The sequence below is a fragment of the Ruegeria sp. BHSC276 genome (assembly GCF_059612945.1).
This window is the reverse complement of record NZ_JBXWRP010000005.1, coordinates 55713-109857: the sequence shown is the minus strand read 5'-3', so window position 1 is coordinate 109857 and position 54145 is coordinate 55713. Positions and strand designations below refer to the sequence as shown.

At 62.9% G+C, this 54145-nt stretch carries 62 protein-coding genes (2 of these 62 only partly in view); 25 read left to right on the top strand and 37 right to left on the bottom strand.

The features are described from left to right. The 5 genes from dnaN to mutM form a co-directional block, all read right to left on the bottom strand. Positions 1–756: the 5' portion of a DNA polymerase III subunit beta gene (dnaN, locus tag AC2FMD_RS09595; protein ID WP_496712189.1), read on the bottom strand. It extends 366 nt beyond the left edge of the window; 756 of the gene's 1122 nt are visible here — the first part of the coding sequence; it begins with the start codon at positions 754–756; its stop codon lies beyond the left edge, outside the window. A gap of 221 nt (positions 757–977) precedes the next feature. After that, positions 978–2363, bottom strand: a complete 1386-nt coding sequence (gene dnaA / locus AC2FMD_RS09590) for a chromosomal replication initiator protein DnaA (RefSeq protein WP_496712191.1) — start codon at positions 2361–2363, stop codon at positions 978–980. Between the two features lie 540 nt (positions 2364–2903). Further along, a complete protein-coding gene (gene rpsT, locus AC2FMD_RS09585) occupies positions 2904–3167 on the bottom strand; it encodes a 30S ribosomal protein S20 (protein ID WP_005979273.1) in 264 nt (87 codons plus the stop codon). A gap of 229 nt (positions 3168–3396) precedes the next feature. Continuing rightward, entirely contained in the window at positions 3397–4173 is a 777-nt protein-coding gene (gene acuK / locus AC2FMD_RS09580; protein ID WP_496712193.1) for an acryloyl-CoA hydratase, read from the bottom strand. Positions 4174–4239: 66 nt separating this feature from the next. Continuing rightward, a complete protein-coding gene (gene mutM / locus AC2FMD_RS09575) occupies positions 4240–5091 on the bottom strand; it encodes a bifunctional DNA-formamidopyrimidine glycosylase/DNA-(apurinic or apyrimidinic site) lyase (protein ID WP_496712195.1) in 852 nt (283 codons plus the stop codon). Positions 5092–5177: 86 nt separating this feature from the next. Here mutM and ubiE point away from each other — a divergent pair, with 86 nt between their 5' ends. Next, a complete protein-coding gene (gene ubiE, locus AC2FMD_RS09570) occupies positions 5178–5930 on the top strand; it encodes a bifunctional demethylmenaquinone methyltransferase/2-methoxy-6-polyprenyl-1,4-benzoquinol methylase UbiE (RefSeq protein WP_496683794.1) in 753 nt (250 codons plus the stop codon). Positions 5931–5933: 3 nt separating this feature from the next. After that, positions 5934–7463: a 2-polyprenylphenol 6-hydroxylase gene (ubiB, locus tag AC2FMD_RS09565; protein WP_496794960.1), complete on the top strand. Its 1530-nt coding sequence runs from the start codon at positions 5934–5936 to the stop codon at positions 7461–7463. 93 nt (positions 7464–7556) lie between these two features. Here the strand turns inward: ubiB and AC2FMD_RS09560 are convergent, their stop codons facing one another. Further along, positions 7557–8732, bottom strand: coding sequence for an acetyl-CoA C-acyltransferase family protein (locus tag AC2FMD_RS09560; protein WP_480722334.1), 1176 nt, complete (start codon positions 8730–8732; stop codon positions 7557–7559). 117 nt (positions 8733–8849) lie between these two features. Here AC2FMD_RS09560 and AC2FMD_RS09555 point away from each other — a divergent pair, with 117 nt between their 5' ends. After that, positions 8850–9419: a helix-turn-helix domain-containing protein gene (locus tag AC2FMD_RS09555; RefSeq protein ID WP_496712199.1), complete on the top strand. Its 570-nt coding sequence runs from the start codon at positions 8850–8852 to the stop codon at positions 9417–9419. 44 nt (positions 9420–9463) lie between these two features. Here the strand turns inward: AC2FMD_RS09555 and AC2FMD_RS09550 are convergent, their stop codons facing one another. After that, entirely contained in the window at positions 9464–9784 is a 321-nt protein-coding gene (locus AC2FMD_RS09550) for a hypothetical protein (RefSeq protein ID WP_496683782.1), read from the bottom strand. Positions 9785–9978: 194 nt separating this feature from the next. Between AC2FMD_RS09550 and AC2FMD_RS09545 the strand changes: the two genes are divergently transcribed. The 4 genes from AC2FMD_RS09545 to AC2FMD_RS09530 all read left to right on the top strand — a co-directional run bounded on the left by AC2FMD_RS09545 (position 9979) and on the right by AC2FMD_RS09530 (position 13989). Beyond that, positions 9979–11163, top strand: a complete 1185-nt coding sequence (locus AC2FMD_RS09545) for a glycine C-acetyltransferase (protein ID WP_496741439.1) — start codon at positions 9979–9981, stop codon at positions 11161–11163. A gap of 14 nt (positions 11164–11177) precedes the next feature. Further along, the gene (gene tdh, locus AC2FMD_RS09540; protein ID WP_496741611.1) at positions 11178–12206 is read left to right on the top strand and encodes an L-threonine 3-dehydrogenase; all 1029 of its coding nucleotides are present in this window, start codon (positions 11178–11180) and stop codon (positions 12204–12206) included. 64 nt (positions 12207–12270) lie between these two features. Next, complete coding sequence (locus AC2FMD_RS09535; protein WP_496683776.1) at positions 12271–13158, top strand: tryptophan 2,3-dioxygenase; 888 nt, start codon at positions 12271–12273, stop codon at positions 13156–13158. A gap of 3 nt (positions 13159–13161) precedes the next feature. Beyond that, positions 13162–13989 carry an alpha/beta hydrolase gene (locus AC2FMD_RS09530; protein ID WP_496794959.1) on the top strand — a complete coding sequence of 276 codons (828 nt, stop codon included), beginning with the start codon at positions 13162–13164 and terminating at the stop codon, positions 13987–13989. Between the two features lie 52 nt (positions 13990–14041). Here AC2FMD_RS09530 and infB read toward each other — a convergent pair whose 3' ends face one another. The 6 genes from infB to pip all read right to left on the bottom strand — a co-directional run bounded on the left by infB (position 14042) and on the right by pip (position 21430). Next, positions 14042–16525 carry a translation initiation factor IF-2 gene (infB, locus tag AC2FMD_RS09525; RefSeq protein ID WP_496794958.1) on the bottom strand — a complete coding sequence of 828 codons (2484 nt, stop codon included), beginning with the start codon at positions 16523–16525 and terminating at the stop codon, positions 14042–14044. An 8-nt stretch (positions 16526–16533) separates the two neighbouring features. Then, complete coding sequence (locus tag AC2FMD_RS09520) at positions 16534–17157, bottom strand: RNA-binding protein (protein WP_496687538.1); 624 nt, start codon at positions 17155–17157, stop codon at positions 16534–16536. A 22-nt stretch (positions 17158–17179) separates the two neighbouring features. Beyond that, a complete protein-coding gene (gene nusA, locus AC2FMD_RS09515) occupies positions 17180–18862 on the bottom strand; it encodes a transcription termination factor NusA (protein ID WP_496680464.1) in 1683 nt (560 codons plus the stop codon). Further along, positions 18862–19452 (bottom strand): ribosome maturation factor RimP, encoded by a 591-nt coding sequence (gene rimP / locus AC2FMD_RS09510; protein WP_149775996.1) that lies wholly within the window; start codon positions 19450–19452, stop codon positions 18862–18864. The genes nusA and rimP overlap by 1 nt, the downstream gene beginning before the upstream one ends. 182 nt (positions 19453–19634) lie before the next feature. Continuing rightward, a complete protein-coding gene (locus tag AC2FMD_RS09505; RefSeq protein ID WP_496794957.1) occupies positions 19635–20456 on the bottom strand; it encodes an ABC transporter substrate-binding protein in 822 nt (273 codons plus the stop codon). Then, positions 20453–21430: a prolyl aminopeptidase gene (gene pip, locus AC2FMD_RS09500; RefSeq protein WP_496680466.1), complete on the bottom strand. Its 978-nt coding sequence runs from the start codon at positions 21428–21430 to the stop codon at positions 20453–20455. Before pip ends, AC2FMD_RS09505 begins: the two co-directional genes overlap by 4 nt. Before the next feature lie 48 nt (positions 21431–21478). Here pip and ubiG point away from each other — a divergent pair, with 48 nt between their 5' ends. Then, the gene (gene ubiG / locus AC2FMD_RS09495) at positions 21479–22225 is read left to right on the top strand and encodes a bifunctional 2-polyprenyl-6-hydroxyphenol methylase/3-demethylubiquinol 3-O-methyltransferase UbiG (RefSeq protein WP_093963628.1); all 747 of its coding nucleotides are present in this window, start codon (positions 21479–21481) and stop codon (positions 22223–22225) included. A gap of 3 nt (positions 22226–22228) precedes the next feature. On the opposite strand, the gene AC2FMD_RS09490 is transcribed toward ubiG, so the two are convergent. From AC2FMD_RS09490 to AC2FMD_RS09475, 4 genes are read right to left on the bottom strand one after another with little or no spacing between them, the layout of a single operon-like run. Beyond that, the gene (locus tag AC2FMD_RS09490) at positions 22229–22669 is read right to left on the bottom strand and encodes a MarR family winged helix-turn-helix transcriptional regulator (RefSeq protein ID WP_496741429.1); all 441 of its coding nucleotides are present in this window, start codon (positions 22667–22669) and stop codon (positions 22229–22231) included. A 14-nt stretch (positions 22670–22683) separates the two neighbouring features. Continuing rightward, entirely contained in the window at positions 22684–23514 is an 831-nt protein-coding gene (locus tag AC2FMD_RS09485; protein WP_496712762.1) for a carbon-nitrogen hydrolase family protein, read from the bottom strand. Then, on the bottom strand, positions 23514–23771 hold the full coding sequence (gene grxC / locus AC2FMD_RS09480; protein ID WP_496741427.1) for a glutaredoxin 3: 258 nt from the start codon (positions 23769–23771) through the stop codon (positions 23514–23516). The genes AC2FMD_RS09485 and grxC overlap by 1 nt, the downstream gene beginning before the upstream one ends. Before the next feature lie 37 nt (positions 23772–23808). Further along, positions 23809–24573 carry a double zinc ribbon domain-containing protein gene (locus AC2FMD_RS09475; protein WP_496741425.1) on the bottom strand — a complete coding sequence of 255 codons (765 nt, stop codon included), beginning with the start codon at positions 24571–24573 and terminating at the stop codon, positions 23809–23811. On the opposite strand from AC2FMD_RS09475, the gene AC2FMD_RS09470 reads away from it, so the two are divergent. Then, positions 24572–25384 (top strand): methyltransferase domain-containing protein, encoded by an 813-nt coding sequence (locus AC2FMD_RS09470; protein WP_496741423.1) that lies wholly within the window; start codon positions 24572–24574, stop codon positions 25382–25384. The two genes, AC2FMD_RS09475 and AC2FMD_RS09470, sit on opposite strands and share 2 nt — an antisense overlap. 56 nt (positions 25385–25440) lie before the next feature. Next, entirely contained in the window at positions 25441–26490 is a 1050-nt protein-coding gene (gene hemH / locus AC2FMD_RS09465) for a ferrochelatase (protein WP_496680472.1), read from the top strand. Between the two features lie 74 nt (positions 26491–26564). Here the strand turns inward: hemH and AC2FMD_RS09460 are convergent, their stop codons facing one another. Together AC2FMD_RS09460 and AC2FMD_RS09455 are read right to left on the bottom strand one after the other, a co-directional pair. Continuing rightward, positions 26565–26747 carry a hypothetical protein gene (locus AC2FMD_RS09460; protein ID WP_010442520.1) on the bottom strand — a complete coding sequence of 61 codons (183 nt, stop codon included), beginning with the start codon at positions 26745–26747 and terminating at the stop codon, positions 26565–26567. Positions 26748–26887: 140 nt separating this feature from the next. After that, complete coding sequence (locus tag AC2FMD_RS09455; protein ID WP_496741421.1) at positions 26888–27487, bottom strand: L,D-transpeptidase; 600 nt, start codon at positions 27485–27487, stop codon at positions 26888–26890. A gap of 167 nt (positions 27488–27654) precedes the next feature. Here AC2FMD_RS09455 and dalA point away from each other — a divergent pair, with 167 nt between their 5' ends. Then, positions 27655–28173: a divisome-associated lipoprotein DalA gene (dalA, locus tag AC2FMD_RS09450; RefSeq protein ID WP_496741419.1), complete on the top strand. Its 519-nt coding sequence runs from the start codon at positions 27655–27657 to the stop codon at positions 28171–28173. A 51-nt stretch (positions 28174–28224) separates the two neighbouring features. On the opposite strand, the gene ptsN is transcribed toward dalA, so the two are convergent. The 7 genes from ptsN to AC2FMD_RS09415 form a co-directional block, all read right to left on the bottom strand. Continuing rightward, entirely contained in the window at positions 28225–28689 is a 465-nt protein-coding gene (gene ptsN / locus AC2FMD_RS09445) for a PTS IIA-like nitrogen regulatory protein PtsN (protein WP_496680476.1), read from the bottom strand. 59 nt (positions 28690–28748) lie between these two features. Beyond that, on the bottom strand, positions 28749–29312 hold the full coding sequence (gene hpf, locus AC2FMD_RS09440; protein ID WP_496680477.1) for a ribosome hibernation-promoting factor, HPF/YfiA family: 564 nt from the start codon (positions 29310–29312) through the stop codon (positions 28749–28751). 252 nt (positions 29313–29564) lie between these two features. Then, a complete protein-coding gene (lptB, locus tag AC2FMD_RS09435; protein WP_496680478.1) occupies positions 29565–30323 on the bottom strand; it encodes an LPS export ABC transporter ATP-binding protein in 759 nt (252 codons plus the stop codon). Further along, complete coding sequence (locus tag AC2FMD_RS09430; protein WP_496712754.1) at positions 30323–30814, bottom strand: LptA/OstA family protein; 492 nt, start codon at positions 30812–30814, stop codon at positions 30323–30325. Before AC2FMD_RS09430 ends, lptB begins: the two co-directional genes overlap by 1 nt. 3 nt (positions 30815–30817) lie before the next feature. After that, on the bottom strand, positions 30818–31417 hold the full coding sequence (gene lptC / locus AC2FMD_RS09425; protein ID WP_496794956.1) for an LPS export ABC transporter periplasmic protein LptC: 600 nt from the start codon (positions 31415–31417) through the stop codon (positions 30818–30820). Between the two features lie 12 nt (positions 31418–31429). Beyond that, positions 31430–32398 carry a KpsF/GutQ family sugar-phosphate isomerase gene (locus AC2FMD_RS09420; protein ID WP_496794955.1) on the bottom strand — a complete coding sequence of 323 codons (969 nt, stop codon included), beginning with the start codon at positions 32396–32398 and terminating at the stop codon, positions 31430–31432. Beyond that, entirely contained in the window at positions 32395–33009 is a 615-nt protein-coding gene (locus tag AC2FMD_RS09415; protein WP_496680484.1) for a ribonuclease D, read from the bottom strand. Before AC2FMD_RS09415 ends, AC2FMD_RS09420 begins: the two co-directional genes overlap by 4 nt. Before the next feature lie 230 nt (positions 33010–33239). On the opposite strand from AC2FMD_RS09415, the gene AC2FMD_RS09410 reads away from it, so the two are divergent. From AC2FMD_RS09410 to AC2FMD_RS09380, 7 genes are all read left to right on the top strand, one after another. Further along, on the top strand, positions 33240–34559 hold the full coding sequence (locus tag AC2FMD_RS09410) for an MFS transporter (RefSeq protein ID WP_496741415.1): 1320 nt from the start codon (positions 33240–33242) through the stop codon (positions 34557–34559). A 56-nt stretch (positions 34560–34615) separates the two neighbouring features. Next, the gene (locus tag AC2FMD_RS09405; protein WP_496680486.1) at positions 34616–35044 is read left to right on the top strand and encodes an Lrp/AsnC family transcriptional regulator; all 429 of its coding nucleotides are present in this window, start codon (positions 34616–34618) and stop codon (positions 35042–35044) included. A 70-nt stretch (positions 35045–35114) separates the two neighbouring features. Then, positions 35115–35822 carry a lytic transglycosylase domain-containing protein gene (locus AC2FMD_RS09400; RefSeq protein ID WP_496741413.1) on the top strand — a complete coding sequence of 236 codons (708 nt, stop codon included), beginning with the start codon at positions 35115–35117 and terminating at the stop codon, positions 35820–35822. A 63-nt stretch (positions 35823–35885) separates the two neighbouring features. Then, the gene (gene flhA / locus AC2FMD_RS09395; RefSeq protein WP_496741607.1) at positions 35886–37913 is read left to right on the top strand and encodes a flagellar biosynthesis protein FlhA; all 2028 of its coding nucleotides are present in this window, start codon (positions 35886–35888) and stop codon (positions 37911–37913) included. Next, on the top strand, positions 37910–38683 hold the full coding sequence (locus tag AC2FMD_RS09390) for a flagellar biosynthetic protein FliR (protein WP_496741411.1): 774 nt from the start codon (positions 37910–37912) through the stop codon (positions 38681–38683). Before flhA ends, AC2FMD_RS09390 begins: the two co-directional genes overlap by 4 nt. Then, entirely contained in the window at positions 38680–39765 is a 1086-nt protein-coding gene (flhB, locus tag AC2FMD_RS09385; RefSeq protein WP_496741409.1) for a flagellar type III secretion system protein FlhB, read from the top strand. The genes AC2FMD_RS09390 and flhB overlap by 4 nt, the downstream gene beginning before the upstream one ends. Positions 39766–39797: 32 nt before the next feature. Continuing rightward, complete coding sequence (locus AC2FMD_RS09380; protein WP_496741407.1) at positions 39798–40145, top strand: hypothetical protein; 348 nt, start codon at positions 39798–39800, stop codon at positions 40143–40145. Positions 40146–40175: 30 nt separating this feature from the next. Here AC2FMD_RS09380 and AC2FMD_RS09375 read toward each other — a convergent pair whose 3' ends face one another. The 9 genes from AC2FMD_RS09375 to AC2FMD_RS09335 are packed head-to-tail and all read right to left on the bottom strand — an operon-like array spanning position 40176 to position 44760. Next, positions 40176–40718, bottom strand: a complete 543-nt coding sequence (locus AC2FMD_RS09375) for a flagellar basal body-associated FliL family protein (RefSeq protein ID WP_496712742.1) — start codon at positions 40716–40718, stop codon at positions 40176–40178. Positions 40719–40730: 12 nt separating this feature from the next. Next, entirely contained in the window at positions 40731–41456 is a 726-nt protein-coding gene (gene flgH, locus AC2FMD_RS09370; RefSeq protein WP_496794954.1) for a flagellar basal body L-ring protein FlgH, read from the bottom strand. A 2-nt stretch (positions 41457–41458) separates the two neighbouring features. Next, the gene (gene flgA, locus AC2FMD_RS09365) at positions 41459–41875 is read right to left on the bottom strand and encodes a flagellar basal body P-ring formation chaperone FlgA (RefSeq protein WP_496741403.1); all 417 of its coding nucleotides are present in this window, start codon (positions 41873–41875) and stop codon (positions 41459–41461) included. Continuing rightward, positions 41875–42660 (bottom strand): flagellar basal-body rod protein FlgG, encoded by a 786-nt coding sequence (gene flgG, locus AC2FMD_RS09360; protein ID WP_496680495.1) that lies wholly within the window; start codon positions 42658–42660, stop codon positions 41875–41877. The genes flgA and flgG overlap by 1 nt, the downstream gene beginning before the upstream one ends. A gap of 24 nt (positions 42661–42684) precedes the next feature. Beyond that, the gene (locus AC2FMD_RS09355; RefSeq protein ID WP_496741401.1) at positions 42685–43395 is read right to left on the bottom strand and encodes a flagellar hook-basal body complex protein; all 711 of its coding nucleotides are present in this window, start codon (positions 43393–43395) and stop codon (positions 42685–42687) included. After that, complete coding sequence (locus tag AC2FMD_RS09350; protein WP_496712736.1) at positions 43395–43667, bottom strand: flagellar biosynthetic protein FliQ; 273 nt, start codon at positions 43665–43667, stop codon at positions 43395–43397. Before AC2FMD_RS09350 ends, AC2FMD_RS09355 begins: the two co-directional genes overlap by 1 nt. 3 nt (positions 43668–43670) lie before the next feature. Then, the gene (gene fliE, locus AC2FMD_RS09345) at positions 43671–43961 is read right to left on the bottom strand and encodes a flagellar hook-basal body complex protein FliE (RefSeq protein WP_149775969.1); all 291 of its coding nucleotides are present in this window, start codon (positions 43959–43961) and stop codon (positions 43671–43673) included. Between the two features lie 12 nt (positions 43962–43973). After that, positions 43974–44360 (bottom strand): flagellar basal body rod protein FlgC, encoded by a 387-nt coding sequence (gene flgC, locus AC2FMD_RS09340; RefSeq protein WP_496680499.1) that lies wholly within the window; start codon positions 44358–44360, stop codon positions 43974–43976. A 10-nt stretch (positions 44361–44370) separates the two neighbouring features. After that, positions 44371–44760 carry a FlgB family protein gene (locus tag AC2FMD_RS09335; RefSeq protein WP_496680501.1) on the bottom strand — a complete coding sequence of 130 codons (390 nt, stop codon included), beginning with the start codon at positions 44758–44760 and terminating at the stop codon, positions 44371–44373. An 87-nt stretch (positions 44761–44847) separates the two neighbouring features. Between AC2FMD_RS09335 and AC2FMD_RS09330 the strand changes: the two genes are divergently transcribed. The 6 genes from AC2FMD_RS09330 (at position 44848) to AC2FMD_RS09305 (ending at position 52094) form a co-directional block, all read left to right on the top strand. Then, complete coding sequence (locus AC2FMD_RS09330) at positions 44848–46185, top strand: FliI/YscN family ATPase (RefSeq protein ID WP_496794953.1); 1338 nt, start codon at positions 44848–44850, stop codon at positions 46183–46185. Between the two features lie 91 nt (positions 46186–46276). Further along, positions 46277–47116, top strand: coding sequence for a flagellar motor protein MotB (locus AC2FMD_RS09325; RefSeq protein WP_496680505.1), 840 nt, complete (start codon positions 46277–46279; stop codon positions 47114–47116). Positions 47117–47213: 97 nt separating this feature from the next. After that, positions 47214–48509, top strand: coding sequence for a flagellar hook protein FlgE (locus tag AC2FMD_RS09320; RefSeq protein ID WP_496687488.1), 1296 nt, complete (start codon positions 47214–47216; stop codon positions 48507–48509). Positions 48510–48541: 32 nt separating this feature from the next. Continuing rightward, positions 48542–49993, top strand: a complete 1452-nt coding sequence (gene flgK / locus AC2FMD_RS09315) for a flagellar hook-associated protein FlgK (protein ID WP_496743564.1) — start codon at positions 48542–48544, stop codon at positions 49991–49993. A gap of 2 nt (positions 49994–49995) precedes the next feature. Next, positions 49996–51003 (top strand): flagellin, encoded by a 1008-nt coding sequence (locus AC2FMD_RS09310; protein WP_496743565.1) that lies wholly within the window; start codon positions 49996–49998, stop codon positions 51001–51003. Continuing rightward, the gene (locus AC2FMD_RS09305) at positions 51000–52094 is read left to right on the top strand and encodes a flagellar basal body P-ring protein FlgI (RefSeq protein WP_496680513.1); all 1095 of its coding nucleotides are present in this window, start codon (positions 51000–51002) and stop codon (positions 52092–52094) included. Before AC2FMD_RS09310 ends, AC2FMD_RS09305 begins: the two co-directional genes overlap by 4 nt. Positions 52095–52142: 48 nt before the next feature. Here the strand turns inward: AC2FMD_RS09305 and AC2FMD_RS09300 are convergent, their stop codons facing one another. Both AC2FMD_RS09300 and AC2FMD_RS09295 read right to left on the bottom strand, forming a co-directional pair. Next, positions 52143–52787, bottom strand: a complete 645-nt coding sequence (locus tag AC2FMD_RS09300) for a DUF1523 family protein (RefSeq protein ID WP_496712725.1) — start codon at positions 52785–52787, stop codon at positions 52143–52145. Between the two features lie 10 nt (positions 52788–52797). Then, positions 52798–53064 (bottom strand): hypothetical protein, encoded by a 267-nt coding sequence (locus AC2FMD_RS09295; RefSeq protein WP_496680516.1) that lies wholly within the window; start codon positions 53062–53064, stop codon positions 52798–52800. Positions 53065–53304: 240 nt separating this feature from the next. Here AC2FMD_RS09295 and AC2FMD_RS09290 point away from each other — a divergent pair, with 240 nt between their 5' ends. Then, positions 53305–54145 carry the 5' portion of an NAD-dependent succinate-semialdehyde dehydrogenase gene (locus AC2FMD_RS09290; protein WP_496687668.1) on the top strand. 635 nt of this gene lie beyond the right edge of the window, so 841 of the gene's 1476 nt are visible here — the first part of the coding sequence; it begins with the start codon at positions 53305–53307; the stop codon falls past the right edge of the window.

Here is a 54145-nt window from a genome sequence, read left to right as displayed (position 1 = left end):
GGTGTAGTCGGGGAAGGTTCCATCGATCACCTTCGAGGTCAGCGTGATGTCGGGCGTGGCAAAGCGCACCTTGGTTTCGCTGACCGACACCGCAATATCCATGTCGTCATCTTCCAAAAGCTTGCGCAGCTCACCCACCGTTTTGCGCGGAACGATCACGCCCGGCATGTCCTCGGCCCCCGCCGGAAGATCGGCGTCAATCCGGGCCAGGCGGTGGCCGTCGGTGGCCACGCAACGCAGAACCTTTCCGCCTTCGGGGCCATCGGCCACATGCATGTAGACACCGTTCAGGTAATACCGCGTCTCTTCGGTCGAGATGGCGAATTTCGACTTGTCGAACAGCCGCCGCAGCAGGGCCGCCGAAGCGGTGAAGTTCGACTGGTACTCCGAGGACGCCATCACCGGGAAATCCTCTTTCGGCAGGGTCGCCAGCGAGAAGTTCGACCGCCCCGCCTCGACCGTCAGTCGCCCCGCCGCGCTGTCGGCGGTCAGCGTGACCAGCGCGCCATCGGGCAGCTTGCGCACGATCTCGTGCAGGGTCGTGGCCGCAACCGTGGTTGCACCCGCCTTCTCGACCTGCGCGGGGGCCTTGTCGACCACCTCGATATCCAGATCGGTCGCGCGGAACAGAACCTGATCGCCCTCGGCCTCGATCAGCACGTTGGCCAGGATTGGAATCGTGTTGCGGCGTTCCACAACGGATTGGGCCTGCGAAACGGCCTTGAGCAGCGTGCCGCGTTCGATGCTGATCTTCATACCCTCAATTCCTCTGATTTGAGTGCTTACATGGGCGGGACTGGCAAGTTAGCGGTTCAGCCCTGAGGCACAAGGATTTTTTACCGTTTTCTGTGTCGGAACGTGCAAACCGTCAAGGTCCCGCGCAGCCCTGCACTGCAGTTCCGGGGAAATCGTGGAAAAATGCGCACAGAAAAACCGCCCCCGCGCAGGGCCGGGGCGGTTTGCCGAATTGCAGGGGCTCAGGCTTCGAGCGCGCGGCGCAGCATCTCGACATCTTCGGCGATCTGACCGTCGGTCAGCTTCAGCTCTTCGATGCGTTTGACGCCGTGCATGACGGTGGTGTGGTCGCGCCCGCCAAAGCGGCGGCCAATCTCGGGCAGCGACCGGCTGGTCAGCTGCTTGCACAGATACATCGCCACCTGACGCGGCCGGGCATAGGACCGCAGGCGTTTCGGCCCGATGATGTCGGACAGGCGAATGTTGTAATAGTCGGAAACCTTGCGCTGGATCTCTTCGACGGTGATCTTGCGCTCGGAGGCGCGCAGCACGTCGGCCAGACAGTCCTGCGTAAGCTCCATGTCGATCTCGCGACCGACCAGCGAGGCAAAGGCGAACAGCCGGGTCAGTGCCCCTTCCAGAACGCGCACGTTGGTCGAGATGCGATGGGCCAGGAATTCCAGAACGCCATCGGCGATTTTCAGATCGGGATAGGTTTTGGTGTGTTGCTGGACCTTGGTCTGCAGAATGCCCAGGCGCAATTCGTAATCGGTGGGATGCAGGTCAACCACCAGGCCGCATTGCAGGCGCGACTTGACCCGCTCTTCCAGGTCCTTGATCTCACCCGGCGCGCGGTCGGCCGAGATGATGATCTGCTTGTTCTGATCCACCAGCGCGTTGAAGGTGTGGAAGAATTCCTCCTGCGTCGAATCCTTACCGGCGATGAACTGCACGTCATCGACCATCAGCACGTCGACCGAGCGGAACAGGTGTTTGAAATCCATCATTCGGCGTTCGCGCAGGGCCTGTACGAAGCGGTACATGAACTGTTCAGCCGACAGGTACAGCACGTTTAGCTCGGGGCGTTTGGTCTTCAGCTCCCACGCGATGGCGTGCATCAGGTGCGTCTTGCCCAGTCCGACGCCGCCATACAGAACCAGCGGGTTGAAGGTGACGGGGCCGCCTTCCGAAACACGGCGCGCGGCGGCATGGGCCAGTTCGTTGGGCTTGCCGACGACGAAGCTGTCGAAGGTAAAGCGCGTGTCCAGCGGTGCGGCCTGCAACGACTCGAGCGCATCATTCGCGACCGACGCTTCAACCGGCATGTCGATTTCGGCAGGCTGGGGCTTGTTTTCCACGGCGGGGGCTGCGGGGCGTGCGGGCGAATTCGCGGCCACGCGGAACGCCAGGCGCTGGACCGATTCTCCGGCCGTGTTCAGTTCGTACAGGATGAGGTCAGCGAAATTCTGGCTGACGTAGTTGCCCATGAAGTTGGTCGGAACTGAAAATACGGCCACGCCACCTTTCAATTCCTGAAATTCCAGAGGTTCGATCCAGGTCGTAAAATTGTTCCGGCCCACAGCCTTGAGCAATTTATTACGCAGTTGTCCCCATTTTTCTTGTGTCATCCAGCGCCTCACGCATCCCATCTTTATTGGCCAGCCGGCCTTTTTTTTGTAACCGGTCTCCCGGCTCTTTCGCGTTCACTCGACAACAGCTTCCTGTTCGCCAAAACCGGTCGGTCTGGCGTCAGAAACGTGCTTTCCGCCAACGCTCTGTTCTGGCACATCCGAATCCACGGATGCTGGGCCGGCAGAGCGCGCCACAGATTGCAATTTATTGACAGGGCCAAGATCACCGGCAGACCCGAGATCCCGAGCAGATCGACGAACCCGGCAGAACCGGTCGCCGACATTCGTCCCCGAACCCTTCCGATGCCCGTCGGTCAGATCGCGGAAACAGCCTGTCCCCCCAAGCGAGTGAATCGCTGAATATGTCGTAGCAAGAGGCAGAGGGGCCGGGCAACGAAACTCTGATATTGACTCGGGTCTTCGGGCGAAAGAATCTCTCGGTTTTGTGAAGGCGCGGCATTCTGGCAACAACGCAAAAGGCGCCGCACGGGGCGACGCCTTTTTGTTCGTAAATCGTCAACGATTGTTGACGTAAAGTTAGCCCAGCGCTTTGACCCGTGCCGACAGGCGCGACATTTTGCGGGCTGCAGTGTTCTTGTGGAACACGCCTTTGGTGACGCCGCGCATCAGTTCGGGCTGGGCCGCGCGCAGGGCTGCGGTTGCGGCTTCCTTGTCGCCGGATGCGATTGCTTCTTCGACCTTACGAAGGAAGGTGCGGATGCGCGAACGACGTGCTTTGTTGATTGCATAACGCTTCTCGTTCTGACGAGCGCGCTTCTTTGCCTGGGGCGAGTTTGCCATGTGTCTCTGACCTTTGTTCGGTACGTTTGTCTAGGGTTGCACGTCACGGATATCCCCGCACCGGATCAGAAATCACGAGTGTGAATCGGGCCAAGCGGGCCGCACGCGCATGTATGGTCGCGGTCAATAGCCAAGTTTTCAGGCTTTGCCAAGCCGATTCTCGGCCTTGTTGCCCGCCGGAAAAAAGGCGGGCAGCGCCCGCCTGATCCAACGGTCCTGTCGGCGCCACCTATTTGTCGCGGAACTGGGCCGCGCGCTTTTCAAGGAATGCGGCCATGCCCTCTTTCTGATCCTCGGTGGCGAACATCGAGTGGAACACGCGCCGCTCGAACAGCATGCCCTCGCTCAGCGGCACCTCGTAGCTGCGGTTGACCGCCTCTTTCGCGGCCATCGCGGTCAGCAGCGATTTCTCGGCGATCTTCTGGGCCGCGCCGGTCGCCTCTTCGATCAGCTTCTTGGCCGGCACCACGCGCGACACGAGGCCCGAGCGCTCGGCCTCCTCGGCATCCATGAACCGGCCGGTCAGGTTCATGTCCATCGCCTTGGACTTGCCCACGAACCGCGTCAGGCGCTGGCTGCCGCCCATCCCGGCGATGACGCCCAGATTGATTTCCGGCTGGCCGAACTTAGCGGTGTCTGCAGCGATGATGAAATCGCACATCATGGCCAGCTCGCACCCTCCGCCCAGCGCATAGCCCGCCACCGCCGCGATGATCGGCTTGCGGATCGCGGTAATCCGGTCATTGGCGTCTGCGAAAAGGTTGCTGGTGTAGACATCGACAAAGCTCATCTCGGACATCTCCTTGATGTCCGCGCCCGCGGCGAATGCCTTTTCCGATCCGGTGATGACGATGCAGCGCACCTTGTCATTGGTATCCGCGTCCTCGAGCGCCTCGCACAGCTCACCCAGAAGCTGAGTGTTCAGCGCATTCAACGCATCGGGTCTGTTGAGCTTGATAAGGGCGACGTGGTCTTCGATTTCGACGATGATCGTCTCAAAAGCCATGAGGTCTGAGCTTTCGGTTGTTCCGTTCAGGTCCAATTCCTTACCACGCGAAAAACTCGGATCAAGCTATCTTTGGCATTGCGCGCAATAGAAGGTCGACCGCCCCGACTGGGTGATTCTGCGGATCTCGGCCCCGCAGCCCTCGGTCCGGCAGGGCTGGCCCTCGCGCCCGTAGACGTCGAAACTGTGCTGAAAATATCCAAGCTCTCCATCGGCTTGCCGGAAATCGCGCAGTGAGGATCCACCGGCCTCGATGGCCTCGGTCAGCACCGTCCGGATCACCGGAACCAGGGCTCCGACACGCCCGGCCGAGATCTGACCCGCCTTGCGACGTGGCGACACTCTGGCGCGGTAGAGCGCCTCGCAGACATAGATGTTTCCCAGCCCGGCAACGATTCTCTGATCCAGCAGCGCCGCCTTGACCGGTGTGGACCGGCCGCGGAAGGCGTCGATCAGATAGGTTTCGTTGAAATCGTTGCCCAGCGGTTCCGGCCCCAGCACGGCCAGCAGCTTGTGCTGCTCGGCGGTGGCCGTGGGCATCAGATCCATCGCCCCGAACCGGCGCGGGTCATTGAAGGTGATGCGCGCACCATTGGCCATGTGAAACACCACGTGGTCATGCTTCTGCGGCATCGGATGATGATGTACGAACTGTCCCAGCGGATCGCCCGACACGGTCATGCGGCCCGACATGCCCAAGTGAATCAACAGAGTCTCGCCGCCGCTCAGATCGGCCAGGATGTATTTCGACCGCCGCCGCAGACGCTCGACCCGCTGGCCGGTCAACCGTTCGGCCATCCGCTCGGGGAACGGCCAGCGCAGATCAGGGCGGTTCACGTCCGCCCTTTCGATCACCACGCCTTCCATCGCCGGGGCAAGGCCGCGTCTTACTGTCTCGACCTCGGGCAATTCGGGCATTACACGGCTCCTATTCCAAAGGGCCGCATTGTGCCCCGGTTTCCAGGCCCTATAACAGAGACGAAATTCGACGAACGGCAAGGCTTATGTCCGACAACAGCGACAAGACCACTCATTTCGGTTTCGAAACCGTCCCCGAGGCCGAAAAGGCCGGGCGCGTGCAGGGCGTATTCAACTCGGTCGCGTCGAAATACGACGTAATGAACGACGTGATGTCGATGGGCATCCACCGGGTCTGGAAGGACGCGATGATGGACTGGCTGGCGCCACGCCCTGGCCAGCGCCTGTTGGACGTGGCGGGCGGTACGGGCGACATCTCATTCAGGTTCCTCAAACGCGCGGGCCACGGCCATGCCACCGTTCTGGATCTGACCGAGCCGATGCTGATCGAGGGCCGCAAGCGCGCTGAGGCTGCGCAGATGGCCGACAGCCTGGACTGGGTGGTCGGCGACGCGATGGCCCTGCCCTTCGAGGACAACACCTTCGACGTCTACACCATTTCCTTCGGCATCCGGAACGTGACCCGCCCGCAAGAGGCTCTGAACGAGGCCTACCGCGTGCTCAAACCCGGCGGGCGACTGATGGTGCTGGAATTCAGCCAGCTGCCCAATGACGGGCTGCAGAAACTCTATGACCTCTACAGCTTCAACGTGATCCCGCGCATGGGGCAGCTGATCGCGAATGACCGCGACAGCTATCAATACCTGGTTGAATCGATCCGCAAGTTCCCAGATCAGGATACCTTTCTGGGCATGGTGCGCGCCGCCGGGTTCGAGAACGCGAAATACCGCAACCTCAGCATGGGCATCGCCGCCCTGCATTCCGGCTGGAAGATCTGACGCATGCGCGGCCCCCACAACATCATCCGCCTGATCCGTACGGGCGCCACGCTGGAAAGCACCGGCGCCATGAACGTGGTGCTGGACGCGTTCGAGGCTCCGCGCGCGTTGCGGATCCTTGCCCACACCTTAGGCAAACCGTTCCAATGGCTGGGCTACAAGGGCGACCCGAACATGCCGCCGGCCACCCGGGCGCTGACCGCCCTGGGCCCGGCCTACATCAAGTTCGGTCAGGTCCTGTCCACGCGCCCCGATGTCGTCGGCGAAGAGCTGGCCGAACAGCTCCGCGTCCTGCAGGACAAGCTGCCCCCCTTTCCACGCGACGTGGCCATGGCCGAGGTGGAAAAGGAGCTGGGCCAACCGCTGGACGAGATGTTCTCGGAGTTCAGCGAACCGATCGCGGCCGCCTCGATCGCGCAGGTCCACAAGGCCAAACTGGCCAGCACAGGCGAGGACGTGGCCGTCAAGGTCCTGCGCCCCGGCATCGAACGCGCGTTCCGCAAGGATGTGGATGCGTTCTATTTCGCCGCCCGAATCGTCCGGCTTTTCGCCCCCGGTGCGCGCCGTCTGCGCCCGATGGAAGTGATCGAGCATTTCGACGGCGTCGTCCGCGGCGAACTGGATCTCCGGCTCGAAAGTTCGGCGGCTTCGGAATTTGCCGCCAACACGCAGAACGACGAAGGCTTCTGGCTGCCGCCCGTGGTTTGGTCTCTGTCCGCGCGCCGGGTCATGACGCTCAGCTGGGCCGATGGTATCCCGCTGGGTGACAACGCCGCGCTGGACGCCGCCAATCACGACCGCCGCGACCTGGCCAACCGCGTGCTGCGCCTGTTCCTGCTGCACGCCCTGCGCGACGGCTTCTTCCACGCCGACATGCACCAAGGCAACCTCAAGGTCGCCGCGAACGGGGACATCATCGCCTATGACTTCGGCATCATGGGCCATATCGACGAGTACACCCGCCGCGTCTATGCCGAAATCCTCTTCGGCTTCATCCGCCGCGACTACAAGCGCGTGGCCGAGGTGCATTTCGAAGCAGGCTACGTCCCGGCCGACCAGGACGTCGATGAATTCGCCCGCGCCCTGCGCGCAGTGGGCGAGCCGATCTTCGGCATGGACGCCACCCATATCTCGATGGGCCGTCTGCTGAACTACCTGTTCGAGGTGACCGAACGCTTCGGCATGGAAACCCGCACCGAACTGATCCTGCTGCAACGCACGATGGTGGTGGTCGAAGGCGTCGCCCGCTCGCTCGACCCGCATATCAACATCTGGGAAGTCGCCCGCCCCGTGGTCGAGGACTATATCAGGCAGTCCATTGGCCCCCGTGCCGCCCTACGGGATTTTGGAAAAACAGCGCTTGTTCTTGCGCGATTCGGCCCACGCCTGCCTGATCTGGTCGAGAACGCCCTGATAGCCCAGACCCGCAAGGATGATCCATCCGGGTCAGATTTCTGGCCCAAGGCCATTCCAGCCGCGATCGGAGCAGCCGCCGGGGCAGTGGCCGTCCTGATCCTTTCGGGCTTTGGCTGAAAGGCGCCGTCGCTTCATCTGGCCAAAAATATCCTCGGGGGGAATCGCGCCCCGGCGCGATGGGGGCAGACAGCCCCCCTGCCCAGCCCAGGATCAGAGCCGTTCGATGGCGATGGCAATCCCCTGCCCGCCACCGATGCACATGGTGATCAACCCTTTCGACCCGCCGATGCGCTCCAACTCGTACAGAGTCTTCAGCGTGATGATCGCCCCGGTGGCCCCCACCGGATGACCCAGGGCGATGGCCCCGCCATTCGGGTTCACCTTTGCCGGATCCAGCCCCAGTTCCTTGTTCACCGCCAGCGCCTGGGCGGCAAAAGCCTCGTTGCTTTCGATCACGTCGAAATCGCCCGCCGACAAGCCGGTCCGTTCCAACAGGTTGCGCACGGCCGGAACCGGGCCGATTCCCATTACCTCGGGACGAACGCCAGCATGGGCATAACCCAGGATGCGCGCCTTGGGCGTCAGGCCGGCTTTCTCGGCGGCACCCGCCGTGGCCAGAACCATCGCCGCCGCGCCGTCATTGATGCCCGAGGCGTTGCCCGCGGTCACACGCCCATCCTTCTGGAACACCGGCCGCAGCCCGGCTAGGGCCTCGGCCGTGGTGGCCTTGGGATGCTCGTCGACCTTGAAATCGACCATGTCGCGCTTGACCTTGACCTGCACCGGCGCGATCTGGCTGTCGAAATAGCCCGCCTCGATCGCGGCCGCGGCCCGTTGCTGGCTGGTCAGCGCAAACGCGTCCATCTCCTCGCGCGTGATCTGGTGCTCATCGGCCACGTTCTCGGCGGTGACGCCCATGTGCCCGGTACCAAAGGGGCAGTTCAGCGCGCCCAGCATCATGTCCAGCGACTTGATGTCGCCCATCTTGGCACCCCAACGCGCCTGCGGAACGATATAAGGGCTGCGCGACATGTTCTCGGCGCCGCCGGCCACGGCAAACTCGGCATCTCCCAGCATCAGCGACTGCGCCGCTGACACGATGGCCTGCGCACCCGACCCGCACAGCCGGTTGACGTTCATCGCCGGGGTGCCGTTCGGAATGCCCGCCTGCATCGCTGCAACGCGCGACAGGTACATGTCGCGCGGCTCGGTGTTGATGACATGCCCGAACACCACATGCCCGATCTGGTCGCCTGCGACGCCGGATTTCTCAAGCGCGGCCTTGGTCACGACGGTGGCCAGATCGATCGGCGCGGTCGCGGCCAGCGACCCTCCGAACGTACCGATTGCGGTGCGGGCACCATCCAGAATCACGATGTCGGTCATGTCTCTCTCCTCTTGGATTTGCGCGCAGTATGCACCCGCAGTATGGGCCTGTCGCGCGGGACGTTCCGTCATCGGCGGAATTGACAATTCCCGCCCGGACGCGCAAAAAATTCCGCCATGACGGAAAACTCAGACGATATCCTGACACGCCTGCCCGCCCGACTGAAAGAGGCCCGGCGCGCCAAGGGGCTGTCACTGGAAGCGGTGGCCAATCTCAGCGGCGTGTCCCGGTCGATGGTCAGCCAGATCGAACGCGGCGAAAGCAGCCCCACCATTGCGACATTGTGGAACCTGACACGTGCGCTGAACGTAGACTTTGCCGGGCTTCTGGATGAAGAGGTTCAGGGCGACACAATCGAAGTACTGAAACAGTCCGATGTGCCCAGTATCGACAATATGGGGTATGGCTGTCGGATCGGAATCCTTTCCCCGCCAGAAGATGCCGGTGGGCACGAAGTGTACGATATCTGGTTCGAGCCGGACGGAAAACTGATCAGCCAACCGCATGCAAAAGGCTCTCGTGAACATTTGACTGTTTTGATGGGATCGGTCGAGATTGAATCCGGCACTGCAACTGAGGTTCTGCATCAAGGCGACACAGGGCGTTATGCAGCGGATGTTGCGCACTCGATCACTGCGCATAATGGACCGGCACGCGTTTTTCTAATTGTGAAAACCGGTCGATAGGATCGACCGGCCGCCTGAACAGGCGGCCAGTCCGGATTGATAAATTATTCCTCGTCGGGTAGGTCGTTTGCGCCGCGGGTTCCTCCACGGTTGGAAACCTGGCCGTCTGTACCGGTAATGCTGCTGAGGCTGCTTCCAACATTGCCCCAGCCGCCATTTCCGCCGCCGCTCACCGCCGAAGCGGTTCCTTTGCCTTTGCTTCCAAAGTCTCGACCAAGCGTGGCCGCACCACCCGAAACAGCCCCGGCCATCGACTGAGCAAGCCCACTGTTACCACCACCGGTATTACCTTTGCCAGGCCCCGCGAAAGCCGCTGTTGCACCGAACATCAGAGCCAGCGCCGCGGCTGATGAAATCTTAATCATATCGTTTCCCTCCCAGTTGATATGCAAATGAATACGCGGCGTGGAAAAAAGCGGATCACATTGAGTTCAGCAAAAAGTTATCACTTAAAGCTTCCCTCAATCCGTAATATAAGAAAATTCTCCGTAATACTGAAATTCTCCTATTTCGGAAATACATCCGCTATGATAGACACCAGGGAGTTATGGAGGCCCAGATGGCAAATGCATTCCTATCTCACATCACGGACACCCTCTCGCAGATCAAGGCGGAAGGCCTGTACAAGACGGAACGAATGATCACCTCGCCGCAGGGCGGCGAGATCACGGTGGGCGGACGTCAGGTCATCAACCTGTGCGCCAACAATTACCTGGGTCTGGCCGACCATCCGGCGCTGATCGAGGCCGCGAAGAGTGCGATGGAGCCCAAAGGGTTCGGCATGGCCTCGGTCCGGTTCATCTGCGGCACGCAGGACATCCACCGTGAGCTTGAGCATCGGCTGGCCAAGTTTCTGGGCAAGGACGATTCGATCCTGTTCGCGGCCTGTTTCGACGCCAATGGCGGGTTGTTCGAACCCCTGCTGGGACCCGAGGATGCCATCATCTCGGACAGTCTGAACCACGCCTCGATCATCGACGGGATCCGACTGTGCAAGGCCAAACGCTATCGCTACATGAACAATGACATGAACGACCTCGAAGCCTGGCTGAAACAGGCGCGCGAGGACGGTGCCCGGCACATCATGATCGCCACCGACGGCGTGTTCTCGATGGATGGCTACCTGGCCAACCTGCCCAAGATCCGCGAACTGGCCAACAAATACGACGCGATCGTGATGGTCGATGACTGCCACGCCACCGGCTTCATGGGGCCGCGCGGCGCAGGCACGCCGGATCATTTTGGCGTGGACGTGGACATTCTGACCGGGACATTGGGCAAGGCACTTGGGGGGGCAATCGGCGGTTATATCGCCGGGCCGCAGCCAGTGATCGACCTGCTGCGGCAGCGGGCGCGGCCCTATCTGTTCTCGAATTCGCTGCCGCCGTCCATCGTCGCTGCCGGGCTCGAGGCGATCCGCCTGGTCGAAGACGGCGACATGCTGCGCAAGCAACTGTTCGGCAATGCCAAATACTGGCGCGCCGGGCTGGAAAAACTGGGGTTCGACCTGCTTCCGGGGGAACATCCGATCATCCCCGTAATGCTGGGCGAGGCGCAGTTGGCGCAGGACATGGCCGCCCACCTGTTCGACGAAGGGGTCTATGTCTCGGGCTTCTTCTTTCCGGTGGTCCCGCGTGGCCAGGCCCGCATTCGCACCCAGATGAACGCAGCGCTGACCCGCGACGAGCTGGACCGCGCCCTTGCCGCCTTTGGCAAGGTCGGCAAAGAATTGGGGGTGATCTGATGCGGCCCAACACGATGAAGGCGCTGGAGAAGTCCAAGCCCGAAGAAGGGCTGTGGATGGTGCAGGCCCCGGTCCCCGAGATCGGCCCCGACGAGGTTCTGATCCGCGTGAAGAAGACCGGGATCTGCGGCACCGACATCCATATCTGGAACTGGGATGAATGGGCGTCGCACACGGTGCCCGTTCCCATGATCACCGGCCACGAATTCGCCGGCGAGATCGTCGAGCTGGGCCGCAATGTGACCGGGTTGAAGATCGGCCAGCGCTGCTCGGGCGAGGGCCACCTGATCGGCACCGACAGCCGCCAGAGCCGCGCGGGCAAGTTCCACCTCGACCCGGGCACGCGCGGGATCGGGGTGAACGAACAGGGTGCCTTTGCCCAATATCTCAAGCTGCCGGCCTTCAACGTGGTGCCCCTGCCCGACGACATTCCGGACGAGATCGGCGCGATACTCGACCCGCTGGGCAATGCGGTGCACACTGCGCTGAGTTTCGATCTGCTGGGCGAGGACGTGTTGATCACCGGCGCGGGCCCGATCGGGATCATGGCCGCCGCGGTGGCCCGCCACGCAGGCGCCCGGCATGTGGTGATCACCGACATCAACCCCGACCGGCTGGCGCTGGCGCGGCATGTCGTGCCCTCGATCCGGGCGGTGAACGTGGCCGAGGAAGAGCTGCAATCGGTGATTTCCGACCTGGGCATGAGCCAGGGTTTTGACGTGGGGCTGGAAATGTCGGGCTCGCAGGCGGCGCTGGACCAGATGGTCGAGGCGCTGGTGATGGGCGGCAAGATCGCCCTGCTGGGCATTCCGCCCGGCAAATCGCCCGTCGACTGGAGCCGCATTGTGTTCAAGGCGATCACCATCAAGGGCGTCTACGGCCGCGAGATGTTCGAGACCTGGTACAAGATGATCGCGATGCTGCAGAACGGGCTGGATGTCAGCCGGGTCATCACCCATCGCTTTGCCGTCGATGATTTTGCGCAGGGCTTTGCCGCCATGAAGTCGGGAAAATCGGGCAAGGTGGTGCTGGATTGGACCTGACCCTCTGGATAGTTGCCAACGCACCTTCTAGACAGGTGCGCACACATGCCGGGGAGGAAATGAGATGGCCGACAAAGCCAAGGGCGACCGCCCGCTGGAACGCGGAATCGAAGACACGCTGGTGACCGATTTCGCGGATACCCACCGCAAAAGCTATGGCGACTTCCTGCAGCTCAAGACCCTGCTGAACCTGCAAAAAACCTTTCAGGACCCGGCCCAACCCGATGAAATGCTGTTCATCATCATCCACCAGGTCAGCGAGCTGTGGCTGAAACTGATGCACCATCAGCTGGTCGAGGTGCGCCGGTTCCTGCAGCAGGATGAGTTCGGCCCTGCGATGAAGAACCTGGACCGGATCAAGGCGATCCAGCGGCAGTTGATCGCCGCGTGGGAAACCCTGCTGACCATGACGCCCGCTGACTATATGACCTTCCGCAAGGCGCTGGGCAATTCATCCGGCTTCCAAAGCTATGGCTATCGCCAGATCGAATTCATCCTGGGCAATAAGGACACCGCCACTCTGAAGGTGCACGAGCACGACCCCGAAGTGATGGAGATGCTGACCGCCGCCCTGGTCAAGCCGTCGCTGTATGACGAGGTTTTGCACATGCTGGCGCGGCAGGGGTTTGACGTGCCGCAGGACCTGTTGGACCGGGACTATTCAAAGACCTATTCAGGTGATCCGCGCATCGTGAAAATCTGGGCCGAGATCTACCGGAACACTGGCCGGTACTGGGACCTGTATGCGCTGGGCGAAAAGCTGATGGATGTGGAATCGCTGTTCCAGCGTTGGCGCTTCGACCATGCGACCGCCGTCGAACGTGTGATCGGCATGCAGCCCGGCACCGGCGGCTCCAGCGGCGTGGCCTTCCTGCGCAAGGCGCTGGACTTGCGGTTTTTCCACGATCTCTATGACGTACGCAGTGACCTGATGTATGGCGGACAGGGCTGAGCCATGCTGTATCGCGGATTTTCCCAAAGCGAGCTGGAACGCGAATACGCGCCCAGTTCGATGATCGGCGGCGACCTTGCGCCCTATCTGGCGGCCTATTCGGCGCTAAGCGCACAGGCACGGTCGCAACTGACGGTGCAAGAGAACCTCGGCTATGGCGAAACGCCCGCGCAGGTGCTGGATTTCTTTCCCGCCCGAACGCCCGGCGCACCGCTGCATGTGTTCATCCATGGCGGCTATTGGCAGGCGCTCAGCCAGCGCGATTCGGCGATGATGGCGCCCGCGCTGGTCGAAGGCGGGCAGGCCTTTGCAACGGTGAACTACACGCTCGCCCCCGACGCGCGGCTGGGTCAGATGGTCGATGAATGTCGGACCGCGCTGATATGGCTGGCCACCCGGGCCAATTCGCTGGGGTTCAACGCCTCGCATGTCACCCTGTCCGGGCACAGCGCCGGTGCGCATCTGGCGGCGATGGTCATGGCGACATCGGCCGACCAATTCGCCCGGATAGGCTTGCGGGTGCGCGAAGTCATCCTGATCAGCGGCGTCTACGACCTGGAACCGATCAGCCTCACCCCGGTCAACGATCCGCTGCAGTTGACCCCGGTCGAGCTGCACGACCTGTCCCCCATCCTGAACCTGCCGGCGCCCGGGCCGCGCTATCGGGTCACGGTGGGCGAGCGGGACACCGGCGAGTTCATCCGCCAGAGCCGCGACTATGCCGAAGCGTTGCGCAAGGCCGGCCATGCCGTCAGCTTTGATCTGCAGCCGGGCACGCACCATTTCGACATCATCCTCAAGGACGCGACGTTTCTGAACGACCACCCCTGAAAACGAAAACGGCGGCCCTTGGGGACCGCCGTTTCTTTCAATTTCGGCCGGATCAATCCAGCGTGCGGGTCACTTCCTCGCGCTCGAAGATCTCGATCACGTCGCCGGGGCGGATATCGTCGTAGTTCTCGAACGCCATACCGCATTCCTGACCCGACTGAACCTCGGCCACTTCGTCCTTGAAGCGTTTCAGCGTCTTCAGCGTGCCTTCGTGGATCACCACGTTGTCGCGCAGCAGGCGCACGCCGGCCGAACGGCGGGCAACGCCCTCGGTGACCAGACAGCCGGCAACCTTGCCGACGCCGGTGACCTTGAACACTTCCTTGATCTCGGCATAACCGATGAACTTCTCGCGGATCTCGGCGCTCAGCAGGCCCGAGGCGGCGGCTTTGACGTCATCCACCAGGTCGTAGATCACCGAGTAGTAGCGGATTTCCACACCCTTCTGGTTGGCGGTGTTGCGCGCCGAGGCATTGGCCCGCACGTTGAAGCCAAAGACCGGAGCCCCCGACGCTTCGGCCAGGCCGATATCGGTTTCGGTGATGGCGCCGACGCCCGAGTGCAGCACGCGCACGCGCACCTCGTCGTTGCCGATCTTCTCCATCGCCTGCACGATCGCCTCGGCCGAGCCCTGCACGTCGGCCTTGACCAGAATGGGCAGCTCGGCCACGTTCTCGTCTTCCTTGGCCTTTTGCATCAGCTGTTCCAGCGTGGTCGCGGCACCGGCGGCGGCGCGCTTGTCCTTGGCGACCTGCGCACGGTACTCGGCGATCTCGCGGGCCTGCGCCTCGGTCTCGGTCACGTTCAGAACGTCACCGGCCTCGGGCGTACCGTTGAGACCCAGGACCTCGACCGGAACCGAAGGCCCGGCTTCCTGAACGCGCTCGCCTTTGTCGTTGATCAGTGCGCGGACCTTGCCGTACTGCTCGCCTACGACGAAGATGTCGCCTTGGCGCAGCGTGCCCTTCTGGACCAGCACAGTCGCAACCGGGCCACGGCCCACGTCCAGCTGCGCCTCGATCACGGCACCTTGTGCGGCGCGGTTCGGGTTGGCCTTCAGCTCGAGGATCTCGGCCTGCAGCGCGATGGCTTCCAACAGATCGTCCAGGCCCTGGCCCGTGATGGCCGAAACCTCGACATCCTGAACGTCGCCGGACATCTTCTCTACGATCACCTCGTGCTGCAGCAGGTCGGTGCGCACCTTGTCCGGGTTGGCTTCGGGCTTGTCGATCTTGTTGATCGCCACGATCATCGGAACACCGGCAGCCTTGGCGTGATTGATCGCCTCGACGGTCTGCGGCATCACCGCGTCATCGGCGGCAACCACCAGAACCACGATATCGGTCACCTGTGCCCCGCGCGAGCGCATCGAGGTAAAGGCCGCGTGGCCCGGCGTATCCAGGAAGGTCAGCGTGGTGCCGTCGTTGGTCTGCACCTGATAGGCACCGATATGCTGGGTGATTCCACCGGCCTCGCCCGACACGACCTTGGTGTTGCGGATCGCATCCAGCAGCGAGGTCTTGCCGTGGTCGACGTGACCCATGATGGTGATGACCGGCGGACGCGGCTGCAGGTCTTCTTCCTTGTCCTCGATATCGGCGATGACGTCTTCGACATCGGCGTCGGACACGCGCACGACCTTATGGCCGAATTCCTCGATGATCAGTTCGGCGGTGTCGGCGTCGATGCTCTGGTTCTGCGTGACCATCATGCCCATGTTCATCAGCGACTTGACGACGTCAGCCACACGTTCCGCCATGCGGTTGGCCAGTTCCGAGACCACGATCGTCTCGGGCAGCTGAACCTCGCGGATCACCTTTTCACGCTCGACCGATCCCCCCATGGCCTTCTGGCGCGCGCGCTCCTGCTTGCGCTTCATCGCGGCCATGGACCGCTGACGCCCACCTTCGCCGCCCGAAAGCGCCTGGTTCAGGGTCAGCTTGCCTGAACGGCGGCCATCGTCACGGCCTTTGCCACGGCTCTGGCGCTGTTCGCGCTCGCGGTCGGTCTTGCGCGGCGATTCGGCAGGCGCCTTGCCCGCCGGCGCGGCCTTGGCCTTGGGCGCCTCTTTCGCTGCGGCGGCCTCGGCGGCCGCACGCTGAGCGGCCGTCTCGGCCTCCTTGCGCTGGCGCTCTTCTTCTTCCGCCTTCTGGCGCGCCTTTTCTTCGGCCTCGCGCTGTTCGCGCTCTTTGGCCTCCTGTTCGGCGCGACGGCGCTCGCGCTCTTCGGCGCGCGCCTTTTCTTCGGCCTCACGCTTGGCGGCCTCTTCGGCCTCGCGTGCCTTGGCGGCCTGCAACGCCTTCAGGCGCCGCGCCATTTCGGCGTCGGAAATCCCGGCCGGCCGACGCGAAGGATCACCCGCCGGCGCAGCGCCGCCGCTGGGTTTGGTCGCTCCCGGCTTGGGAACCACCACGCGTTTGCGTTTGGTTTCCACCACGACATTCTTGGTCCGTCCGTGGCTGAAACTCTGTTTCACGTTCCCGGGGCGTGCCCCGCCACGCAGACCCAATGTCTTTTTGCCGTCACTATCGCTCATAAAGCTTCTTACCCTTCCGCGCGGCCCTTGCCGCCGTCATCCGTTTCGCGCAAGCCACGCAGGCGCTGCGCTTCCTCTACAACACGTTTGGCGAGTCCGCCAGAGGCGAGCGCCGCATGAATCACCGTTTGGCGCCCAAATGCCTGTCCAAGCTCGTCCGCGGTCAGCCAGCCGATGTATTTGCCGAAATGCGGCGTGCTCAGCTTGGACTTGCCGCGTCCCGACCCGTCAACCGCCTGGATCAGCACCCAGGCCTGTTCCCGGTCCAGCCAGGTCTTGACCTTTTCATAGCCCGCGACCGCGTCACCCGACTTGCGCGCCAGACTGATCAGCTCGACCACCCGGCGCGACAATTGTCGTTCGACCTCGTCCACCAGGTTCTGCGGCACGGTGACCTGCGCCTTGAACCCGCGCGCAAACAGCTTCTTGCCGACAGCCGTATCCAGCGCCTTGCGGTCTGCCGAGACATAGACCCCACGCCCCGGCAGTTTCGCCGCGACGTCCGGAAACACCTGACCGTCCGGGCCGGTTACAAAGCGGATCAGGCCGAATTTCGGCTGCACCTCGCCCGTGGCGATGCATTTCCGCTCTGGCCCGTCGGACCGATCTTTATGGACGCCACCGCGACTCATTCACGTCATCCGAGGCCCGAGATCAGGCCTCAGCCTCCTCTTCCACCGTTTCGCCCTCAGCGTCTTCCTCGGTCTGCTCCAGCTCGGCGGGATCGACCCAGCCCAGCATGACCCGCGCGGTCATGACCAGATCCTGCGCCTCTTCCAGCGACACGCCGAAGGGTTCCAAGATACCGTCATCTTTGACCCGCTGGCCATCAACCGTGGTCCAGCCGCCGGCCAGTTCCCAATCGGCGCAGGTGGCGAAGTCCTCGAGCGTTTTCACGCCGTCCTTGGCCAGTGCCTCAACCATCTGGGGTGTCAGGCCTTCGAATTCAATGAGGCTGTCCTCGGCGCCCAGCGCGCGGGCGTTGTCCAGCGCCGCCTTGGCCTGGGCCTCGATAACGTCGCGGGCGCGTGCCTGCAGCTCATGCGCGGTGCCTTCATCGACGCCGTCGATCACCAACAGCTCGTCCAGTTCGACATAGGCGACCTCTTCGAGGTTGGTGAAGCCTTCCGAAACCAGAAGTTGGGCAAAGAATTCGTCCAGGTCGAGGCTGTCCATGAACAGCTTGGTCCGCGTCTCGAACTCCTTCTGGCGGCGGGCCGATTCCTCGGCCTCGGTCATGATGTCGATGTCCAGGCCGGTCAGCTGGCTGGCCAGTCGCACGTTCTGACCACGCCGGCCGATCGCCAGAGACAGCTGTTCCTCAGGTACGACGACCTCGATCTTGCCGGCTTCCTCGTCCAGAACCACCTTGGAAACCTCGGCCGGCTGCAGCGCGTTCACCAGGAAGGTCGGCTGATCCTCGTTCCACGGAATGATGTCGATCTTTTCGCCCTGCAGCTCGTTCACGACGGCCTGCACGCGGCTGCCGCGCATACCGACGCAGGCACCGACAGGGTCGATGGAATTGTCATACGAGATCACGGCGATCTTGGCGCGCGATCCGGGGTCGCGGGCCACGGCCTTGATCTCGATGATGCCGTCATAGATTTCCGGCACTTCCATCTTGAACAGCTCGGCCATGAACTCGGGCGCGGTGCGCGACAGGAAGATCTGGTGACCGCGCGGTTCGCGACGGACCTCCTTGATGTAGGCGCGCACCCGGTCATTGGGGCGATAGCTTTCGCGACCGATCTTGTCGTTGCGGCGCAGAACCGCCTCGGCCCCGCCCAGATCGACGATCACGTTGCCGAATTCCTCGCGCTTGACGGCGCCGTTGATGATGGTGCCGACACGATCCTTGAAGTCTTCGTACTGGCGGTCGCGCTCGGCCTCACGGACCTTCTGCAGGATGACCTGTTTGGCCGACTGCGCGGCGATCCGGCCCATTTCCACGGGCGGAACCTCTTCCTGGAACACGTCGCCCACCTGCGGACCGGTCGAGAAATCCTCGATCGGCTGTCCGTCGCGCAGCCAGACCGCGCGGCCATCCTTGCTGGGCTCGAAATAGGCGCGCGCCTGATCGACGGTCATCTCGGCCTGATAATTCTCAAGCTCTTCCTCATCGACCACGGTGCGGACGCGGGTAAAAGTCGCCTTGCCGGTCTTGCGGTCGATCGACACGCGGATGTCCATCTCGGCACCGTATCGGCTCTTGGCGGCGCGGGCGAGCGATTCCTCCATCGCTTCGACGACCAGACCGGGGTCGATCATCTTTTCGCGGGCCACGGCCTCGGCGGTCTGCAACAGCTCAAGCTGGTTTGCTGAGGTGATTGCCATCAGTTCGTCTCCTCTTCGGACCCTTCGGTCTCAATCTCGTCGAAAGCGTTTTCGTTCAGGGCGCCGGCATCCTTGCGCTGGCGCAGCATTTCCTTGATCAGGTCATCGGTCAGAACCAGCTTGGCATCGCTCAGCCAGTCGAATTGAAGACCGATGGTGACGGTCTCTTCGCCGTTGGGGATGTTGATCAGAACCTCGTCCCCCTCGACGCCGGCCAGTTCCCCCTTGAAGCGGCGGCGACCGTCGATCAGTTCGGTGGTTTCCAGCTTGGCCTCGTAGCCCTCGAACGTCTCGAAATCCTTAAGCCGCGTCAGCGGGCGGTCGATGCCGGGGCTGGACACCTCGAGCGTGTAGGCGTCAAGGATCGGGTCCTCGACATCCAGCGTGGCGCTGACCGCGTTCGAGATCTCGGCGCAATCATCCACCTCGATGCCACCATCGGGCTTGTCGGCCATGATCTGCAGCGTGGTCTGCTTGCCGCTCATCAGGCGGATGCGGACCAACTCATACCCCAGATCCTCGATCACCGGAGTGATGATCTCGGCCAATCGTCGGTCGATCGCCGCCTTGGCTATCAGGTCGTTTGTCATATGGTGCTCTACCCTTCGATCGGGCACAAAAAAACGGGCGCGCGGCCCGTCGAATTTTCCGGTGGAGCCTCGGACCAGAAGTCCGACACGCCGCTGTTGCAACTGCATATACGCAGGACGACCCGAGTCTGCAACCCCTGCCGTCAACCAACCGACAATCGGCGTCGGTTTTCAGGCCGGGTTCAGGCTATCCACCAGCGTTCCGCGATTCGCCCATCGTCCAATGGCGCGCCCCGCCCGATCCGGCGCGGCAGGCCTACGGTGCCGGAGATCGCCAGCGACATCTCCGATTCGCTGGGGAAGAACCGCACATCACCCAAACCACGCAGCCCTTGCGCCGCCGGCAGCACCGACACGTCCACATAACGGTCGCGCAGCGCCTCGGCGCGCACGGCCGGGTCGGGGATCACGATGATGTCGACCGCCTCCAGCCAGCCGGCATGACCATCCTTGTAGTGGCCATCTACCCGGCGCCCGCGGAAATGGCGCCCGTCTTCGGCGCGTTCGACCCGGTAACACCCGGTGCCGTTCGCCTGCTGCAGCGGCGAAACGCTCTGCCCATCGCGGGTGATGACAAACCGGGTATCGGCCAGCAGGAAGGGCAGGCCGGGGTTGGCCTCGGCCAGTTCGATCTGGATGCGGTCCGGCGCCAGGGCTTCGGTGCGCCCGACCTCGGACAGGACCGCAAGAACATCCTCGGCCGTCAGTGCCGCACCGTCGTGAAACACCGCATCCGCACGCAGGTCGAACGTCCAGACCCGGGCCTCGGAATCGGTCTGCCAAGCGGTTGCCAACTCGCCGCGCAGAGTGCCGTCCGGCGCGATCTCGGTCAGGGTATCGAACACCGCACCCCGGGCCAGCCGGTCCAGGCTGTCGTCACGCGGCACGGCGATGCGCAGCACGCCGCCCAATTTCGGCGTATCCGCCAGCGAGGCCCCCGTCGCGGCCAGCAGGGCTGCGGCGGCACCCGAAGTGAACAGAGCACGGCGGTCGATGCGGGTCATGCCACCTCCTGCGCGGCTCGGTCCATGATGCGCACCAGTTCGGCGCTGATCCCGGGTTCCGACAGGGCGTGACCAGCCTGCCGCACCATCTTCAGCTCTGCCTCGGGCCATTTCTCGGCCAGGCTCCAGGCCGCCTGCGGGGGGCAGATCATATCGTAACGGCCCTGCACGATATGGCCGGGAATATGCGCGATCCGGTCCATCTGATCCAAAATCTGACCGTCATGTTCCAGAAACGCCTTGTTGATGAAATAGTGATTCTCGAGCCGCGCGAAGGTGCGGGCATATTCGCCGGGGCTTTCACCGACGGCCCCGTTCGTGTGGATCGAGGCCAGCGCGTTTTCCCAATGCGACCAGGCGCGGGCGTACAGGATCTCGGTCGCGCGATCGCCCGAAAACAACCGCTTGTTGTAGGCGCCGATGGTGTCGGACAGTTCCGAGTCGCGCAGCAACGAGGTGAAGCGCGCCCATTGCTCGGGCCAGAACTTGCCGGCTCCGCCGCCATAGAACCAGTCGAGTTCCGCCTGTGTGGCTAGAAACACGCCGCGCAGAACCAGGCGGGTCACCCGGTCGGGATGGGTCTGGGCATAGACCAGCGCCAGCGTGGCGCCCCAGCTGCCACCGAATACGATCCAGTCGTCGATCTCGAACAGTTTCCGCAGACGCTCGATATCGGCCACCAGGTGCCAGGTTGTGTTGTTATCGACCGAGGCCGTGGGCCGCGACCGGCCGCAGCCGCGCTGGTCGAACAGAATCACCCGGTAGACCTCGGGGTCGAAATAGCGCCGCATGGCCGGGCTGCAGCCGCCGCCGGGGCCCCCATGCAGAACCACCACGGGAATCCCGTCGGGATTTCCGCATTGTTCCACATAGATGCGGTGCCCGTCGCCCATATCCACGACGCGCTGGTCGAACGGATCGACCGGCGGGTAAAGATATTGCACTGCGCGCTTTTGGTCCGGGTATTTGTCCATTATGGCCCTATATAGTCCTTCAGCGTAAAAGAGCACACGGAGACAGGAATGCAAGCGCATCCGAACACGGTTGACCCGTCCGAGATCGCAAAATTCGAGGCCATGGCCGCCGAATGGTGGGACCCGCACGGGAAATTCAAACCTCTGCACATGCTGAATCCGTGCCGCCTGGACTATATCACACAGCAGATCGCGGGCGAATTCGACCGGGACCTGACGGCAGCGAAACCGTTCGAGGGCCTGCGCTTGCTGGATATCGGCTGCGGCGGCGGGCTGCTGAGCGAGCCGATGGCGCGGCTGGGCGCCGATGTCGTAGGCGCCGACGCGGCCGAGCGCAACCTGCCCGTGGCCCGAATCCATGCCGAACAATCCGGCCTGCAGATCGACTATCGCCACACCACCGCCGAGGCATTGGCCGACGCGGGCGAACAGTTCGACGTGGTCCTGAACATGGAGGTGGTCGAGCATGTGGCCGATCCGCTGGCCTATCTGACCGCCACTCAACAGCTGCTGAAACCCGGCGGGCTGGAAATCTGTTCCACCATCAACCGCAACCCGAAATCCTATGCGATGGCGATTTTCGGGGCCGAGGTCGTCATGCGCTGGCTGCCGCGCGGCACGCATGAATGGTCCAAGTTCATCACCCCGGACGAGCTGTTCGATCTGCTGCGCCAGGCTGGTCTGGACCCGGTGGACCGCAAGGGGTTCGTGTTCAACCCGATCACCTGGAGCTGGTCGATCTCGGACCGGGATCTGAGCGTGAACTACGTCACCGCCAGCGTGAAGCCGGGCTGAGGCCTATTCCTCTTCCAGTTTCATGCGCAGGTCGCGCAGAACCGGCAGGGTCGCGCGCACACGCTCATGGCCCAGTTCGCCCACGACCCGGTTGATCAGAGGTGCGATAGCCGAGATCGCCTGATCGCGCGCCCGTCGGCCTGCGGGGCTGATCGCCACCATCTTGCGGCGGGCATCGTCCCAATCGGGGCGGATGTGGATGTATCCGGCCCATTCCAGTTTGGCCAAGGTGTTGGTCATCGCCCCACGGGTCACATGGAATGTGCGGGCCAGTTGGGCAGGCGTCCGCTCGCCCCCCACGAACACCAGGTGGTTCAGCACCGAGAAATGCGAGATTTCCATTCCCTTGGGCAGAACCCGGCTCAGCCGGTTCCGCAGCAATTGGTCCGCAGTCAGGATCTCGCTGAACAGCGCGACCGCCAGGGCGTTGGTTTCGTCAGTCATTACCCGGCTCTGGATCAGGGCCCGTCGAACGGGCGAACATGTGTCAGGGACGGCACGCGCCGCCGTGCCTCTGTAACAGACCTATCATCCAGATCAAAAAAGTGAATGCCGGTCTGAGTGCCTGCGTCGATCAGCACCTCGCCCCAGGGCGATACGACCATGCTGTGCCCGTGGGTATGGCGCGTTTTGCCCCGGGTTTTGGGGTGCTCCCCGGTCTGCGCGGGGGCAATGACCCAACAGCCGGTCTCGATAGCGCGGGCGCGCAGCAGCGGTTCCCAATGGGCCGCGCCGGTCACCGGAGAGAACGCCGCCGGAACCGTCAGGATCGTGGCCCCGCCCTGTGCCAGCGCGGCGTGCAGATGCGGGAACCGGATGTCATAGCAGATGGTCATGCCGACCTTGCCGAAGGCGGTCTCGGCGATCACCGCCCGCGACCCGGGGCGATAGCTGGCCGATTCGCGAAAGGTCTCAGTCTCGGTGACCTGCACGTCGAACATGTGGATCTTGTCATAGCGCGCCACGATCCCGCCCTGCGGGTCGATCATGAAGGACCGGTTGGCGAACCGCCCGTCGGCGTCATGTGTCTTCAGCCCCAGCGATCCGATCAGCAGCCATACGCCCAATTCCGCCGCCTGTTCGCGCAGGCCCGCCAGGGTGATGTCGTCTTCTTCGTGCTGCAGCACCTCGCGCTGGCGCGTTGCGCTGGTCGAGACGCAGTTGGTGACCTCGGGCGTCAGGATGAACCGCGCGCCCCGGTCCGCGGCCTCGGCCATCATGGCACGCACCATGTCCAGGTTCGCGGCCGGGTCGTCCGACGAGGTGATCTGCAGCAGGGCGGTTTTCATCAGGCGGCCAACAGCGGGTCCAGCTTGCCGGCCTGTTCGAGTTCGTACAGGTCGTCGCAGCCACCGACATGGGTGTCACCAATGAAGATCTGCGGCACCGTGCGCCGTCCGCCCGCCCGCTGGATCATCTCGGGCTTGCGTTTGGGGTTCATCAGAACGTCGATCTCCTCATAGGCGACGCCTTTCTGAATCAACAGCCGTTTGGCCGCGTGGCAAAAGCCGCACAGCGGCGATGTATAGATGACAACCGGTTTCATGGTCCGTTCCCTTGGATTTCGCGCAATCTAGGGGGAATTAGGCATCCTTGGCAACGCGCGCCAGTACCAACACGGAAATATCATCCGCCCCGGCCACCCGGCAGGCGCGGGCGCAGGCCGCCAGGGTCGCGCCCGATGTCATCACGTCATCGACCAGCAGCACGTGGCGCCCCTTCAGGCGGTCCGCCCGCCTCGGATGCACGGTGATCGCATCGCGCAGCGTTTCGGCCCGCTCGGCGGCCGTTTTCCCCTCCAGCGCCAGGGTGCGCCGGCTGCGCAGCAGCAGGTCGGGGCAAACCGGCAGCCCGACCACCTTGCCCAGATGCTGCGCCAGCAGCGCGGACTGATTGTACCGACGCTTCAACAGGCGCGACCAGTGCAGCGGCACCGGCGCAATCAGCATGCCCGGCCGGACCAAGGCCCGCCCGGCCCCGGCCATCCATTGCGCCGCGGGTCTGGCGAGTTCCGTTCGGTCGCCATGTTTCAGTGCCAAAACCAGCGCCCGCGCCTTGCTAGCGTAAAGCAGCGCGGCGCGCCCCTCGGACCAGGGCGGCGGCTGGCGCATGCAGTCATCACACTCGACCCGGAGGCCGTCGTCCTCGCCCGGCAACGGGACGCCGCAGCTGGCACAGACCATCCCCCCGATGAACGGCGTCTCGCGCCAGCATGGCCCACACAGCCCGAAATCCGACCCGGTCATCTCGCCGCAACCGATGCAGCGCGGTGGGTACACGACCTCGATCGCGGTTTGAATCCGCTGCCATATGCGATAATTGCGCCCTATGGACCCATCCGCAGCCATGACACCCTCATTGTTTGACCGATCCGCCCTGGCCGCGCATCGCGCCAGAGCCCGGGACGACGCCCTGTTCCTGCACCGCGCCGCCGTCGACGAGGTGCAGGATCGCCTTGCCGTGGTTAATAAAACCTTTACGGCGCCCGCGATCGTAACCCCTTTTGCCCAGGCATGGGCAGGCGTTCTGAACGGCACGCGAATCGTGCCTGATGACGAGGTGCTGGACCTGTCCTCGGGCGCGCATGATCTGGTGATCCACGCCATGGCTTTGCATTGGGCCAATGACCCGGTTGGACAGCTGATCCAATGCGCCCGCGCCCTGAAACCGGACGGGCTGTTGCTGGTGGTCTGTCTGGGCGGCGAGACGCTGCACGAATTGCGGGCAGCGCTGGGTCAGGCCGAGATTGAGGTGACCGGCGGGCTCAGCCCCCGTGTCGCGCCGATGGCAGAACTGCGCGACCTTGGTGCCCTGCTGCAACGCGCCGGGCTGGCCCTGCCCGTGGCCGACCGGGTGCCGCTGACGGCGACCTACCGCGACCTGTGGCACTTGATGGCCGACCTGCGCGCCATGGGTGAGGCCAACGCGATGACCGAACGGTTGAAATACCCCACGCGCCGGACCGTGTTTCAACGCGCACAGCAGATCTATGCCGAAAGCTTCACCGCCCCCGACGGGCGCCTGACGGCAACTTTCGAGCTGGTCTGCCTAACCGGCTGGGCACCGGATGCCAGCCAGCCCAAGCCGCTGCGGCCCGGTTCGGCCCAGGTCAGCCTCGCCCAAGCCTTAGGCACGAAAGAAGGCAAACTGTCCGATTGACCCCGCGGTCGATCCGATTAATTCAGGCACTTACGGAAAAACTCAGGAAAGCCACCATGTTCGATGCCATCCGCCCCGCGCACGCGCCCGCAGATCACCCCAAGATCAAGATGGGCCGTGTCGGCATCCTGCTGGCCAATCTCGGCACGCCGGACGATTACAGCTATTGGCCGATGCGCCGCTATCTGAACGAGTTCCTGTCCGACCGTCGGGTGATCGACTATCCGGCCTGGAAATGGCAGCCGATTCTGCAGGCGATCATCCTGACCAAACGTCCTTTCAGCTCGGGCGCGGCGTACAAATCGATCTGGAACCACGACAAGGGCGAAAGCCCGCTGATGACCATCACCAAGGACCAGACCGCCAAGCTGCGCGCGGCGATGCAGGACCGCTATGGTGACAAGGTCATGGTGGATTTCTGCATGCGCTACGGAAACCCCTCGACCAAGTCTAAGGTCCGCCAAATGGTGGCCGAGGGCTGCGACCGCATCCTGTTCTTCCCGCTCTATCCGCAATATGCGGGCGCCACGACCGCCACCGCGAACGACCAGTTCTTTCGCGCGCTGATGGAGGAGGCCTGGCAGCCCGCCAGCCGCACGGTGCCGGCCTATTTCGACGAGCCGGCCTATATCGACGCCCTGGCGCAGTCGGTCGAGCGCGCCTATGCGGCCATGGAGACCAAGCCGGACGTTCTGGTGTGTTCCTATCACGGCATGCCGGAACGCTATCTGATGCAGGGTGATCCGTACCACTGCCAGTGTGCCAAGACATCACGACTGCTGAAAGAGCGGCTAGGCTGGGCGGATGATCAACTGGTGACCACCTTCCAGTCACGATTCGGACCCGAGGAATGGCTGAAGCCCTACACCGTCGACCACGTCGCGGAACTGGCCCGGCAGGGCAAAAAGAACATCGCCGTCATTGCCCCGGCGTTTTCGTCGGACTGCATCGAAACGCTGGAAGAAATCAACGAGGAGATCCGCGAGAGCTTTGAAGAGGCAGGCGGCGAGACCTTCACCTATATCCCCTGCCTGAACGACGAGGACGCGCATATCGCGGCCTTGGGAAAAGTGATCGCGGACAACCTGAAAGGCTGGCTGGACTGAACCGGCCTCGGAAAACGCATGAAAAAAGGCGGTGGAAATCCACCGCCTTTCTTTTTTGTCGTTGTCCGCTGGACTTAGCTTGCGGCAACAGCTGCTGCGACGACGACCAGCAGGATCAGCGGCAGGATGATGCCCTGCGACGAGCCCTGGGTTTCTTCGACAACAACCGGTGCTTCCACAACCGGCTCTTCCAGGTTGCCGGCATATGCGGTCGAAGCGGCAGCGGTCAGAGCAGCAGCGAGAACGAGTTTCTTCATGTTAACCTCCAAAGTTTGCGTGGCCCCGGGATACTGGAGCCCCGCACCTATGACTTACCTCGTGGTTTTTTCTAAGCAGCAAAGCGTCGAGAATGCAATTGCAACTTGTGCCACCGGCGGCTTGGCGCGCGAAAATGTCGTCAAATTAGCAACACTTGCGTGCCGACCTTGGTCAAAGCGTACAATTCGGCGATATGTTCGTTGAACAGGCCGATGCACCCGTTCGACGACCGCCGCCCGATCTTGCGCGTGTCGTGGGTGCCGTGGATGCGGTAATATTTCCAGCTCAGATACAAAGCATGCGTTCCCAGCGGGTTGTCAGGTCCCGGCGGGATATAGTCGGGCCATTCCGGGTTTCTCTTCTTCATCGAAGGCGTCGGCGACCAACTGGGCCCCACAACCTTGCGGATGACGCTGGTACGGCCACGGCGGGTCAGTTCCTCGGTCAGCGGAACGGAGGACGGGTACAGCTTGTACACCGTCTGATCCTCGGACCAGTAGTGCAACGCGCGCGAAACCGTATCGACCAGAATCGCCCCGTTTCGGATGTTCGAGAAATAGGGCTGCCACTCCATGGCGCGAAACCCGGAAACATTGCGCCGGACCGGCGGTTCGGGTTCGGGCGCGGGGCGCAGTGGATCGCCGGGGATGAACTGCGCGATCGCCGGGCTGGCCAACAGGGACGTGCCCCCGGCCAGGAACCCGCGGCGCGAAGTCAGGTGAACGTTTTTCTTGGCCATGCCAAAAGGTCCTTTGATAATCAGTATTGAAATTCGCAGGCAGTTTATTGCCAGAATGCTTCAGTCGCAAATCAAACCGGCAGAAATACGCGAACATCGGCAATTGGGCCTTTGCGCAATGCGCGCACGCAGGCTATCCCTTTTCGGAACAACGAACTGGGCCTATGATGACGCGTATCTTTTCCTTGCTGCTGATCTGCCTTGTCGCGCTTGCGGCATGTACTGAAACTTCGGGCACTTCGACGCTAGGGGCGGACGGACGACCGCTGCCCAAGGCCTACAAGATCCGCGGCAACCCCGAGAAGCTGCAGTTCCGCATGCTTGATTCCGTCAACGCGCTGCGCCAGGCCTCTGGCCTGCAGCCCGTTCAACTGAATGCTCAGCTGAACGCGGCCGCCGCAACCCACGCCAAGGACATGGCGCGCCAGAATCGCCCTTGGCACTTTGGGTCCGACGGGTCCTCGCCGCTGGACCGCGCGGTGCGCGTCGGCTATCTTGGGACGTTTCGCGGCGAGGCCATCTCGGAGACCTACGAGACCGAAACCGAGACCCTGGCCGCCTGGATGCAGGAGCCCGGCCCGCGGTCGGTCATAATGGATCCGAAGGCAACGCAGATGGGCTTTGCCTGGCACCAGGAAAAGGGCGGAAAGCTCTGGTGGGTTCTGGAAATGGGCACCGGCGGCTGACCTTGCCGCGCGCGGCCAGCCCACGAGGGCCACACCGCCACGTCAGCGGGATCAGGCCGCCTGCACCGATTGCGCAGTGGTCAAAATCGCATACAGCTTGACCGGATCAGGATTGGCCCGCAGCTTGCTGCAGACAGATGTGTCACGCAGCGTCCGCGAAACCAAGGCCAGCGCCTTGAGGTGCTCGACACCGGCATCCTCGGGGGCAAACAGGGCAAAGGCCAGATCCACAGGCTGTCGGTCGACTGAACCGAAGTCGATCGGCTTTTCCAGCATCACGAACACGCCCGCCACGGCGTCCAGACCCGACAGACGTGCATGCGGCAGCGCCACTCCGTGTCCGACACCGGTCGGGCCGAGGCTCTCACGCTCGAGCAGATTATCGACCACGGTCTGAGCATCCAGCCCCAAGGCGCTGGCGGCGACTTCCCCGATTTCCTGAAACAGGCGCTTCTTGCTGGATGCGGCGGACAACACGCGCACCGCTTCGGGCTTCAATATGCTCGAAAGCTCCATTATCTTGCTCCACGGCAATGCCCCCGCCGGTGCGGAGGCAGTGCCTTCATCCTTGCCTGTTACGGATCGATCCAGCCGATGTTTCCATCGTCGCGACGATATACGACATTCAATCCGTCCTTGTTTTCGTTCCGGAACACCAGCACCGGCGCGCCCGCGAGTTCCATCTGCATGACAGCCTCACCAACGCTGAGCGATGGGATCTTGGTTTCCATCTCGGCAACGATGATTGGCTGCAAGGAGTCGGGTTCCTGCTCCGGCTCCGAATCGTTCGAGGCGAGGATATAGGACGACGCCCCGAAGAGTTCAACCGGCTCGGACCGCTCGCGGTGGTGGTCCTTCAGGCGGCGCTTGTAGCGGCGCAACTGCTTCTCCATCTTGTCACAGCACGCCTCGAATGCCGCGTAGATCTCGGTGGCATGGGCCTTGGCCTGAGCCGTCAGGCCGGTGGACAGATGCACGGTGGTTTCACACACATATTCATGCGCTGAACGGGAAAAGACGACGTTGGCGTCCGTTGCGCGCTGGGCATATTTGCCCACAACCTCGCCCAGTTCGGTCTGCACGTGGGTCTGCAGGGCCGCACCGATGTCGATCTGTTTGCCGCTGATTTGGTAACGCATGTGATCTCCTTCACAATTCACACCCCTGTTTGCGCCGCATCATGCGGCAGGCTTGTTGTTATGGGGTGGGGGGTCGAGACGCTGTACGGGGTTGCCGATCATCGCGCCCTTCAACGAAGGGGGATCGAGATCCAGACTGAATCCACGCAAGCGCCATACCCCAATTCAGCCAACAGGCGGCAGCAGAGTCAATCAAAACACGAGCACAGATTCGAGAAAACTGTCGCGGAATCCCTCCGTCATCCGACAAGTTTATGAAATTCTGAAGTTTTCGCCCAAATAGACGCGGCGCACGTTCTCGTTCTCGACGACCTCGTCCGGGGTGCCCGACATCAGAACCTGCCCGTCATGCAGGATATAGGCGCGATCCACGATTTCCAGGGTTTCGCGTACGTTGTGGTCGGTGATCAGCACGCCGATTCCCCGCTTTTTCAAATCGGCCACAAGATGGCGGATGTCCCCTACGCTGATCGGGTCCACCCCCGCAAACGGTTCATCCAGCAGCAGATATTTCGGATCGGCCGCCAGGCAGCGGGCGATTTCGACCCGCCGCCGCTCGCCGCCCGACAAGGCCAGCGCCGGCGCCCGCCGAAGGTGCTCGATCGAAAAATCCGACAGCAGTTCCTCCAGCCGCTCCTTACGCCGATGCGCATGTTTGACCGAGATATCCAGAACCGCGGCGATGTTGTCCTCGACGCTGAGACCGCGGAAGATCGACATCTCCTGCGGCAGATAGCCGATTCCCATCCGCGCCCGCCGATACATCGGCAACGTTGTGACGTTCTGACCGTCCAGCGTCACCGAGCCAGCCTCGGGGAAGACCAGCCCGGCCACGGAATAGAAGGTCGTGGTCTTGCCCGAGCCATTCGGCCCCAGCAGCGCCACGACTTCGGACCGGTCCAGCGTCATCGAGACATCCCGGATCACCGTCTTCTTGCGATAGGATTTCCGCAGCTTGTCGATCTTCAGCCCGGACGCCCCTTCAGCAACGGACAGTTTCGGCCCCGCCATCAATCACCGCCCGACTTGAGGATTGTCTTGACCCGGCCGGTCATGGTCGCGGTTCCGTCCGCCAGATTCGCGACCATCCGATCGCCGCTGATCGTGCTGGGCCCCTGGCTGAGCAGAACGTTGCCTGTCATGACGACAACCCCGCTGTCGATCGTGTATTCCGCCCAATCCCCCTCGGCCGCATCCGGTGGGCTGACCAGCAGAACGTTGTCGGACGCCTCGAGGCGCTCGATCCCCGAGCGGTCCTCGTTGTAGATCACCAGAACCCGATCGGCCGACAGGCGCATCTGGCCCTGCACGACGACGACATTGCCCAGAAACTCGGCCGACCCGTCCTCCTGGTTGACCTTGAGCGTCTCCGACGTGACCTCGACCGGCAGGCTGGGGTCTGCTGCGGCTGCCCCGAACGCCACTTGGGCTTCCTGGGCGCCCGCCGGGGCCGCCACAAAGGCCAATGCGGCACACAAAGGAACTATTCGAAAATCAAACACGGGTTATCTTTCGGTCTTTTTCGGCTCGTATATCAGCTTCACGCCGTCTGTAAAAACAATATGGACGGGGCCGTCGGAATTTTCGGCACCGAAGGTCATCCGCCCGGCCGTGAAGTTGCCGATCGGCCCGGTCCCTGCAACCTGCCCTGGGGTGTCGCCTCGAATCTCGTCTAGCGAGGTGTTCAGAAGATCGGTCGTGACCCGGATACCATCGGTCGTGGTGATGACCACATCGTCGGAGAAGGTCGCCGTGCCCTTGTCGGGGCGGATCAGGCCGGTGTTGGAATCAAGGGTGATGACGCGGCCGCCGTTCAGGCCAAGCTGCCCCTTTAACTCGGCCGCCGTGGGCGCCTCGTCCGCGGTCCCGCGGCTGGCGCGGACGGCTTCCACCTGAATATCCTCGCCCTTGCGGGTGACGCCGCGATAAATTGGCTGCGTCACAAGCTGATTGTTCAGGCGTTCGTCGATATCCTGCTGCGAAAACGGAACCGCCACCTTTGTCTCGATGCTGCGCGACAGCAGAAACACCATCGACAGCAGCAGGATGGCCGCCAGCGGCAGCAGAACCTTGAGGAACTGCACCATGCGCGAATAGCGATCCATCCCGGCCCTCACTCAACCCAGCCCGACGCGCAGGCAGTCGTGGATGTGCAACAGCCCCTGCGCCCGGCGCGGCTGCTCCAGGTCCACTACAAACAACGAGGTGATCTTGCGCGCGTTCATGATCGCCACCGCCTCTTCGGCCAGCGCGTCGGGCGCGATGGTCGTGGGGTTGGCAGTCATGACTTGGGCCGCCGTGTTGTTCAGCAACCCGTCCATATGCCGGCGCAGGTCGCCGTCGGTGATGATGCCGACCAGGGTGCCCTCTGCATCGGTCACGCCGACCACGCCAAAGCCCTTCTGGCTGATCTCGATCAGCGCGTCGCTCATCGGGGTGTCGGCCGACACCAGCGGCAGTGCGTCGCCGCTATGCATCAGGTCGCGCACCGCGCTCAGCTGCGCACCCAGCTTGCCGCCGGGATGGAAGGCGCGGAAATCCTCGGGCTTGAAATCGCGGTATTTCATTAACGCGATCGCCAGCGCATCGCCCATAGCCAGTGTCAGCGTGGTCGAGATCGAGGGCACCATGCCGTATCCGCAAGCCTCGCCCAGCGCGGGGATCAGCAGATGCACGTCAGCCTGCTTCATCAGCGTACTGTCCAGCCGGCTGGACAGGCCGATCAGCGGAATCCCGAACCGCCGGGTAAAGGCCAGCAGGTTGGCCAGTTCCGGCGCCTCGCCGGAATTCGATATCGCCAGCACCACGTCGTCCTTGGACACCATGCCCAAGTCGCCGTGGCTGGCCTCGGCCGGATGCACGAAATAGGCGGGCGTGCCGGTGCTGGCCAACGTGGCCGCGATCTTGTGCCCGATATGGCCCGACTTGCCGATGCCGCTGACGATCAGCCGGCCCTTGGCCTGCAGGATCAGCCGCACCGCGTCGGCGAAACGGTCATCCAGCCCTTCGGCCAGAACCTCGAGCGCGCGGGCCTCGTCGGTGACGACCTGCCGGGCGGTTTTCAAAAAGGAGTCGGTATCGGTCATGAGTGCGCAAAAATGTCGGTTTCGGGCCAGCCCGCCAGATCCAGCCTGGCGCGCATCGGCAGGAAGTCGAAACAGGCCTGCGCCATCTCGGTCCGGCCCTCGCGTTCGAGCCGCGCATCCAACGCCGCGCGCAGCTGGTGCAGGTACAGAACGTCCGAAGCGGCATAGTCCAGCTGCGCCCCGGTCAGGGTCTCGGCACCCCAGTCGCTCATCTGCTGTTGTTTCGAAATGTCGATGCCCAGCAGCTCTTGGCACAGGTTCTTCAACCCGTGCCGGTCGGTATAGGTGCGCACCAGGCGGCTGGCGATCTTGGTGCAATAGACCGGCGCCGCCAGCGCGCCGAAAGCGTGGTACAGCGCGGCGATGTCAAAGCGGCCGAAGTGGAACAGTTTCAGCACCTCGGGGTTTTCCAGCATGGCGCACAGGTTCGGGGCCTCGGTCTGACCCTTTTCCACCTGCACGATGTGGCTGTGGCCGTCGCCGCCCGACATCTGGATCACGCACAGACGGTCGCGATGCGGGTTCAGGCCCATGGTTTCGCAATCGATGGCCACGACGGGGCCCAGGTCCAGCCCGTCGGGCAGGTCGTTCTTGTAAAGGTAGTTCGCCACGAATGTTTCCTTTGCACGGTGGTGTCACCGAAATAGGGTGTTTGACCCGCAAACTCAACGCCATCCGCCCCATGGCGGTACTCGGGTGTCATTGCGGTTGAGGCATCTACGTCCGGCGCATAGGGTCGGGTCATGACTCAACCGTCCTGTGCCTCGTCTGAACAAACTACCGCCCGCCCGAGCGACGGTGGCCCCCACGACGCGCGCCGGGCCGTTTCAGGGTTTGCGCGGTGCTGAACATTCTGCGGAACCGGACGTACCGTCACCTTCTGGCCGCGCAGGTGGTGGCGCTGCTGGGCACCGGGCTGGCGACCGTGGCGCTGGGGTTGCTGGCCTATGATCTGGCCGGCGAGTCCGCCGCGATGGTGCTGGGCACGGCCCTGACCATCAAGATGATCGCCTATGTCACGATTGCACCCATCGCCGCGGCTTTTGCCGAAAGGCTGGACCGCCGCCGCATGCTGGTGACGCTGGACATGGTGCGGGCCGCGGTCGCGCTGTGCCTGCCTCTCGTGACCGAGGTCTGGCAGGTCTATGTGTTGATCTTCGTGCTGCAATCGGCCTCGGCCGGGTTCACGCCCGCGTTCCAGGCCACGATACCCGATGTTCTGACCGACGAGCAGGATTACACCAAGGCCCTGTCGCTGTCGCGACTGGCCTATGATCTGGAGAACCTTGTCAGCCCGATGCTGGCAGCGCTGCTGCTGCTGGTCGTCAGCTTCGACAGCCTGTTCTGGGGAACGGCGCTGGGCTTTGCGGCCTCGGCCTTGCTGGTGGTCTCGGTGGTCCTGCCCTCGCCCACGCCCCGTCAGCCACGTGGGGTCTTTGACCGAACAACACGCGGTATTCGCATCTATCTGCGGACACCGCGCCTGCGTGGCCTTTTGGCGCTGAGCTGGACCGTCGCCGCCCTCAGCGCGATGGTTCTGGTCAATACCGTGGTGATCGTGCGCAGCGACCTGAGCCTGCAGGACAGCGCCGTGGCGATCGCCCTGGCCGGGTTTGGCGGCGGGTCGATGCTGGCGGCTTTCGTGCTCCCGGCGCTGCTGGAGCGTCTGCCGGATCGCCGCGTGATGCTGGCCGGCGCAACGCTGGCGACCGCGACCATGGCTACCGCTGCGCTGCTGTCCGCGGTGGTGCCGATGTCGCTGGCGATGCTGACCACGCTTTGGGCGCTTGTGGGTTTCGGCTATTCCTGCACGCTGACCCCATCCGGGCGGCTGCTGACCCGATCCGCCCATCCCGAGGACCGCGCGGCCGTGTTCGCCGCCCAGTTCACCCTGTCACATGCCTGCTGGCTGGTTCTGTATCCGCTGTCGGGCTGGCTGATGACGCAACATGGGGCGACAGTGGCGATGGCCGCGCTGACCGTTATGGCCTTGGGCGGCCTGATGCTGGCCGCCTGGACCTGGCCCGCATTCCAGCCGCGGTCCATCGCGCATGACCACCCGGACCTGCCGGCCGATCACCCGCATCTGTCCGGGCCCGATCCGCATGCGCACCCAATTATCATCGACGACCTGCACCCCCGATATCCGCACAAACCTTGAGGGCGACCGCCCTCTTGCCGTAGACCCGAACCACTCGACCGACAGCCGAAAGCCCCATGGACCAGCTTGACCGCCGCATCATCGCCGCCCTACAGCACAACGCGCGCGCCTCGACCACGCAGATCGCGGCGCGTCTGGGCGTGGCCCGGACCACCGTGCACGAACGTATCCGTCGGATGGAGGAAACAGGCGTGATCGCGGGCTACTCGGTCCTGCTGGGCCGGACCGACGACACGCCCAGGGTGCAGGTCGTGGTGCTGCTCGAGGTGCAGCAGAAAGAGACATCGCGCATCATCAAGCGGCTGGAAGCCTATCCCGAGGTCAAGCTGTGTCTGTCGATCAACGGCGAGTTCGACCTGCTTCTGTCAGCCGAAGCCCCCCGGATCGAGGATCTGGACATCCTAGTGGACGAGCTGGCCAAGATCCCCGGCGTGCTGCGCACGAATACCAGCGTCGTGTTCGGCCGTCGGATCGACCGGAGCTGATCGGCGCTAACCCTCTGTAAACCGAAAGCTGGCTAGTTTGGCCCGGTCAGAAGAATCCCGGACCGGCAGAATGCCAGAACTCAAGATCGTTTTCCTATCGCTGTGGGTGCAGGCCATGGTCGCCACGGTGGCCTTCGCCGTACCGGACATGCACACCGCCGGCATCTGCGACCGGTCGGCCCGGCGCGCCGCCCGGGCCGAGGGTGTCCCGCTGGATGTCATGCAGGCCATCACACGGGTGGAAACCGGGCGCCGCGTCGATGGCAGCCTGCACCCCTGGCCCTGGACCGTGAACCTGGAAGGCAAGGGATACTGGTTCGGGTCCGAGGCCGAGGCCAAGGCCTATGTGTTCGAGGTGTTCAAATCGGGCGCCCGCAGCTTTGATGTGGGCTGTTTCCAGATCAATTATCGCTGGCACGGCAAGGCGTTCCGGTCAATCGACGCGATGTTCGACCCCGATCAGAATTCTGCCTATGCGGCGCAGTTTCTCAAACAGCTTTATGCTGAACATGGCGACTGGTCGGCCGCTGTCGGCGCCTATCACTCACGCACCCCAGAATATGCTCGCAGATATGTCACCCGGTTCCAGACGGTTCTGGCCGCGCTGTCTGACACGCCCGAACCGGCCGCCCGTCAGGCGGTCGACCCGTTCCACCGCTCCGCGCTGCCGTTGATCCCGCTCGGCCCCTCCCCTGCCAAGGTCGACCGCCCCGCCCTGGGATCACTGGTTCCGGTATCCGGGACCGCAGTGGCCTTCATCACGTTCGATCAGGAGTGACGCGTGCCGAAACTTGACCCAAGGACCTTGTTTTCACCCACGGTTCTTCTGGCGCTGGCGCTGATGACCGTGATCGTGATGATGATTCTGCCTATGCCGTCCTGGGTGCTCGACATCGGGCTGTCGGCCTCGTTCGCACTGGCGATTTTGATCTTCACCCTGACCCTGTTCATCGAGCGCCCGCTGGATTTTTCGTCCTTCCCGACGATCCTGCTGGCCTCGCTGATGCTGCGGCTGTCGCTGAACGTGTCCTCGACCAAGCTGATCATCGGGCAGGGCCACACCGGCCCCAACGCCGCCGGCGACGTGATCGAAGGCTTTGCCCAATTCGTGATGAGTGGCAGCATCTTCCTGGGTCTCGTCGTGTTCGGTGTGCTGCTGATCGTGAATTTCATGGTCATCACCAAGGGCGCCGCGCGCATGGCCGAGGTCGGTGCAAGGTTTGCGCTGGACGGGATGCCGGGCAAGCAGCTGGCCATCGACGCCGACATGTCGGCCGGTGCGATCGACCACCAGCAAGCCAAGGAACGGCGCGAGCTTGAACAGCAGGAAACCACGTTTTTCGGCTCGCTGGACGGGGCGTCGAAATTCGTCAAGGGCGATGCGGTCGCCGGGCTGCTGATCACTCTTCTGAACCTCGTGATGGGGCTGATCATGGGGGTGATCGTGCATGGCATGCCGCTTGCCTCGGCATTCGAAACCTATGCCATCCTGACCGTGGGCGACGGATTGGTGTCGCAGATTCCGGCCGTGATCATCTCGATCGCATCGGCCCTGTTGCTCGCGCGCGGCGGCACGCAGGGCGCCACCGACAACGCGTTGTTCTCGCAACTGGGCCGGCATCCGGCGGCGCTGGGCACGGTGGCGGTGCTGATGGCTCTGTTCGCGCTGGTGCCGGGCCTGCCCTTCCTGCCCTTCATTCTGGGCGGGGCGGTCCTAGGCTATGCCGCCTATCACGTTCACAAGAAACAGAAGGCCGAGGCCTTGGCCGCGCGATCGCCGGCTCCCGAAGCCCAGGCGCCGTCCGCGCAGGCGATCGGCGATGTTCTGGACCTGGACGATGTGCATTTGGAGTTCGCGCCCGATCTGGTCAGCATGGTTCTGAACCCCGGAACCGGTCTGGATGCGCGGATCGCCAACATGCGGACCTATGTCGCCTCGAGCTTCGGCTTGATCCTGCCCGAGATCCGCCTGACCGACCGTGCCGATCTGCCGATGGGCACCTATGTGATCAAGGTGCAGGGGGTCGAACAGGCCCGCGGCGTGCTGCACCCCGACCTGATCCTGGCGCTTGTGCAGGAAGGCGCTGATCTTCTGCCCGACGGCAATGATGTGACCGAACCGGTCTATGGTGCCCCGGCCCGGTGGATCCTGCCCAAGGACCAAGAGGCCGCCGCCCTGAGCGGTGCCACCATCGTGACCCCACCCGAGATCCTGGCCACACACCTTCTAGAGATCATCAAACAGAATTTCTCGCGCCTGCTGACGCTCAAATCCTTGCGCCGCCTGCTGTCCGAGATGACCCGCCTCAGTGATCCCGCACGGGCTGAGGCCAACCGCAAACTGCTGGACGAACTGATCCCCGACAAGGTTCCGATCGACACGCTGCATGCGGTGCTGCGGCTGCTGCTGGACGAGCGGGTCTCGATCCGCAACATGGCGCTGATACTCGAAAGCGTGGCCGAGGCGCGGATGACCACGACCCAGCCCGAAGCCATCTGCGAAATTGTGCGCCAGCGGCTGGGCTTCCAACTGGTGGCCGAACTAAAGCGCACAGACGGCTCGATACCGCTGATCCAACTGGCACCGGAATGGGAAGAGACCTTCGCGACCTACCAGATCGACGCGCCTGGCGCCGGATTGGATGTGGCGCTGCCGCCCAACCTGTTCAACAAACTTGCGGACGGAGCCGTGCAGGCCTTGGCCAGAACTGCGGATCAGGGGTTGTATCCGGCCCTGGTCACATCCACCCGCCGCCGCAGATTGTTGCGTACGATCCTGCAGGCGCGCGGCGTGTCGAACCCGGTTCTGTCGTTCGAGGAAATCGGGCTCGAGGCGCGGCCAGCATTGGTCGGGACGGTGCCGGCATGATCGCCCTGCCTCCGGCGCTGCTCGACCAGTTGGGAGCCGGGCTTTGGCTGGCTTTCGTCGTGTTTCTGCGCGTTTCGGCCTTTGTGTCTCTGCTGCCCGCCTTCGGCGAGCGCAGCATTCCCACCCGAGTCAAACTGGGCGCGGCCATCGCCTTCACCCTGCTGATCGCTCCGGCGGTACCGGGGCCGGAAGTTTCTGCAGGCCTGCTACCGCTGGTGAAGGCAATCCTGACGGAGACCCTGATCGGGCTGTTTCTAGGTTTTGGTCTGCGGTTGTTCGTGCTGGCGCTGCAAACCGCCGGTTCGATCGCGGCCCAGGCAACCTCGCTTTCCCAGATCCTGGGGGGCGCTGCGGCCGATCCGGTGCCCGCCATGGGGTATCTGATGACACTGGCGGGGCTGGCATTGGCGACGGTGATGGGCCTCCACATCCGCGCGGCGCAATTCCTGATCTACAGCTACGCGCTGTTTCCGATCGGCCGCGCACCCGCAGCATCAGATCTGTCGCAATGGGGCGTGGCCCAGATTTCCCGCAGCTTTTCCCTGGCCTTCGGGCTGGCAGCCCCATTCGTCATCGCCTCGCTGATCTACAACCTGGCCCTGGGTGTCATCAACCGGGCCATGCCCCAGTTGATGGTTGCCTTCGTGGGAGCGCCCGCGATTACCTTCGCCGGCCTGTTTCTTCTGTTTGCCGGAACGCCCATCATCCTGTCCACCTGGAGCGACGCCATGCTCGCGTTTCTCAACGACCCGGTCGGAGCCAGCCCATGAGCAGCCAGGACGACGACACCGATAAGTCGTTCGAAGCCACACCGCAGAAGCTTCGGAAGGCACGCGAAAAAGGCGAGGTGGTCAAGTCCAATGACCTGTCCGCCGTGGCGGCCTATGCCGGGCTGACGATCGCACTGATCGTTGTCGGCCACTACTCTGCAGAGCACTCGGGCTCGGCCTTCGTGGTCTTGATCGACCAGTCTTTCGCCCTCGGCCCGCTGCTGGTCACCGGATCGTCCAGCGGGCCGGTGGGAGGATTGATGGCGGTCGTTGCAAGCTCTGCCGGTGCGCTGCTGGCCGTGCCTGCCATCATGGTACTTCTGAATCTTCTGGCGCAAAGGGCGCTGGTCTTTGCCCCCAGCAAACTGAAGCCGAAACTGTCACGCGTTTCCATCCCGTCAAACGCAAAAAACAAGTTCGGCCGCGGAGGTTTGTTCGAGTTTGCCAAAAGCTTTGCAAAGCTGGTCATCTACAGCGTCTGCCTGGCATTATTTCTGCACGCAAACCTGTCCCAGATCCTGTCGGCCGCGGCGGCGCCGCCCAAGGCGTCGATCATTTTGCTGATGAACCTGCTGCTGCGCTTTCTCTTCATCGTGGTTGCCGTGACGCTCGCGATCGGCGCCATCGATTATCTTTGGCAATACGGCGAACACATGCGAAAGAACCGGATGTCGCGAAAGGAATTGCAGGACGAAACCAAAGAGTCCGAAGGCGACCCCCACCTGAAGCAGCATCGCAGACAGCGCGCGCAGGAAATCGCGACCACGCAAATGATGGCGAACGTACCAAAGGCCGACGTGGTCATCGTCAACCCTACGCATTATGCCGTTGCACTGAAATGGTCGCGCGCGCCCGGAACGGCGCCCGCCTGCGTGGCCAAGGGGGTCGATGAAGTTGCGGCGACGATCCGAAAAACCGCGATCGAGGCCGGCGTTCCCATCCATTCCGACCCGCCGACGGCGCGCGCGCTGCATGCGACGGTCGAAATCGGTCAGGAAATCCCTGAAAACTACTATCGCCCCGTCGCCGCGGCCATCCGCTTTGCCGAAGCCATGCGCAAACGCGCCAGAAAAGGTATCTGATGAAGGCAGACAAGCTCTCGAACCTTGTTGCGGTGACCGCCGCCGCCTTTGAAAAAGAACATCAAAAGCTGCGCCCGATCCTGGAACAGGAGGCCCGTGTTCGAAACCGGATCTCGCAACTGGACGCACAGCTGGCACAGGTCCGTTCGACGGCCGCCGACGCGACGGGCTACAGAATGGCCGGCGCCGACGTCATTTGGTACGGCTGGGAGGCATCAACACGCAGGCAACTGAACGCCGAGCTGGCTCGGATCCGGTCGCAGAAGCTTGCGATGATGGACGGGTTGCGTCAGGCCTTCGGGCGGAAACAAGCATTGGAGAAACTTGTGGAACGGCAAGCGACCGCGCTGCGGCGCGCACACCTGCGAAAAACCGATTGAGGCGACACCGCCACGACTGGAGAGGAGCCGTCAGGTATCCTGACGGCTCATGCTGACGATCAACACGCGGTTGACTTCATCCCCAAGGTCTTTCCTGGCGGCCTCCAAAAGAGATCGGCGCAAGGTTTCCATGTTGTCCGAATGGGTGAACGCCCCGTCAAACCCCCCCATGTTCGCATGGTCGAACAACACCTGAAGGAACGCGTCACGTAACTTCGGTTCGAGCCTGTAGAACGTGTCTTCGTTGCCGGGCTGGGCTTCGAGGCTGAGCGACACAGTGACCAGGGCGGAAATCCTGTCATCCTCCACCAACGGCACAACGAACTGCTTCGTTAGCTTGAGGTACTCATAGCTCGCTTCCTCGCCTTTCTTCCCGTGCGCATTGTCATCACGGGAACCCGCCAGCGCAGTTTGGGTCTGTGGTATTTCCTCTTCGGCTTGGGGGGGGGCCTTCTTTGCGCTCTCTCCATTTCCCTGGGCTTCAGCCGACTTGTTCGGCGCAAGGAAAAGGCCGGCTGCGGCGCCCGCGCCCAGCCCCACGACCAAAAACATGATGGGCAACAGTTTTTTCATCTCGCGTCACTTTCAAAACGGCAACAGGGCGTCCAGAACCTGCTGCCCGTACCTGGGCTGCTGGACATCGGTGATCTGGCCGCGGCCACCGTAGGACACGCGGGCCGAGGCGATCTTGTCGTAGGTGATCTCGTTCTGGCGCGAGATATCCTGCGGTCGCACATAGCCCGAAACCAGAAGTTCCCGCAGTTCGAAGTTCACCCGCAACTCCTGTGACCCGGAGATCGACAGAACGCCGTTGGGCAGCACGTCCACGACGGTTGCAGCCACGCGCAGCGTCAGCTTTTCCTTTCGCTTGACCGATCCCTTCCCCTTGCTTGAGGATGCCGAGTCGATGGAAACGGCCTCATCCAGGGATGCGCCCTCCGGCAAGTGACCGGCCGCCCGCTGCGGCAGGCCGAACAGGCCCGGTATCTTCAGCTCGTCCGACCCGCTGCGCGAGCGGCTGGTGTCATTCGAAATTTCTGCTTTTTCGTCCAATTCGATCACAACCGTGAGGATATCGCCCTTTTTCATCGCACGTTGGTCACCCAGCAATGATTGCTGACCACCGCTCCATAGCGACGCACGATCGACCGCGCGCTGCGGTTGCGTGTGCAGAGGCAGGCCGGGCCACAGCATGGCGACATGTTCAGGCGATTCCGTGTTGGGCGACAGGCTTGGCGGCTTGCCCAGATGGTCCAGACGCCCGCAGGCGGCCAATGCCAGGATGGAAAGAAGCAGTGTTGAGACTTTCATGATCAGTTCACCTCGATTTGGCCATCCGGCTGGATTTCGCCCGACACCGTCGTGCGGGATGACAGGTTCATGACCCTGATCCGCTCGCCGGCGGCTCCCCGACCCAAAGCTCGGCCCTCCGCAGCAATGGTCAGGCCGTTCCGGGAAAACTTCAGCGTCACCAGGTCATTTCGGTCCACGATTGCCGGCGGGCCAACGTCAGATGGGCGAATCGGACGACCCGGATAGAGCGCTGTTCTTGCCTCTTTCCCGACCAACTGTTCCAAGGACCGGGCCGCACCGGCCACATCGCCCGGCTTGGTCTGCAGATCCGTTTCCGCGATGATTTCCTTGGGCCGGATCGTTCGGGTCGGCACGACGATATCGGCGAACGCGGAAAGCGGGCTGAGCAAACACAGGGAAAGAATCACCACCTTCATCAGCGCACCTGCGTCGTCGCGCCCATCATCTGATCGACGGCCGAGATCACCTTGGCGTTCATTTCGTATCCACGCTGTGCTTCGATCAGTTCGGTCACTTCGCGCACCGCATCCACCGAACTGTCTTCCAGATAGCCCTGCCGAAGCGTACCCAGACCATCTTCGCCCGGTGTTCCCACGATCGGCGCACCCGAGGCTTCGGTTTCCTTGAACAGGTTGCTGCCGATCGCTTCGAGCCCTTTGGCATTCGAAAAACTCGCCAGCGTGAACTCGCCCAATAACTGCCCTTCGGCGGTGTCGTCGAAATAGGCATAGACCTCGCCGGCGGCGTTGATCGAGATTGACCGGGCATCGTCCGGAATGGTGATTTCCGGTGCGACGGCGAACCCGTCCGACGTGACGATCAACCCTTCGGCCGAACGCTTGAGGCTGCCATCGCGGGTGTAGGCCGATTGCCCGTTGGGCAGCGTCACTTCCAGATATCCACGCCCTTCGATAGCGATGTCCAAATCGCTGCCCGTCGCCGAGAGCGCACCCTGGGCCAGTTGCACGGTGACCGCCGCCGGACGAACCCCCAAACCCAGTTGGATTCCCGTCGGCAAAACAGTTCCGTCCGAGGCGTTGACCGTTCCGGCCCGCGCCATCTGTTGATAGTGCAGATCCGCGAACTCGGCGCGCCGTGCGTTGTAGCCGGTGGTGTTCATGTTCGCCAGGTTGTTCGAGATCGTCTCAACCCGCATCTGCTGGGCCGACATTCCGGTCGCGGCAATCTTGAGAGCTCGCATTTCACATTCTCCTGCTGCTTGAGGTCAGCGCATCAAGGTTTTAAGGGCGCCGCGGACTCGGTCGTCCTCGGCCTCGAGAAAACTCTGGCCCAGTTCGTAGGCACGCTGAATCTCGATGAGCTTGGTAACCTGATCGATTGCATTGACATTCGACCCTTCGAGAAACCGGTTCAGCACCACTGGTTCCTCCACCGGCTCGACTTCGCCTTCAGGCCGAAACAGTGTACTGGCTTCGCGCACCAGCCGCGTCCCGTCCGTGGGGCGGTAGACCCCGATCTGGCCCAACAGCTGCCCATCGATGCTGAGCGTTCCATCGCCCCCGACATCGATCGTCGCTGCGTCGGGCGGAATGAAGACAGGCGCCCCGTTGCTATCCAGAACCCGATATCCGTCGGGGGTGACCAGATCTCCGTTGGCGTCGGGCGCAAAGCTGCCCGCGCGGGTCAGACGGTTGCCGGACGGGGTTTCGATCAGGAAGAAACCGTCACCCTCGATGGCAAAGTCGAACTGACCGCTAGTTTCCGTCAGAATCCCCTGCTGGAACGAAGTGTTGCGCACCTGCGCGCGACTCATGGACAGCGACGGGCCGCCCGACATATCCCGAACGAACTCGGAGAACACCAGCCCTTGCTGGCGATAGCCGGTGGTATTGGCGTTGGCGACGTTGTTCGCCACGATGCGCATTTCGCTCATCAACCCCGACTGCCGGGACAAAGTAACATAGGCGGTATCCATCAGCGGCCTCCTGCAATCAGCGGAACCAGTGTCGACGTGAAGAAGGTGACCAGCGTCTGGGTCATGAACCCCATCGAGATCCAGAAGACGATCACGATGGCCACCAGTTTCGGAACGAAGGTCAGTGTCATTTCCTGGATCGAGGTCAGCGCCTGGAACAGGCCGACCACCAGGCCGGTGACCAGCGCCACCGTCAGGATCGGAACCGAGGTGATCACCGCGATCCACAAGGCCTGGCGCACGATGTCATAGAACAAACCTTCGCTCAGCATGGCTCAGACCGGCATCCGAAGAATTTCCTGGTAGGCCTCGACCACCTTGTTGCGCACGACGACCGCCGTTTCCACGGCAAGTTCGGTCTGGGCCAAAGCCTGCACCAGCGCATGTGGATCCGCCTGGCCGACCATCGCGTCCTTCGCCACGCTTTCGCTGTGTTTCAGCGTCGCGGCAAAATCCTGGAAGGTGGCCCGCAACCCTTGCGCGGCGCCGGACCGCTCCGGGTCGGCCTGTGTGGCCGGACGGGCGTGAGCATAGTTCTGTGCGGCGTTGATCGTTCGGATATCCATTCTGGTCGTCCCTTATTTTCTCAGCAATTCCATCAGGCTGGATGACATCTGTCGCGCTTGGTCGAACATTTTCAGGTTGGCCTCGTAACTGCGCTGCGCTTCGCGCGCGTCAGCGATCTCGATCATCAGATCCACGTTCGACCCCTGATAGTGGCCGCTTGCATCCGCCAGCGGATGGCTGGGGTCATAGATCTGCGACAGCGCTTTCTGGTCCAGCTGGACGCGCCCGGTTCGGACCAGATCGACACCTTCGTCGTTCACCGCCTCGAACGAGACGGTCTTGCGGCGATAGCCCGGCGTGTCCGCGTTCGAGATGTTCTCGGACACATGCCGCAGCCGCGCCGACTGGGCCCGCAATGCGCTGGCCGTCACTTTGAGGGAATCCGAAAAATCACTCATGTCCCGCTCCTCATGCTTTGCCCAGGCTGGTGCGCAGGATGCCGATCGACGATTTGTAGATGGCCAGAGCCCGGTCATGCTGGCGCTTGACCTCGACGGCCTTCAGCATCTCCTCCTCAAGCGAGACGCCGTTGCCGTTGGGGTCGACGGCCCCCGCGCGGACCTGTTCGGCCCACAGCCTGCCATCCATACCCACGCCGTTCAGGTGGCCAGGCCGTGTGGCGACCATCGCCGGCGTGGATGACGTGTTTTCGAATGCTTTGGAAAACGGCTCGATATCGCGGGCCCGATAGCCGGGCGTATCCGCGTTGGCCATGTTGCGCGAGACCACGGCCTGCCGCTGACCGGCATGGGTTGCCATGGCGTACGCAACTTTAAAGACGTTCAGGTCCGAGAACATCGGGGCTTCTCCCTCGATCAATTTCAATCAAGGCTTAACCCCGATTCCTTTAGAAACCGTTTTCAGAAACCAGTTGGAGCCAACACCATGTCAGACCTCGATCCGTCGATCCTGAAGCCCCTGTTCGACCGGCTTTCACCGGCGCGGCGCATGGGTCTCGTCAACGGTGTCACCCGCGGAGTGATCGAAATCGAGGGTCTGGAGAACGCGGCCCGAATCGGTGACCACCTCACCTTGCAGCGGCAATCCGGTCCGGATCTGGCGGGTGAAGTGCTGCGGGTCGAAAGCGGCGTCGTTCACATGCTCCCCGCCGGCGCGCCCGATGGCGTCCGCCTGGGCGATCGCGTGTTTCTCGAGCCGACCCCGGTCTTTGCCCCCGGCATGCACTGGCTGGGCCGGGTCGTGGACCCGTTCGGGCAGCCGCTGGACGGCAAACCGCTGCTGCCGGGCACGACCCCACGCGACATCATGGCCGCGCCCCCGCCGGCGGTCGATCGCAAGCCGCTGGGTGAACGCATGGCATCCGGGCTGGCCGTTCTGAACACGGTTCTGCCCATCGTACGCGGGCAGCGCATCGGCTTGTTCGCGGGATCCGGTGTCGGCAAATCGACTTTGCTTGCCACCCTGGCCAGATCGATGCAGGCCGACGCGGTGGTCGTGGCCCTGGTCGGCGAGCGAGGTCGCGAGGTCAACGCGTTCGTCGAGGAGGCCCTCGGGGCGGACGGGCTGAAGAGATCGGTCGTCGTGGCCGCGACATCGGACCAGTCGGCCCTGGCCCGGCGCCGCTGCGCCTGGTCGGCCATGACCGTTGCCGAATATCTGCGCGATCAGGGGTTGAACGTTCTGTTTCTGGCGGATTCCGTCACCCGTTTTGCCGAAGCCCACCGCGAGATCGCCGCCGCCATGGGCGAGGCGCCATCGTTGCGCGGTTTCCCGCCCTCGACCACACCCCTGATCGCTGGCCTGTGCGAACGGGCCGGCCCCGGCACCGCGCAACAGGGGGACATCACCGCCGTTTTCAGCGTGCTGGTGGCCGGGTCAGACATGGACGAGCCGGTGGCCGACATCCTGCGCGGGGTTCTCGACGGCCACATCGTCCTGAGCCGCGAAATCGCGGAACGTGGACGTTTCCCGGCCATAGATCTCAGCCGCTCGGTGTCGCGGTCACTGCCGAACGCCGCAACGGACGAGGAGAACCGGATGATCGCCGAGACCCGCAGCCTGGTGGGCAGCTATGAACAGTCCGAGGTTATGATCAAGGCCGGGCTGTACACGCCGGGCACCGATCCCCTGCTGGATCAGGCGGTGCGCGCCCATGACGAGCTGGATGGCTTCTTCGCCAAGCCGGACCCCGACGGGATCCGAAACAGCTTTGACCGCCTGGCCGTCATCCTGCGCCGCGCCAAGGCCGGAACTGCGCTCTAACACTGAGATCGTTTCTTAGAATTTTAAGTGTTAAGCGGACCTTAAGCCCTGTCCGATAGTTCTGAACACCGGGTGAAAAAGGGTGGTGGAGATGGGTGCGCAAACGAATGCGCCGCCGATCATCATCAAGAAGAAGCGCGCATCAGGTGGCGATGGCCACCATGGCGGTGCCTGGAAAGTCGCGTATGCCGACTTTGTCACGGCGATGATGGCCTTCTTCATGTTGATGTGGCTGCTGAACGCAACGACCGAAAAACAACGCAAGGGACTGGCGGACTATTTCTCACCGACGATTCCGGTGCACCCGGTGTCGGGCGGTGGCGACGGCGCCTTCGGGGGCGAGAACATGTTTTCGGAGAAGACCATGGTGATGGATGGCTCCGGCGCAACGAACAAGAATCCGACCGAAGCGAAACGGGCCCGCGGATCGACCGGGGTCGATTCCCTTGGCGACGGGCGCGGCGCCTTCGAGGATTTTTCGACGCTCGAAGCGCAGTTGTTGGGCCGGGCCGGTGAGAGCCTGGTCTCGAAGAAGGCTCTCAAACACATCGTGACGCGGGTCACCGATGAAGGCCTGGTCGTCGAACTTTTCGCGACCGAGTCCGAACCGCTGTTCGAACCGGGTACCGACACGCCGACGCAGATGATGCGCGCGTTGATCCTGCTGGTCGCGCGGTCCTCGGATCTTGTGACCAACGCGATTGCGGTGGACGGCCATGTCCGATCTGCTCCGGTGGTTCTGGCCCAGGATCCTGCGTGGGATCTTTCCACGTCCCGCGCGCAGGCGGTCCGCAAATTGCTGCAGGACGATGGTGTCGATGCCCGCAGGCTGGACCGCGTGACCGGCCATGCCGACCGGGAACTGGCCGTCGAAAACCCGATGGCCCCGCGAAACGACCGGATCGAGATCGTGTTCCTGCGCGACCCATGACCGGAAATGATGCGTGGCATTTTACCTGTTAGCGCGCTGTTAAGGCCCGGCGCGTTAGCTGTTGCGGAAAGATTAGACGCAACAAAAGGGCGTGCCGATGACAATTTCTTCTTCGCTGAATGCCGGCGTGGCCGCATTGAAGGCCAATGCCAACCGGCTTGCGACCATTTCGGACAACATCGCCAACTCCTCGACCTACGGATACAAGCGGGTTGAAACGGATTTTCATTCCATGGTCACGTCCGGACAGGGCGGCAGCTATTCCGCCGGCGGCGTGCGCACGACCAGCCAGCGCCTGATCGACCAGCGCGGATCCCTCGTGACCACCAACAATTCCACCGATCTGGCCGTGCGAGGCCGCGGCATGCTGCCGGTTCGGTCCAGCTCTCAGATCGGCACATCGTCAAACGAGATGCTGCTGACCACGACCGGCTCGTTCCGGACCAATGCCGAAGGTTACCTTGTTACCGAATCGGGGCTGGTACTGCTGGGCTGGCGGGCCAATCCCGACGGTTCGATCCCCAACGTCTCACGCGACACGCCCGCCGCGCTGGAGCCGGTGCAACTGAGCGTCAATCAGCTGTCGGGCTCGCCAACGACCGAAATGAACCTGCGCATGAACCTGCCGGCAACGGCCACCGATGCTGGTGCGCCCGGCGATCCACAGCCCCTGTCGGTCGAATATTTCGACAACCTCGGCAAGCCCGAGACCGTGGATATCGAGCTTGTGCCGACCGTCCCGACCACTGGCTCCAGCAACCTATGGACGATGACCCTGCGGGATTCGGCTTCGGGCGGGGCGATCATCGGAGAATACGTTCTGACCTTCACCGACAGCCGCACCGCAGGCGGAACCCTGGCCAGCGTCACTGCGGTTTCGGGTGGGGCCTATGACCCCGCGACCGGAAGCTTCGTGGTCAACGTCGCGGGCGGGCCGATGGAGGTCAATGTCGGGCTGATCGGCGACCCTGACGGCATCACGCAATTGTCCGACACGTTCGCCCCGGTCTCGATCACGCGCGACGGTTCCGCCGTCGGCACGATGTCGAGCGTGCAGGTTGACGAAAATGGTTATGTCTATGCGCTGTACGATACAGGAGTGACGCGGCGGATGTACCAGATCCCGCTGGCGGATGTTCCAAACCCCAACGGCCTGACCGCGCTGGACAGCCAGACCTATGCCCCCTCGCGCGAAAGCGGCACCTATTTCCTTTGGAACGCGGGCGAGGGCCCGACCGGTGAACTGATTTCCTTTGCCCGTGAAGAATCGACGACCGATGTCGCCACCGAACTGACATCGATGATCCAGACGCAACGCGCCTATTCGTCCAGCGCCAAGGTGATCCAGACCGTGGACGAGATGCTTCAGGAAACCACGAACATCAAACGCTGAGCCTGACCTGAGCACCTGAAAGGAGCGGTCCCATGAGCATGTCAACGGCATTGAACAACGCCCTGGGCGGGCTGAGCGCGGCCAGCCGTGGCGCCGCCGTCGTATCCGGCAATATCGCCAACGCGCTGACCCCCGGCTATGCCAAGCGAACGCTGGAATTGGCCACAAGTCAAATCTCGGGAAACGGGGTGCAGGTTGTCGGTGTCACCCGGCACCACGACCCGGTTCTGGCCGCCAATCTTAGGGCAGCGGATGCCGATCTGGCACTGAATTCGGCCATCGCCGATTTTCACGCTGCTTTTGAAACGCTGGTCGGCAAACCCGGCGACGCGGCCTCGGTATCGGCGCGGCTGGTCGGCTTCGAAAACAGCCTGATCACTGCGGCCAGCAATCCCGGCTCGGCCGAGCGGTTGGATCAGGTCGCGCGCGCCGGCGACGATCTGGCCCGGGCCCTAAACGATGCGTCGGAGGGGCTGCGGGACATGCGATCCGATGCAGACCGCAAGATCGGAAGCTATGTCGATACGCTGAACGCCACTCTGAAGGACATCGAAGACCTGAATGCCCGTATTCCGGCCGTTCAGAACGCCGGCGGCGACATCAATGGCCTTCTTGACCGACGGCAGGTTCTGATCGACCAGGTCAACGAGCTGATTCCCGTGAACGTGGTGGCACGGGACAACAACCGCGTGTCCTTGTACTCGGACGGAGGCCTGATCCTTCTGGAAGGGCGCGCAGCCGAGTTCACGTTCACGACGACGGGCGACACCAAACCCCACATGACGATTGGCAACGGGCTGTTGTCCGGCCTCGAGATGAACGGGCAACCGGTCCGCACCAGCGGCGAAACCGCGCAGATTCGGGGCGGCGCTCTCATGGCTCAATTCCAGATCCGGGACGAGCTTTCGATCGAAGCGCAGGCCCAACTCGACGCCGTTGCTCAGGACTTGGTTGAACGCTTCGAAACGCCAGGCCTGGACCCGACGGCCCTAGCAACCGATCCTGGCCTGTTTACTGACGACGGGGCCCGGTACTCCGCAACCGCGCCCGCAGGATTGGCCTCGCGCCTTGAATTGAACGCCGCGGTCGATCCAGATGCAGGGGGGAACAGTTGGAAGCTGCGCGCGGGTCTGGGTGCCGCCGCCCCGAACAATCCCGGCGACGCCACGCAACTGCAGGCCTTCAGCGCAGCGCTGAACCAGGCGCGCCCGGTCTCCATGCCGGATTTCGGCACCGGCAATCTGCGCGCGGCCGAACTGTCCGAGGCGCTGCTGTCCAAGGCCGGCACGAATGCGCAAACGGCCCAGTCCCGTCAGACCTATGCGGCCAGCTTACACCAGCAGATGGAACAGTTGGTCGCGGAACAAGGCGTGGACAGCGACGCCGAGTTGCAGCGGATGATGCAGATCGAACAGGCCTATGCCGCCAACGCCCGGATCATCTCGGTCGTCGATGAACTGATGGAAATGCTGCTGAGGATGTGAACATGACATTGAATGCCATCGGCGATCTGGCGCGCGGCCTGACCCTTAGGACCCGCAGCACCGAGATCAAGTCGCAGATTGAAACGCTTTCCTACGAAATGTCTACCGGCCAGGCGGCGGATATTTCCGGCCGGCTCGGCGGAGACTATTCTCACCTTTTGGATCTGGACCGGAAAATCGCGCAGCTGGGCGCTTTCTCGGTTGCCACCTCCGAGGCCCGCCTGTTCTCGGACGCAATGCAGCAGAGCCTATCGACATTCAGCGATTCGCTGGGCGAAGTATCCAGGTCTCTTCTGGCGTTCGGCACGTCGAACCAAGCCGTGACGCATGCCCAGGCCGCGGATCAGGCGCGCAATGAGCTGGACAGCATGATCTCGGCGCTAAATACGCGGGCCGGGGGGCGCAGCCTGTTCGCCGGCATCGCCACGGACGCCACGCCGCTGGAATCAGCCGAAACCCTTCTGAGCGCGCTGCGCACGCAACTGGCCGGCTTGACAACTCTGGCCGACATTCGCCAGGCCGCCCAGACCTGGTTCAACGATCCAGTCGGCTTCGAAGCGGTCATGTACCGCGGGTCGAATGCGACATTGGCGCCGATGCAGGTCTCGGAAACCGAGAGGGTCGAATTGCCGTTTACGGCAAACGATCCAGCCATGCGCGATGCCTTGCGCGATGTTGCGGTGGCAGCGTTGGCCTCGGATCCCAGCCTGGGTTGGCCACCGACCCTGCAGACCGCCTTGTTCACTGAACTTGGGGTCGATCTGGCCAACGCAAAAGACGATACGACGACGATGCGTGCCCAGGTCGGCGCGGTCGAGGCCCGGATCGAACAGGCCGCGACGCGCAACTCGGCCGCCAAGACCAGTTTCGAGTACGCCAGAAACGAAATCGTGGCGGCGGACCCTTACGAAACTGCCGCCAAGTTGCAGACCGTCCAGTTCCAGCTCGAGAGCCTCTATTCGGTCACCGTCCGCAATTCAAACCTTTCACTGGTGAACTTCCTGAGATGAGACTCCTGGCTTTTGTTTTGATGCTGCTTCCTTCCGTTGCATTCTCGGGTGCCGTGCGCCTCAAGGATCTGGTCGATTTCGATGGAGTGCGCGGCAACGATCTGGTGGGGTACGGCCTGGTCGTCGGGCTGAACGGCACCGGGGACGGTTTGCGCAATTCCCCGTTCACCGAAGAGATCATGTCGAACATTCTCGAACGGTTGGGCGTCAACGTGAATGGCGAGGATTTTCGGCCAAAGAACGTGGCCGCGGTTCTGGTGACCGCGACACTGCCCCCGTTTTCGAGAGTCGGAAGCCAAATCGATGTCACGGTTTCGGCCATTGGCGATTCCAAAAGCCTTCTGGGCGGGACCCTTGTGATGACCCCGCTGAACGCCGCCGACGGACAGATCTACGCGGTGGCCCAGGGGACGGTGCTGGCCGGTGGAGCCGTGGCCGAGGGCGAGGCCGCATCCGTCACCCGAGGAGTGCCGACGTCGGGTGTGATACCCTCGGGTGCCCGGGTCGAACGCGAAATCGACTTCCAGCTCTCGGGCCTGACGCAACTGCGCCTTGCTCTTCGCGAGCCGGACTTCACGACCGCCGGCCGCATCGAGGCGGCGATCAACCGCGAGTTCAACCGCCCGGTCGCGATCATGCGCGATTCCGGCACCGTCGAGCTGAGCATCGCCGAAACCCGCGCCGCATCGACCGCCCATGCGATCGGTCAGATCGAAAACATCCTGATCGAGCCCGAGTCCAAGGCACGGGTCGTCGTGGACCAGCGTTCGGGAACCATCGTCATGGGGCAGGATGTCCGCATTTCACGTGTTGCCGTCTCGCAGGGCAACCTGACCTTGCGGGTCGAGGAGGCCCCGATTGTCGTTCAACCCAACCCCTTCGCCGAGGGTCGGACCGTCGTGGTTCCGCGCACCGTTGCCGGGCTTGAGGAAGAGGAAGGCACTAGCTTGGCCGAGATACCAGAGGCCACGACCCTGTCCGAGGTGGTCGCGGGCCTCAATGCACTGGGCGTTTCACCGCGCGACATGATCGACATTCTGAAAACTATCAAGGCCGCGGGCGCGCTCCATGCCGAATTCGTCGTCAGATGAACTCTGCCGGTTCTCCTGTCGCGCCGACACCGCTGGACTGATCGAACCCTATTTCGATTTCCGTCCCTCCCACCAGCGACGCAGGCCGGAACGCCGTTCCTCGATCGCGTCGCCCACGGCATAAAGCCCATCCTCGGCTTGCTCAAGCAAAGGGTCTATCCGCGCTTCGCGGAACCGCCGCCAGCGTACCCAGATTGCCCAAACGAGGCCAAAGAAGACTGTCAGGAAGACAATGTTGAACCAGGGGATGATCCGCACGTCGGGGCCTTCGACATCTTTGATCGAGATGGCATTCGGAAAGATCGTAAGAAACTCGTTCCGCCATCCGTAGTGGGTCACGACGACCCATTCCGGATCGTCCTTTGAAGAAATCGCATCATTGGCTTCGGTATACAGGTTCGCGGTATCGAACTTGAAATAGGGCGGCCACCCCCACCCTGTGTCCTCATTTCGGTAGACGATCGGCCTGCCGTTCGCCCGCACGGCCTGAATGAACTGGACATCCCTGCTCGAGAGGTTGGTAGATTGATCCTCTGGCTCGGACCAGAACATGCGTGTCCAATCGTTCAGATCCTGCCGCTCTTCATAGGTGTTCACGATGCGCACGATGTCATGCTGCGGCAGGGCATAGTGAAGAATGGCGCCGACAGTGGCCCAAAAAACCACGATGATTGCCCATTTGGCATAGACCATTCCCAAGACCTCACAAGTAGTTCACGACATAGATTACGGCAGCGATGGCGACCCAGGGTACAATATAGACGCCGAGGATCAATTTGCGGCGGAAAGACCTGTCATAGGCCCTCAGTCCACGTTCGACGAAAGCCTCCTTGCCGCCCGTCTTTCCCTTTTCGTCCCACCTTTCCTCAAGCTTGCGTCGACGGGCCCGTCGCGCATACAGCGACAGCACCGTATAAGCAATCGTCTGTACCACGAGCAGACCGACAAACAGGCGCAAAGCTCCGATCATTTCACCCTTTCCCGCCCGCAACCCGTGCCGACACCAGGCCGCCTGTCCCCTCGGCTCCCGAACGAACTGTGCAGCACCCGATCCGGCATTGTCCACCGCATTTCGCGGTTCCGTACGCCGCACTGAATTCGTATTTTTGATCAAATCTGGATTGATCGACTCGTGCCGGTGGCGCTAGACATGACCAGCGCCACCTGTTTGGGTATGCGCAAACCCTATCCCTGCGCCGGAGACCGCCCCATGCTGGACACCACGACCGACCTGAAATCGCTGTTGAAGAACCCCGACCTTTTGGTCACCAAGGCCTATATCGGCGGTCAATGGGTCGATGGTGACAACGGCACCTTTGTTGTCACCAACCCGGCCCGCGGCGACGTGATCGCCGAAGTCGCGGATGTCAGCCGCGCCCAGGTGGCTGGCGCAATCGCCCAGGCCGAGGCGGCACAGAAGGAATGGGCCAAGCTGACCGGCAAGGAACGCGCCGCGATCCTGCGCCGGTGGTTCGACCTGATGATGGAAAACGCCGAGGACCTTGGCAAGATCCTGACCGCCGAACAGGGCAAACCCCTGGCCGAGGCGGTGGGCGAAATCGCCTATGGCGCTTCTTTCATCGAATTCTTCGGCGAAGAGGCCAAGCGGGTCTATGGCGAGACCATCCCCGGCCATCAGCGCGACAAACGGATCATGGTGCTGAAACAGCCGATCGGGGTGGCGGCCTCGATCACGCCGTGGAACTTCCCCAACGCGATGATAACACGCAAGGCAGGCCCGGCACTGGCCGCCGGCTGCGCCTTTGTCGCGCGCCCGGCCACCGAAACGCCCCTGTCGGCGCTGGTGCTGGCGCTGCTGGCCGAACAGGCCGGCATTCCGGCGGGCGTGTTCAACGTGGTCCCCTCGACGCAGGCCAGCGAGATCGGCAAGGAGTTCTGCGAGAACCCCGGTGTGCGCAAGCTGACCTTTACCGGCTCGACCGAGGTGGGCCGGATCCTGCTGCGCCAGGCCGCGGACCAGGTCATGAAATGCTCGATGGAACTGGGCGGCAACGCACCGTTCATCGTGTTCGACGACGCCGATCTGGATG

Bases quoted from the DNA above. Each gene is read 5' to 3' on its own strand.
- dnaA (WP_496712191.1), bottom strand. From the start codon at position 2,363: ATGACACAAGAAAAATGGGGACAACTGCGTAATAAATTGCTCAAGGCT.
- rpsT (WP_005979273.1), bottom strand. From the start codon at position 3,167: ATGGCAAACTCGCCCCAGGCAAAGAAGCGCGCTCGTCAGAACGAGAAG.
- acuK (WP_496712193.1), bottom strand. From the start codon at position 4,173: ATGGCTTTTGAGACGATCATCGTCGAAATCGAAGACCACGTCGCCCTT.
- mutM (WP_496712195.1), bottom strand. From the start codon at position 5,091: ATGCCCGAATTGCCCGAGGTCGAGACAGTAAGACGCGGCCTTGCCCCG.
- ubiE (WP_496683794.1), top strand. From the start codon at position 5,178: ATGTCCGACAACAGCGACAAGACCACTCATTTCGGTTTCGAAACCGTC.
- ubiB (WP_496794960.1), top strand. From the start codon at position 5,934: ATGCGCGGCCCCCACAACATCATCCGCCTGATCCGTACGGGCGCCACG.
- AC2FMD_RS09560 (WP_480722334.1), bottom strand. From the start codon at position 8,732: ATGACCGACATCGTGATTCTGGATGGTGCCCGCACCGCAATCGGTACG.
- AC2FMD_RS09555 (WP_496712199.1), top strand. From the start codon at position 8,850: ATGACGGAAAACTCAGACGATATCCTGACACGCCTGCCCGCCCGACTG.
- AC2FMD_RS09550 (WP_496683782.1), bottom strand. From the start codon at position 9,784: ATGATTAAGATTTCATCAGCCGCGGCGCTGGCTCTGATGTTCGGTGCA.
- AC2FMD_RS09545 (WP_496741439.1), top strand. From the start codon at position 9,979: ATGGCAAATGCATTCCTATCTCACATCACGGACACCCTCTCGCAGATC.
- tdh (WP_496741611.1), top strand. From the start codon at position 11,178: ATGAAGGCGCTGGAGAAGTCCAAGCCCGAAGAAGGGCTGTGGATGGTG.
- AC2FMD_RS09535 (WP_496683776.1), top strand. From the start codon at position 12,271: ATGGCCGACAAAGCCAAGGGCGACCGCCCGCTGGAACGCGGAATCGAA.
- AC2FMD_RS09530 (WP_496794959.1), top strand. From the start codon at position 13,162: ATGCTGTATCGCGGATTTTCCCAAAGCGAGCTGGAACGCGAATACGCG.
- infB (WP_496794958.1), bottom strand. From the start codon at position 16,525: ATGAGCGATAGTGACGGCAAAAAGACATTGGGTCTGCGTGGCGGGGCA.
- AC2FMD_RS09520 (WP_496687538.1), bottom strand. From the start codon at position 17,157: ATGAGTCGCGGTGGCGTCCATAAAGATCGGTCCGACGGGCCAGAGCGG.
- nusA (WP_496680464.1), bottom strand. From the start codon at position 18,862: ATGGCAATCACCTCAGCAAACCAGCTTGAGCTGTTGCAGACCGCCGAG.
- rimP (WP_149775996.1), bottom strand. From the start codon at position 19,452: ATGACAAACGACCTGATAGCCAAGGCGGCGATCGACCGACGATTGGCC.
- AC2FMD_RS09505 (WP_496794957.1), bottom strand. From the start codon at position 20,456: ATGACCCGCATCGACCGCCGTGCTCTGTTCACTTCGGGTGCCGCCGCA.
- pip (WP_496680466.1), bottom strand. From the start codon at position 21,430: ATGGACAAATACCCGGACCAAAAGCGCGCAGTGCAATATCTTTACCCG.
- ubiG (WP_093963628.1), top strand. From the start codon at position 21,479: ATGCAAGCGCATCCGAACACGGTTGACCCGTCCGAGATCGCAAAATTC.
- AC2FMD_RS09490 (WP_496741429.1), bottom strand. From the start codon at position 22,669: ATGACTGACGAAACCAACGCCCTGGCGGTCGCGCTGTTCAGCGAGATC.
- AC2FMD_RS09485 (WP_496712762.1), bottom strand. From the start codon at position 23,514: ATGAAAACCGCCCTGCTGCAGATCACCTCGTCGGACGACCCGGCCGCG.
- grxC (WP_496741427.1), bottom strand. From the start codon at position 23,771: ATGAAACCGGTTGTCATCTATACATCGCCGCTGTGCGGCTTTTGCCAC.
- AC2FMD_RS09470 (WP_496741423.1), top strand. From the start codon at position 24,572: ATGACACCCTCATTGTTTGACCGATCCGCCCTGGCCGCGCATCGCGCC.
- AC2FMD_RS09475 (WP_496741425.1), bottom strand. From the start codon at position 24,573: ATGGCTGCGGATGGGTCCATAGGGCGCAATTATCGCATATGGCAGCGG.
- hemH (WP_496680472.1), top strand. From the start codon at position 25,441: ATGTTCGATGCCATCCGCCCCGCGCACGCGCCCGCAGATCACCCCAAG.
- AC2FMD_RS09460 (WP_010442520.1), bottom strand. From the start codon at position 26,747: ATGAAGAAACTCGTTCTCGCTGCTGCTCTGACCGCTGCCGCTTCGACC.
- AC2FMD_RS09455 (WP_496741421.1), bottom strand. From the start codon at position 27,487: ATGGCCAAGAAAAACGTTCACCTGACTTCGCGCCGCGGGTTCCTGGCC.
- dalA (WP_496741419.1), top strand. From the start codon at position 27,655: ATGACGCGTATCTTTTCCTTGCTGCTGATCTGCCTTGTCGCGCTTGCG.
- ptsN (WP_496680476.1), bottom strand. From the start codon at position 28,689: ATGGAGCTTTCGAGCATATTGAAGCCCGAAGCGGTGCGCGTGTTGTCC.
- hpf (WP_496680477.1), bottom strand. From the start codon at position 29,312: ATGCGTTACCAAATCAGCGGCAAACAGATCGACATCGGTGCGGCCCTG.
- lptB (WP_496680478.1), bottom strand. From the start codon at position 30,323: ATGGCGGGGCCGAAACTGTCCGTTGCTGAAGGGGCGTCCGGGCTGAAG.
- lptC (WP_496794956.1), bottom strand. From the start codon at position 31,417: ATGGATCGCTATTCGCGCATGGTGCAGTTCCTCAAGGTTCTGCTGCCG.
- AC2FMD_RS09420 (WP_496794955.1), bottom strand. From the start codon at position 32,398: ATGACCGATACCGACTCCTTTTTGAAAACCGCCCGGCAGGTCGTCACC.
- AC2FMD_RS09405 (WP_496680486.1), top strand. From the start codon at position 34,616: ATGGACCAGCTTGACCGCCGCATCATCGCCGCCCTACAGCACAACGCG.
- AC2FMD_RS09400 (WP_496741413.1), top strand. From the start codon at position 35,115: ATGCCAGAACTCAAGATCGTTTTCCTATCGCTGTGGGTGCAGGCCATG.
- flhA (WP_496741607.1), top strand. From the start codon at position 35,886: ATGACCGTGATCGTGATGATGATTCTGCCTATGCCGTCCTGGGTGCTC.
- AC2FMD_RS09390 (WP_496741411.1), top strand. From the start codon at position 37,910: ATGATCGCCCTGCCTCCGGCGCTGCTCGACCAGTTGGGAGCCGGGCTT.
- flhB (WP_496741409.1), top strand. From the start codon at position 38,680: ATGAGCAGCCAGGACGACGACACCGATAAGTCGTTCGAAGCCACACCG.
- AC2FMD_RS09375 (WP_496712742.1), bottom strand. From the start codon at position 40,718: ATGAAAAAACTGTTGCCCATCATGTTTTTGGTCGTGGGGCTGGGCGCG.
- flgH (WP_496794954.1), bottom strand. From the start codon at position 41,456: ATGAAAGTCTCAACACTGCTTCTTTCCATCCTGGCATTGGCCGCCTGC.
- flgA (WP_496741403.1), bottom strand. From the start codon at position 41,875: ATGAAGGTGGTGATTCTTTCCCTGTGTTTGCTCAGCCCGCTTTCCGCG.
- flgG (WP_496680495.1), bottom strand. From the start codon at position 42,660: ATGCGAGCTCTCAAGATTGCCGCGACCGGAATGTCGGCCCAGCAGATG.
- AC2FMD_RS09355 (WP_496741401.1), bottom strand. From the start codon at position 43,395: ATGGATACCGCCTATGTTACTTTGTCCCGGCAGTCGGGGTTGATGAGC.
- AC2FMD_RS09350 (WP_496712736.1), bottom strand. From the start codon at position 43,667: ATGCTGAGCGAAGGTTTGTTCTATGACATCGTGCGCCAGGCCTTGTGG.
- fliE (WP_149775969.1), bottom strand. From the start codon at position 43,961: ATGGATATCCGAACGATCAACGCCGCACAGAACTATGCTCACGCCCGT.
- flgC (WP_496680499.1), bottom strand. From the start codon at position 44,360: ATGAGTGATTTTTCGGATTCCCTCAAAGTGACGGCCAGCGCATTGCGG.
- AC2FMD_RS09335 (WP_496680501.1), bottom strand. From the start codon at position 44,760: ATGTTCTCGGACCTGAACGTCTTTAAAGTTGCGTACGCCATGGCAACC.
- AC2FMD_RS09330 (WP_496794953.1), top strand. From the start codon at position 44,848: ATGTCAGACCTCGATCCGTCGATCCTGAAGCCCCTGTTCGACCGGCTT.
- AC2FMD_RS09325 (WP_496680505.1), top strand. From the start codon at position 46,277: ATGGGTGCGCAAACGAATGCGCCGCCGATCATCATCAAGAAGAAGCGC.
- AC2FMD_RS09320 (WP_496687488.1), top strand. From the start codon at position 47,214: ATGACAATTTCTTCTTCGCTGAATGCCGGCGTGGCCGCATTGAAGGCC.
- flgK (WP_496743564.1), top strand. From the start codon at position 48,542: ATGAGCATGTCAACGGCATTGAACAACGCCCTGGGCGGGCTGAGCGCG.
- AC2FMD_RS09310 (WP_496743565.1), top strand. From the start codon at position 49,996: ATGACATTGAATGCCATCGGCGATCTGGCGCGCGGCCTGACCCTTAGG.
- AC2FMD_RS09305 (WP_496680513.1), top strand. From the start codon at position 51,000: ATGAGACTCCTGGCTTTTGTTTTGATGCTGCTTCCTTCCGTTGCATTC.
- AC2FMD_RS09300 (WP_496712725.1), bottom strand. From the start codon at position 52,787: ATGGTCTATGCCAAATGGGCAATCATCGTGGTTTTTTGGGCCACTGTC.
- AC2FMD_RS09295 (WP_496680516.1), bottom strand. From the start codon at position 53,064: ATGATCGGAGCTTTGCGCCTGTTTGTCGGTCTGCTCGTGGTACAGACG.